40 protein-coding genes are annotated in these 51,668 nt (G+C 60.3%); 17 read left to right on the top strand and 23 right to left on the bottom strand.

Annotated features, from left to right (window positions below):
• Positions 1-114: 114 nt before the first annotated feature.
• A complete protein-coding gene (locus PMI37_RS14895; RefSeq protein WP_008082138.1) occupies positions 115-1,953 on the top strand; it encodes a sigma-54-dependent Fis family transcriptional regulator in 1,839 nt (612 codons plus the stop codon).
• 84 nt (positions 1,954-2,037) lie between these two features.
• Here the strand turns inward: PMI37_RS14895 and PMI37_RS14890 are convergent, their stop codons facing one another.
• The 3 genes from PMI37_RS14890 to PMI37_RS14880 form a co-directional block, all read right to left on the bottom strand.
• Positions 2,038-3,243 carry an MFS transporter gene (locus PMI37_RS14890; RefSeq protein WP_008082134.1) on the bottom strand — a complete coding sequence of 402 codons (1,206 nt, stop codon included), beginning with the start codon at positions 3,241-3,243 and terminating at the stop codon, positions 2,038-2,040.
• A 234-nt stretch (positions 3,244-3,477) separates the two neighbouring features.
• Entirely contained in the window at positions 3,478-4,860 is a 1,383-nt protein-coding gene (gene cysS / locus PMI37_RS14885; protein ID WP_008082133.1) for a cysteine--tRNA ligase, read from the bottom strand.
• A gap of 22 nt (positions 4,861-4,882) precedes the next feature.
• Positions 4,883-6,580 carry a glutamine--tRNA ligase/YqeY domain fusion protein gene (locus PMI37_RS14880; RefSeq protein WP_008082132.1) on the bottom strand — a complete coding sequence of 566 codons (1,698 nt, stop codon included), beginning with the start codon at positions 6,578-6,580 and terminating at the stop codon, positions 4,883-4,885.
• A 248-nt stretch (positions 6,581-6,828) separates the two neighbouring features.
• On the opposite strand from PMI37_RS14880, the gene PMI37_RS14875 reads away from it, so the two are divergent.
• Positions 6,829-7,335 carry a peptidylprolyl isomerase gene (locus PMI37_RS14875; protein ID WP_008082130.1) on the top strand — a complete coding sequence of 169 codons (507 nt, stop codon included), beginning with the start codon at positions 6,829-6,831 and terminating at the stop codon, positions 7,333-7,335.
• Complete coding sequence (lpxH, locus tag PMI37_RS14870) at positions 7,332-8,084, top strand: UDP-2,3-diacylglucosamine diphosphatase (protein WP_008082128.1); 753 nt, start codon at positions 7,332-7,334, stop codon at positions 8,082-8,084. The genes PMI37_RS14875 and lpxH overlap by 4 nt, the downstream gene beginning before the upstream one ends.
• A 120-nt stretch (positions 8,085-8,204) precedes the next feature.
• On the opposite strand, the gene PMI37_RS14865 is transcribed toward lpxH, so the two are convergent.
• From PMI37_RS14865 to PMI37_RS14830, 8 genes are all read right to left on the bottom strand, one after another.
• Positions 8,205-9,734 carry a DHA2 family efflux MFS transporter permease subunit gene (locus tag PMI37_RS14865; protein WP_008082126.1) on the bottom strand — a complete coding sequence of 510 codons (1,530 nt, stop codon included), beginning with the start codon at positions 9,732-9,734 and terminating at the stop codon, positions 8,205-8,207.
• 259 nt (positions 9,735-9,993) lie between these two features.
• A complete protein-coding gene (locus PMI37_RS14860; RefSeq protein WP_008082123.1) occupies positions 9,994-11,196 on the bottom strand; it encodes an HlyD family secretion protein in 1,203 nt (400 codons plus the stop codon).
• 15 nt (positions 11,197-11,211) lie between these two features.
• The gene (locus PMI37_RS14855) at positions 11,212-12,681 is read right to left on the bottom strand and encodes an efflux transporter outer membrane subunit (RefSeq protein WP_008082120.1); all 1,470 of its coding nucleotides are present in this window, start codon (positions 12,679-12,681) and stop codon (positions 11,212-11,214) included.
• Entirely contained in the window at positions 12,671-13,153 is a 483-nt protein-coding gene (locus PMI37_RS14850) for a MarR family winged helix-turn-helix transcriptional regulator (RefSeq protein WP_008082119.1), read from the bottom strand. Before PMI37_RS14850 ends, PMI37_RS14855 begins: the two co-directional genes overlap by 11 nt.
• Positions 13,154-13,407: 254 nt before the next feature.
• Positions 13,408-14,727, bottom strand: coding sequence for a DUF308 domain-containing protein (locus PMI37_RS14845; protein WP_008082118.1), 1,320 nt, complete (start codon positions 14,725-14,727; stop codon positions 13,408-13,410).
• Positions 14,728-14,846: 119 nt separating this feature from the next.
• The gene (locus PMI37_RS14840; protein ID WP_008082117.1) at positions 14,847-18,521 is read right to left on the bottom strand and encodes a translocation/assembly module TamB domain-containing protein; all 3,675 of its coding nucleotides are present in this window, start codon (positions 18,519-18,521) and stop codon (positions 14,847-14,849) included.
• Positions 18,518-20,245: an autotransporter assembly complex protein TamA gene (locus PMI37_RS14835; protein WP_045123153.1), complete on the bottom strand. Its 1,728-nt coding sequence runs from the start codon at positions 20,243-20,245 to the stop codon at positions 18,518-18,520. Before PMI37_RS14835 ends, PMI37_RS14840 begins: the two co-directional genes overlap by 4 nt.
• A gap of 66 nt (positions 20,246-20,311) precedes the next feature.
• Positions 20,312-20,962, bottom strand: coding sequence for a GNAT family N-acetyltransferase (locus tag PMI37_RS14830; protein ID WP_008082105.1), 651 nt, complete (start codon positions 20,960-20,962; stop codon positions 20,312-20,314).
• A gap of 326 nt (positions 20,963-21,288) precedes the next feature.
• Here PMI37_RS14830 and xthA point away from each other — a divergent pair, with 326 nt between their 5' ends.
• Positions 21,289-22,101, top strand: coding sequence for an exodeoxyribonuclease III (gene xthA / locus PMI37_RS14820; protein WP_008082104.1), 813 nt, complete (start codon positions 21,289-21,291; stop codon positions 22,099-22,101).
• Positions 22,102-22,392: 291 nt separating this feature from the next.
• Entirely contained in the window at positions 22,393-23,727 is a 1,335-nt protein-coding gene (locus PMI37_RS14815) for a substrate-binding domain-containing protein (RefSeq protein ID WP_008082103.1), read from the top strand.
• A 145-nt stretch (positions 23,728-23,872) separates the two neighbouring features.
• On the opposite strand, the gene PMI37_RS14810 is transcribed toward PMI37_RS14815, so the two are convergent.
• Complete coding sequence (locus PMI37_RS14810) at positions 23,873-25,102, bottom strand: acyl-CoA dehydrogenase (RefSeq protein WP_008082102.1); 1,230 nt, start codon at positions 25,100-25,102, stop codon at positions 23,873-23,875.
• A gap of 184 nt (positions 25,103-25,286) precedes the next feature.
• On the opposite strand from PMI37_RS14810, the gene PMI37_RS14805 reads away from it, so the two are divergent.
• The 3 genes from PMI37_RS14805 (at position 25,287) to PMI37_RS14795 (ending at position 27,816) form a co-directional block, all read left to right on the top strand.
• A complete protein-coding gene (locus PMI37_RS14805; RefSeq protein ID WP_008082101.1) occupies positions 25,287-26,222 on the top strand; it encodes a LysR family transcriptional regulator in 936 nt (311 codons plus the stop codon).
• A 142-nt stretch (positions 26,223-26,364) separates the two neighbouring features.
• Positions 26,365-26,766: a MerR family transcriptional regulator gene (locus PMI37_RS14800; protein WP_008082100.1), complete on the top strand. Its 402-nt coding sequence runs from the start codon at positions 26,365-26,367 to the stop codon at positions 26,764-26,766.
• 150 nt (positions 26,767-26,916) lie between these two features.
• Positions 26,917-27,816, top strand: coding sequence for a hydroxymethylglutaryl-CoA lyase (locus PMI37_RS14795; RefSeq protein WP_008082099.1), 900 nt, complete (start codon positions 26,917-26,919; stop codon positions 27,814-27,816).
• Between the two features lie 663 nt (positions 27,817-28,479).
• Here PMI37_RS14795 and PMI37_RS14790 read toward each other — a convergent pair.
• The gene (locus PMI37_RS14790; protein WP_008082098.1) at positions 28,480-30,177 is read right to left on the bottom strand and encodes an AMP-binding protein; all 1,698 of its coding nucleotides are present in this window, start codon (positions 30,175-30,177) and stop codon (positions 28,480-28,482) included.
• 375 nt (positions 30,178-30,552) lie between these two features.
• On the opposite strand from PMI37_RS14790, the gene PMI37_RS14785 reads away from it, so the two are divergent.
• From PMI37_RS14785 to PMI37_RS14770, 4 genes are all read left to right on the top strand, one after another.
• The gene (locus PMI37_RS14785; RefSeq protein ID WP_008082097.1) at positions 30,553-31,716 is read left to right on the top strand and encodes an isovaleryl-CoA dehydrogenase; all 1,164 of its coding nucleotides are present in this window, start codon (positions 30,553-30,555) and stop codon (positions 31,714-31,716) included.
• Positions 31,717-31,728: 12 nt separating this feature from the next.
• Positions 31,729-33,336: a carboxyl transferase domain-containing protein gene (locus PMI37_RS14780; RefSeq protein ID WP_008082086.1), complete on the top strand. Its 1,608-nt coding sequence runs from the start codon at positions 31,729-31,731 to the stop codon at positions 33,334-33,336.
• Between the two features lie 118 nt (positions 33,337-33,454).
• The gene (locus PMI37_RS14775; RefSeq protein ID WP_008082085.1) at positions 33,455-34,270 is read left to right on the top strand and encodes a gamma-carboxygeranoyl-CoA hydratase; all 816 of its coding nucleotides are present in this window, start codon (positions 33,455-33,457) and stop codon (positions 34,268-34,270) included.
• Positions 34,270-36,219, top strand: coding sequence for an acetyl/propionyl/methylcrotonyl-CoA carboxylase subunit alpha (locus PMI37_RS14770; protein WP_008082083.1), 1,950 nt, complete (start codon positions 34,270-34,272; stop codon positions 36,217-36,219). The genes PMI37_RS14775 and PMI37_RS14770 overlap by 1 nt, the downstream gene beginning before the upstream one ends.
• 39 nt (positions 36,220-36,258) lie before the next feature.
• On the opposite strand, the gene PMI37_RS14765 is transcribed toward PMI37_RS14770, so the two are convergent.
• The gene (locus tag PMI37_RS14765; protein WP_045123151.1) at positions 36,259-36,918 is read right to left on the bottom strand and encodes a LexA family protein; all 660 of its coding nucleotides are present in this window, start codon (positions 36,916-36,918) and stop codon (positions 36,259-36,261) included.
• Positions 36,919-37,048: 130 nt separating this feature from the next.
• On the opposite strand from PMI37_RS14765, the gene PMI37_RS14760 reads away from it, so the two are divergent.
• Positions 37,049-37,387, top strand: a complete 339-nt coding sequence (locus PMI37_RS14760; RefSeq protein WP_008082079.1) for a DUF6124 family protein — start codon at positions 37,049-37,051, stop codon at positions 37,385-37,387.
• A gap of 163 nt (positions 37,388-37,550) precedes the next feature.
• Here PMI37_RS14760 and PMI37_RS31860 read toward each other — a convergent pair whose 3' ends face one another.
• On the bottom strand, positions 37,551-37,769 hold the full coding sequence (locus PMI37_RS31860; protein WP_157173088.1) for a hypothetical protein: 219 nt from the start codon (positions 37,767-37,769) through the stop codon (positions 37,551-37,553).
• Between the two features lie 97 nt (positions 37,770-37,866).
• On the opposite strand from PMI37_RS31860, the gene PMI37_RS14755 reads away from it, so the two are divergent.
• Both PMI37_RS14755 and PMI37_RS14750 read left to right on the top strand, forming a co-directional pair.
• A complete protein-coding gene (locus PMI37_RS14755) occupies positions 37,867-39,018 on the top strand; it encodes a M14 family metallopeptidase (protein WP_008082077.1) in 1,152 nt (383 codons plus the stop codon).
• Positions 39,019-39,158: 140 nt separating this feature from the next.
• Positions 39,159-40,361, top strand: coding sequence for an MFS transporter (locus tag PMI37_RS14750; protein WP_008082075.1), 1,203 nt, complete (start codon positions 39,159-39,161; stop codon positions 40,359-40,361).
• Between the two features lie 51 nt (positions 40,362-40,412).
• On the opposite strand, the gene PMI37_RS14745 is transcribed toward PMI37_RS14750, so the two are convergent.
• The 5 genes from PMI37_RS14745 to PMI37_RS14725 form a co-directional block, all read right to left on the bottom strand.
• The gene (locus PMI37_RS14745; RefSeq protein ID WP_008082072.1) at positions 40,413-40,958 is read right to left on the bottom strand and encodes a cytochrome b; all 546 of its coding nucleotides are present in this window, start codon (positions 40,956-40,958) and stop codon (positions 40,413-40,415) included.
• Positions 40,955-42,061: a catalase family peroxidase gene (locus PMI37_RS14740; protein ID WP_008082070.1), complete on the bottom strand. Its 1,107-nt coding sequence runs from the start codon at positions 42,059-42,061 to the stop codon at positions 40,955-40,957. Before PMI37_RS14740 ends, PMI37_RS14745 begins: the two co-directional genes overlap by 4 nt.
• 121 nt (positions 42,062-42,182) lie before the next feature.
• Positions 42,183-42,947 carry an enoyl-CoA hydratase-related protein gene (locus PMI37_RS14735; protein WP_045123155.1) on the bottom strand — a complete coding sequence of 255 codons (765 nt, stop codon included), beginning with the start codon at positions 42,945-42,947 and terminating at the stop codon, positions 42,183-42,185.
• A gap of 52 nt (positions 42,948-42,999) precedes the next feature.
• A complete protein-coding gene (locus tag PMI37_RS14730) occupies positions 43,000-44,334 on the bottom strand; it encodes a hypothetical protein (protein WP_008082066.1) in 1,335 nt (444 codons plus the stop codon).
• On the bottom strand, positions 44,331-45,911 hold the full coding sequence (locus PMI37_RS14725) for an amino acid adenylation domain-containing protein (RefSeq protein ID WP_052635293.1): 1,581 nt from the start codon (positions 45,909-45,911) through the stop codon (positions 44,331-44,333). The genes PMI37_RS14730 and PMI37_RS14725 overlap by 4 nt, the downstream gene beginning before the upstream one ends.
• A gap of 281 nt (positions 45,912-46,192) precedes the next feature.
• On the opposite strand from PMI37_RS14725, the gene PMI37_RS14720 reads away from it, so the two are divergent.
• Together PMI37_RS14720 and PMI37_RS14715 are read left to right on the top strand one after the other, a co-directional pair.
• The gene (locus tag PMI37_RS14720; RefSeq protein WP_008082060.1) at positions 46,193-46,699 is read left to right on the top strand and encodes a sigma-70 family RNA polymerase sigma factor; all 507 of its coding nucleotides are present in this window, start codon (positions 46,193-46,195) and stop codon (positions 46,697-46,699) included.
• Positions 46,696-47,439 (top strand): anti-sigma factor family protein, encoded by a 744-nt coding sequence (locus PMI37_RS14715; protein WP_008082058.1) that lies wholly within the window; start codon positions 46,696-46,698, stop codon positions 47,437-47,439. The genes PMI37_RS14720 and PMI37_RS14715 overlap by 4 nt, the downstream gene beginning before the upstream one ends.
• Positions 47,440-47,578: 139 nt before the next feature.
• Here PMI37_RS14715 and PMI37_RS14710 read toward each other — a convergent pair whose 3' ends face one another.
• The 3 genes from PMI37_RS14710 to PMI37_RS14700 form a co-directional block, all read right to left on the bottom strand.
• A complete protein-coding gene (locus PMI37_RS14710) occupies positions 47,579-48,550 on the bottom strand; it encodes a Csu type fimbrial protein (RefSeq protein WP_008082057.1) in 972 nt (323 codons plus the stop codon).
• Positions 48,547-50,904, bottom strand: a complete 2,358-nt coding sequence (locus PMI37_RS14705) for a fimbria/pilus outer membrane usher protein (protein ID WP_008082054.1) — start codon at positions 50,902-50,904, stop codon at positions 48,547-48,549. Before PMI37_RS14705 ends, PMI37_RS14710 begins: the two co-directional genes overlap by 4 nt.
• Positions 50,905-51,137: 233 nt before the next feature.
• Positions 51,138-51,668, bottom strand: a 531-nt coding sequence (locus PMI37_RS14700) for a fimbrial biogenesis chaperone (protein WP_008082052.1), incomplete at its 5' end; no start/stop codon positions are given.

Raw genomic sequence — 51,668 nt, 5'->3', positions numbered from 1 at the left:
GCGATCTTTTGATCTTGATTGTCAAAAAACAGGATCAAAAGATCGCAGCCTGCGGCAGCTCCTACAGGGGATCGCATAACAATAATAAGAATGCTGCATCAGAGGCTGACTGCCATGGCCGCACCTGCCCCGCCGCTGTCCCACGACGCGATCGTCCAGACTTCCTGGCAACGTTGCCGCGCGTTCGGTCTCGACCACCAGAGCACGCCGGCCTTCGATCAGTTGCCCGCCGCCGGCATCACGCATCTGCTCGACAGCCATCATTCACTGGTGCAGACCACGCATCAGGAAGTCCTGCCCTATTACGAAAACATCCTCAGCAACTCCAACTGCCTGATCATGCTCGCCGACAATCAGGGCCAAGTGCTGACCTCGTGGGGCACGCAACGCTTTATCGAACCGAATCTGGCCCGGGGGTTTCAGGCCGGTGCGAGCTGGATGGAGCGCTGCAGCGGCACCAACGCGATCGGCACAGCGCTGGCCTGTGAGCAGGCGGTACACATCGAACACGACGAACATTTTCTGAAAGCCAACCGTTTCATGACCGGTTCCGCCGCGCCGATTTTCGACGCCGAGCGCAAGGTGATTGCCGTGCTCGACGTGTCCAGCGACAGCTACCTGCCGCCCTCGCACACCTTGGGCATGGTCAAGATGATGAGCCAGACCGTGGAGAACCGGCTGATCCTTAACCTGTTTCATGGCCAGCACTTTCAACTGACCTTCAACACCGGACTGAACAACCTCGACAGCCAGTGGGCCGGGTTGTTGATTTTTGATGAGAGCGGACAGGTGCTGTCGGCCAATCGCCGCGCGGACAACCTGCTCGGCGTGCGTTTGTCGCGGGTCAGTGTTGAAAGCCTGTTCAAGGTCTCACTGTTGGAGTTGATCAATCAGCCCGACGGGATGCCGTTTGCCTTGCAGACCTCCGGGCGCAACCGTTTTCAATGTTTGTTGAAGCGGCCGAAACAGGCATCGATTCAACCGCGCGTTTTTGCTGATGAACCCAAAAACGTCGCGCCCACCGCCATCAGCCTCAACACCCTGCACTTCGGCGACAGTCGCGTGGAAAAAGCCGTGCGGCAGGCGGAGCGGTTGCTGGAGAAAGACATTCCGCTGCTGATTCATGGCGAAACCGGGGTCGGCAAAGAAGTCTTCGTCAAAGCTCTGCACCAGGCCAGTTCACGCAGCAAACAAGCCTTCATCGCCGTGAACTGTGCTGCGATCCCCGCCGAACTAGTGGAATCCGAGTTGTTCGGCTACGAGAAAGGCGCGTTCACCGGCGCCAACCAGAAAGGCAGCATCGGCCTGATTCGCAAGGCAGACAAAGGCACGTTGTTCCTCGACGAAATCGGCGACATGCCGTTGCCGACTCAGGCGCGGTTGCTGCGGGTATTGCAGGAGCGTTGTGTGCAGCCGGTGGGCAGTAGTGAGTTGTTCCCGGTGGATTTGCGGATTATCTCGGCGACTAACCGATCCTTACGCGAACAAGTGCAGTTGGGGCGGTTTCGTGAGGATTTGTATTACCGCATTGGTGGCTTGACCCTGGAGCTGCCACCGCTACGCGAGCGCAGTGACAAGGAGGCGTTGTTTAAACGGCTGTGGGAGCAGCATCGTGAGCCGACCCAATGGGCGGGGTTGAGTCGTGAAGTGTTGGATTTGTTCGATCGGCATCCGTGGCCGGGCAATTTACGGCAAGTCAGCAGCGTGATGCAGGTGGCGCTGGCGATGGCCGAGGAACAACCGGTGCGGCCGGAGCATTTGCCGGATGATTTTTTTGTTGATCTGGAGATTGAGCCGGTGGAGTGCTCGGCGCCGTTGGGGGTTGATCTAAATGATGTGGAGGCGTTGAACCGTGAGTTGAAGGCTTCCGGGGGTAATATTTCGCATTTGGCGCGGCGGTTGGGGGTGAGTCGGAATACGCTTTATAAGCGGTTGCGGCAGTTGGGCGGTTAGCAGCGCAGATCAAAAGATCGCAGCCTTCGGCAGCTCCTACAGGGATCGTATGTAGGAGCTGCCGAAGGCTGCGATCTTTTGACTTTAAATGGCTGGCTCAACCTGCACAGCCGAAGCCGCCGCCAATGTGCGCAACCCCGCCAGCACAACGACCACCATCATCAAACCCGCACCAATAGCCACCGCAAATCCCGCTCGTGCGCCAAGGGCATCAATCACCATCCCCGCCAACATGCCGCCGAGTGCAACACCCACGCTGATCCCGGTGGTCATCCACGTCAGCCCCTCAGTAATCCTCGATGGCGGGATGATGATCGTCCCCAGCTTCATGACCACGACCATCGTTGGCGCAAACGAAATCCCGGCGATAAACAACGTCGCTGACAGGACATAAACGTCCGCTGCGAAAATCGGCAACACACCGGTAAACGCCGTGACCAATATCCCGATCAGGAACTGCTTTTCGATCGCCAGCGAAACCCTCATCGCACCGAATGTCAGTCCCGCGACCAGTGAGCCAAACGCATAGGCGGCGAGGATGAAGGTTGCGGAGGCTGGCCAGCCTTGCGCATTGGCGAACGCGACGACGGCGACGTCGATTGCTCCGCCAATGACGCCCATCGCCAACAGCGCGAGGACAATGGTGCGAACGCCGGGGATCAGCAAGGTCGAGCCACTATGGCTGGCGTGGCCCACGACAACCTTGGGTTCAGTCTGGCGTTGCAGGAGAAACGCCGTCACCCCGACGGCCAGTAACCCGACCGCAACCAGTGGCCCGGCTTCGGCGAAAAAGCTCACGCTCAAACCGATCGCCAGTGGCGGGCCGACGATGTAGGCCAGTTCGGTGAGGACGGTGTCCAGCGAGAACGCCGTGTGCAGTTGCGGCTTGCCTCGGAACAGCTGCGTCCAGCGCGCGCGGATCATCGACGGCATGCTCGGCATCGTCCCCGCCAGTGCGGCCAGGACGAACAGCAATGCGGCGGGTGCGCGCAAATATACGGCGGTGATCAGCGCCAGCAGCATGCCGATGCTGAATGCCGTGACGATGGGCAGCACGCGACTCTGGCCGTGTTGGTCGACCAGTCTGGAGATGTGCGGGCCGAGCAGTGCATTGGCCAGGGTGAATGTACCGGCGACTGCGCCGGCCAGCCAATAGACGCCGGTTTGCTGGACCAGCATGGTGATGATGCCGATGCCGATCATTGCCTGTGGCAACCGCGCGATGGAGCTCGCGAGCACTAACCCGGTGGCGCCGGGCGTTGTGAGCAGTTCGCGATAGTGATTTGCCATGATTTCTCCTTTGCACAATCGTCATCGACGCAGCATCCGGCTGCGGCAGACATCAAGACCTACGCGCAGAGCAAAAGCAACCCTGGCTAAAAGCGCAGATCAAAAGATCGCAGCCTTCGGCAGCTCCTACATGGAAATGCAATCACTGTAGGAGCTGCCGAAGGCTGCGATCTTTTGACTTTAAAAAACAAAACCCGCACAAGGCGGGTTTTGTTTTGCAGCCAAACACAGCTATCAGTCAGCCAGACGCCAGGTCGTGCCACCCTTGCCGTCTTCCAGCACCACGCCCATGGCAGTGAGCTGGTCGCGGATACGATCCGACTCAGCCCAGTCCTTACCCGCACGTGCTGCCAGACGCGCCGCAATCAGCGCATCGACTTCAGCCGCATCGACACGCCCTTCGGCGCCCGCCTGCAGGAAGTCATCGGCCTCAAGCTGCAACACACCCAACACGCTCGCCAGCTCTTTGAGACGTGCCGCCAGACCCGCCGCTGCATCGAGATCGCTCTCACGCAGACGGTTGATCTCACGCACCATCTCAAACAACACAGCGCACGCTTCCGGCGTACCGAAGTCGTCGTTCATCACCGTGGTGAAACGCTCGACGAACGCTTCACCGCCCGCCGGCGCCACAGTCGGCAGGCCTTTCAACGCGTGGTAGAAACGCTCGAGTGCGCCTTTGGCGTCCTTGAGGTTGTCTTCCGAGTAGTTGATCGCGCTGCGGTAGTGGCTCGACACCAGCAGGTAACGCACGACTTCCGGGTGGTACTTTTCCAGCACGTCGCGGATGGTGAAGAAGTTGTTCAACGACTTGGACATCTTCTCGCCATTGATGCGAATCATGCCGCAATGCATCCACGCGTTGGCGTAGGTCTTGCCGGTGGCCGCTTCGCTCTGGGCGATTTCGTTTTCGTGGTGCGGGAACTCGAGGTCGCTGCCGCCGCCATGAATGTCGAAGGTCTCGCCGAGGCAGCAGGTGGACATCACCGAGCACTCGATGTGCCAGCCCGGACGCCCTGCGCCCCACGGCGATTCCCAGCTCGGCTCGCCCGGCTTGGTAGCTTTCCACAGGACGAAGTCCAGCGGATCCTGCTTGGCTTCGTCGACTTCGATGCGCGCGCCGATGCGCAGGTCTTCGATTTTCTTGCGCGACAGCTTGCCGTAGCCCATGAACTTGGCGACGCGGTAGTACACGTCGCCATTGCCCGGGGCGTAGGCGTAACCCTTGTCGATCAAGGTCTGGATCATGCTCAGCATGCCCGGAATATGATCGGTGGCACGCGGTTCCATGTCCGGCTTGAGGATGTTGAGGCGCGCCTCGTCCTCGTGCATCGCGGTGATCATGCGCTCGGTCAGTGCGTCGTACGGCTCACCGTTTTCGCGGGCACGATTGATGATCTTGTCTTCAATGTCGGTGATGTTGCGCACGTAGGTCAGGTTGTAACCGCTGAACCGCAACCAGCGGGTCACCAGGTCGAACGCGACCATGCTGCGGCCGTGGCCAATGTGGCAGTAGTCATACACGGTCATCCCGCAGACGTACATGCGCACATTGTTGCCATCGAGCGGCTTGAAGACTTCTTTGCTCTTGGTGAGCGTGTTGTAAATCGTCAGCACTTTATATTTCCTTGACGCGAAATCACTGGCCCCACGAATCACGCAGGGTCACGGTACGGTTGAATACCGGCTGACCTGGTTTCGAGTCCTTCAAATCAGCGACGAAGTAACCTTCGCGCTCGAACTGGAAACGGTCTTCCGGCTGTGCATTGCCAAGCGATGGCTCCGCACGACAACCGGTGAGTACCTGCAGCGAATCAGGGTTGATGTTGTCGAGGAAACTCGCGCTGTCTTCAGCCTTCTCAGGGTTGGCCGAACGGAACAGGCGATCGTACAGACGCACTTCGCACTCGACGCTGGCCGCAGCCGGTACCCAGTGGATCACGCCTTTGACCTTGCGGCCTTCAGGGTTCTTGCCGAGTGTTTCCGGGTCGTACGAGCATCGCAGTTCGACGATGTTGCCGTCGGCGTCCTTGATCGCTTCGTCGGCACGGATCACGTAGCTACCGCGCAGACGCACTTCACCGGCCGGTTCCAGGCGCTTGTAGCCCTTCGGCGGCTCTTCCATGAAATCGTCACGGTCGATGTAGATTTCCCGGGCGAATGGCAGCGCGCGCACGCCCATGTCTTCTTTCGGGTGGCGCGGCAGTTCGAGGTTCTCGACCTGGCCTTCCGGGTAGTTGGTGATCACGACTTTCAGCGGACGCAGCACGCACATGGCGCGCGGCGCGGTGTGATCGAGGTCGTCACGGATGCTGAATTCGAGCATGCCGAAGTCAACCACGCCGTCGGAACGGTTGGTGCCGACCATTTCGCAGAAGTTGCGGATCGATTTCGGCGTGTAGCCACGGCGGCGGAAGCCCGACAGCGTGGACATGCGCGGATCGTCCCAGCCATGCACGTGCTTTTCATCGACCAGTTGCTTGAGCTTGCGCTTGCTGGTGATGGTGTAGTTGAGGTTCAGACGGCTGAACTCGTACTGACGCGGGTGCGCCGGCACTGGCAGGGCGTCGAGGAACCACTCGTACAGCGGGCGATGGCTTTCGAATTCCAGGGTGCAGATCGAGTGGGTGATGCCTTCGATGGCATCCGACTGACCGTGGGTGAAGTCGTAGTTCGGGTAGATGCACCACTTGTCACCGGTCTGGTGGTGATGCGCGTGGCGAATGCGGTACATGATCGGGTCGCGCAGGTTCATGTTCGGCGAGGCCATGTCGATCTTCGCGCGCAGCACGCGGGCGCCGTCCGGGAATTCACCGGCACGCATGCGCGCAAACCAGTCGAGGTTCTCTTCAACCGAACGGTCACGGAACGGGCTGTTTTTGCCCGGCTCGGTCAGGCTGCCACGGTATTCCTTGGCTTGCTCCGGAGTCAGGTCGTCGACGTAGGCCTTGCCAGCCTTGATCAGCTCAACGGCCCAATCGTGCAACTGGTCGAAATACTGCGAGGCGTAGCGCACTTCGCCGGACCATTCAAAGCCCAGCCATTTGACGTCGGCTTCGATCGCGTCGATGTATTCCTGATCTTCCTTGGCCGGGTTGGTGTCGTCGAAACGCAGATGCGTGACGCCGCCGAACTCCTGGGCCAGGCCGAAGTTCACGCAGATCGACTTGGCGTGGCCGATGTGCAGGTAGCCGTTGGGCTCCGGCGGGAAACGGGTGACGATCTGCGTGTGCTTGCCCGAGTCCAGGTCTGCCTGGATGATCGGCCGCAGGAAATTGACCGGCACGGCAGGGCCGGACTTGGCATTCGAGGTAGGGTCGACAGTGGGCTTGCTCATAGGATCCTTGACTTACAGGTGCGCGGCCGCAGAGGGGCCAGACAAAACAAAGCCGCTATCATAGCCGATGCTGTCAAGGGGCTGACAGAGCAGGCCCTATAAAGGTGTGCTTTTTATCGCCGGGAATTGAAAAACAGCCTCGAAATTCGCGCCTGTCACGCTAAACTGCGCACCTTGGCCCACGCTGGCTGAACCGGTTTGGGGGCTCGATGTCCCAAAACCACGAATTCCTCTAAAGAGTAGCGATCATGACTCAAGTTAAATTGACCACCAATCATGGCGACATCGTCATCGAACTGAACGCTGAAAAGGCGCCGATCACCGTCGCCAACTTCATCGAGTACGTCAACGCCGGTCACTACGAAAACACCGTTTTCCACCGCGTCATCGGTAACTTCATGATCCAGGGCGGCGGTTTCGAGCCAGGCATGAAGGAAAAGAAAGACAAGCGTCCAAGCATCCAGAACGAAGCTGACAACGGTCTTTCCAACGAGAAGTACACCGTTGCCATGGCCCGCACCATGGAGCCGCATTCGGCTTCCGCGCAGTTCTTCATCAACGTGGCTGACAACACTTTCCTCAACCACAGCGGCAAGAACGTGCAGGGCTGGGGTTACGCGGTATTCGGTAAAGTGACTGCCGGCACCGACGTTGTCGACAAGATCAAAGGCGTGTCGACCACCATGAAGTCCGGCCACCAGGACGTACCAGCAGACGACGTGATCATCGAGAAAGCCGAGATCATCGAAGCGTGATATTGCTGATTTCAGACTTGCATCTGGAAGAGGAGCGCCCGGACATTACCCGGGCGTTTCTGGATTTGCTCGCCGGACGCGCCCGCTCGGCGAGTGCGTTGTACATTCTCGGCGACTTCTTTGAAGCGTGGATTGGCGACGATGCCATGACACCCTTCCAGCGTTCCATCTGCCAGGCCCTGCGCGATTTAAGCGACAGCGGCACGGCGATTTTTCTGATGCACGGCAATCGCGACTTCATGCTCGGCAAGGCCTTCTGCAAGCAGGCCGGCTGTACGTTGTTGAAGGACCCGAGTGTCGTGCAGTTTTACGGCGAGCCAGTGCTGCTGATGCACGGCGACAGCCTCTGCACCCGCGACGTTGGCTATATGAAACTGCGGCGCTATCTGCGTAATCCGATCACCCTGTTTGTCCTGCGCAACCTGCCCCTGAGCAGCCGCCATAAACTGGCGCGCAAACTGCGCAGTGAGAGCAAGGCGCAGACGCGGATGAAGGCCAATGACATTGTCGATGTCACGCCCGAGGAGATTCCGCGGATCATGCAGGAATACGGGGTGAAAACCCTGATCCACGGGCACACCCATCGCCCGGCGATCCACAAGTTGCAGATCGGTGATGAAGCGGCGAAGCGGATTGTGCTCGGGGATTGGGATCGACAGGGTTGGGCGTTGCAAGTGGATGAGAGCGGCTACGCCCTGGCGCCGTTCGATTTCGCCCCGCCACCCGCCCTGCCCGCCCCGATCCTCTAACGATCACTGCTATCCCTGTGGGAGCGGGCTTGCCCGCGATGAGGCCATCACATTCAACATCTCTGTTGACTGAAAATCCGCCATCGCGGGCAAGCCCGCTCCCACAGGTTATGTGTTGCCTCAATGTCCGGACGCGGCCGGCCCTGCCTTGGCGGCAAACGGCGGTTTGGCCAGCCACACAATCAGAATCAAGCCCATAAAGCCCCAGCCCAGCAGCGTGAAGTAATCCACGGTAGAGAGCATGTACGCCTGGCTGGTGAGGATCTGATCCATCTGCGCATAAGCCGATTGGCTCGCGCCGCCTAAATGATTCAACGTCTCCCGCGTCGCGGGCTCATAGGTACTGATGCTTTCGCTCATGTACGCATGATGCTGGTCCGCCCGGCGAATCCAGATCCACGTGGTCAGCGACGCCGCAAAGCTACCGCCCAAGGTCCGCAGGAAAGTCGCCAGACCGGCGCCATCGGCGATCTGGTTCGGCGGCAAGTCGGACATCAAGATACTCAGGGTCGGCATGAAGAACAGCGCCACGCCGATGCCCATGAACAGCTGCACCAGGGCGATGTGCTGGAAGTCCACTTCGTTAGTGAATTCCGCACGCATGAAGCAACTGAGGCCAATTGCCAGAAACGCGATCCCGGCGAGCAAACGCAGGTCGAACTTGTGCGCGTACTTGCCGACAAACGGCGACAGCAGCACCGGCAAAATGCCGATCGGCGCCACAGCCAGACCCGCCCAGGTCGCGGTGTAGCCCATTTGCGTCTGCAACCACTGCGGCAGGATCAGGTTGATGCCGAAGAACCCGGCGTAACCCAACACCAGCACCAGCGTACCGATGCGGAAGTTGCGGTAGGCGAACAGCCGCAGGTTGACCACCGGGTGCTGGTCGGTCATTTCCCAGATCACGAACACCGCCAACGCGATCACCGAAATCGCCGCGCCGATGATGATGAAGTTCGACTCGAACCAATCCAGATCATTGCCCTTGTCGAGGATCACCTGCAAGGCGCCAACACCAATGATCAGCGTGATCAGACCGACGTAGTCCATCGGCTGACGACTGGTTTCCACCGGGCGCTTGGCCAATTGCGAACGCACCACCATCACCGCAAAAATCCCGATCGGCACGTTGATGAAGAAAATCCACGGCCAGCTGTAGCTGTCGGTAATCCAGCCACCGAGAATCGGCCCGGCAATCGGTGCGACCACCGTGACCATCGCCAGTAGCGCGAGGGCCATGCCTCGCTTCGCGGGCGGATAGACCGCGATCAACAGGGTTTGCGTCATCGGGTACAACGGCCCGGCGACCAGACCTTGCAGGACGCGGAAGCCGATCAGTTCTGGCATCGACGTCGAGATACCGCAGAGAAACGAGGCCAGCACGAACAGAATCGTGGCCCACAAAAACAGTTTCACCTCGCCGAACCGGCGGCTGAGCCAACCGGTCAACGGCAGCGCAATTGCGTTGCTCACGGCGAACGAGGTGATCACCCAGGTGCCCTGCTCCGAACTCACCCCCAGGTTGCCGGAAATCGTCGGCAACGCCACGTTGGCGATGGTGGTGTCGAGCACTTGCATGAAGGTCGCCAGCGACAGGCCGATGGTGCTGAGCAACAGGCTGGGCGGCGTGAAAGAAGCGTTATTGCTCATCGCGAATCCTTTGGAACCGGGTTGGCGCTGCGTCTGTTACAGACGCGGCTGCCCATGCGGAAAACAATCTATGGGATAAGGAAAACTACTGTGGCGAGGGGATTTATCCCCGTTGGACTGCGCAGCAGTCCCGTCTTTTCCTGATCCAAAGAGGGGCCGCTGCGCGACCCAACGGGGATAAATCCCCTCGCCACAAGGAATTCCTTTTCCCAGATCAATCCCTGTACCTCAGACAAATCCCCTGACCACAGGTGTGATCTCAGCGTTGCGCGGTTTTGCTGACCGCGGCGCTGTTGTCGTGGATCAGCTGCGCAATCATCGCGTCGGCTTCGGCCAGTTGGCGGTCGTAGACGTTGGTGCTGAACGAGGCTTTTTGCGGTGGTTGCTGCGCCAGCACTGGGCCGCTCTGATCGTGCAGGTTCACTTCAACGTTGGTCGACAGACCGACGCGCAGCGGGTGCTTGGCCAGTTCTTCGGCATTGATGTGGATACGCACCGGCACACGCTGAACAATCTTGATCCAGTTACCCGTGGCGTTTTGCGCCGGCAGCAAGGCAAACGCGCTGCCGGTGCCAGCGCCGAGGCTGTCGACGGTGCCGCTGTATTTCACGTCGCTGCCGTAAATGTCGGATTCGATATCGACCGGCTGACCGATGCGCATGTCACGCAGTTGGGTTTCCTTGAAGTTGGCGTCGATCCACAGCTGATCCAGCGGAATCACCGCCATCAACGCGGTGCCCGGTTGCACACGCTGACCGAGTTGCACGGTGCGTTTGGCGACATAACCGGTCACCGGCGCAATCAAGGTGCTACGGGCATTGGTCAGGTACGCCTGACGCAGATCGGCAGCGGCCGACATCACGTCCGGGTGCGATGAAACTACGGTGTCATCAACCAGCGCGCTGGTGGTTTTCAATTGCTGTTTGGCGTTGGCCAGGGCGTTTTGCGCCGAGGTCAGGTCGTCGCGGGCGTGGGACAGTTCTTCCTGGGAAATTGCACCGCCCTGCGCCAGGTTTTTCCGGCGGTTGTAATTGTCCTGAGCTTTCTGCACTTCAGCCTGTTGCGCGTTGACCTGGGCTTTCATGCCATCAACGTTGCTGTACAGACCGCGTACCTGACGCACGGTGCGCGCCAGTTTCGCCTGGGCACTTTGCAGGCCGACTTCGGCATCGTTCGGGTCGAAGTTGATCAGCACCTGACCTTCGTGAACCAGATCACCGTCGTCAGCACCGATGCTGACCACCGTGCCGGTCACCAGCGGGGTGATTTCGACGACGTTACCGTTGACGTAGGCGTCGTCGGTGCTTTCATTGAAGCGTCCGATGAACTCGTGATACGCCCAGACGCCGGCGCAGGCGAGTGCAACCACAACGGCCAGCACCAACAGCATGACTTTGCGTTTGCGCGGGTTGCCGGTGTCCGGGGTGTTGCCTTGAGCTTGGGTGTTTTCGGCAGTGGCCATGACAATTACCTTGAATTAGTTGTGCGGCGTGGCTGGGGTGGCGTTGGCTGCGGTCAGGGTGTCACCCTGGAAGCCGCCGCCCAGCGCTTGCATCAGTTGAATCGACAGGTCGATCTGCTCGGCATTGAGGGTGGCCAGTTGACGCTGGGCCTGCAGCAATTGCTGCTCGATGCTGAGCACGTCCAGGTAGTTGCCGATGCCGGAACCGTAACGCTGGACGACGGTGTTGTAAGAATCCTGGGCAATGTCGGTGGCGTGCTGCTGCGCACCGATCTGCCGGCCGATGTCACGCAACTGGTTGATCGTGTCGCTGACATCGCCCAGTGCCTTCACCAGGCTTTTGTTGTACTGCGCCACCGCCAGATCGTAATCGGCGTCGCGCGCATCGAGGTTGGCGCGCAGGCGTCCGCCGTCGAAGATCGGCACCGAGATGGTCGGGGCAATGTTGAAGAAGCGACTGGCCGAACCGAACATCGCGTCACCCAACAAGGATTCGGCACCGGCCGAGGCCGACAAATTCAAGTTGGGATAGAACTGGGTTTTCGCCGAGTCGATGTCGTTGCTCGCCGCTTCTACGCGCCAGCGCGCGGCGACCAGATCCGGGCGACGACCGAGCAGCTCGGCCGGCAATACCGACGGCACGGCAACAGCGCTGGCTTGCAGGATCTTCGGTCGGGCAATTTCGTTGCCGCGATCCGGGCCTTTGCCGAGCAACACGGCCAAGGCAATTTTTGCACTGTTCAGGCGTTTTTCCGCGTCGATCAGACTGGCTTCGGAACTGGCTTCCAGGCTCTGGGTTTGCTGGAACTGATACTGGCTGTCGATCCCGGAGCTCAGACGACGCTGGCTCAGGTCGAGCATTTGTTTGGTGCGCTTGAGGTCGTCGCTGGCCAGGTCATAAACGATGTGCGCCTGACCGAGATCGCTGTAGGCACGAGCGACGTCGGCGGCGAGCGTCAACTGCGCGGCCTGGCGATCGACTTCAGCGGCGCGGGCCTGACCGAGTGCAGCTTCCCAGGCATCACGCTGGCCGCCCCACAGGTCGAAGTTGTAATTGAAACCGGCGCTGACGTTACGCACGGTGGCGTAGGCATCGCCCTGCCCCAGCGGATCCTGATCCTTGGCCAGACGCGAACGGCTGATGCCGGCGCTGGCGTCGAGGGTCGGATAGCGTGCGGCATCAGCGGCATACGCGGCGGCGCTGGCCTGATGGGCGCGGGCGGCGGCGATCTGCATGTCAGGGCTGTCGTGCAGGGCTTCGCGGATCAGGCCGTCGAGTTGCGGATCGCCCAGGCTCGTCCACCAATCGCTTTTTGGCCACGCGGCGGGCGACAGGGTCACGCCGTTGAGGGATTGGCCGGTTTTCAGGCTCGCCGCGTCAAGGTTTTCGCCTTGAGTGTCGAGGCCACTGTAGTTGGCGCAACCGGCGAGGATCATCGCCGACAGCACCAGGGTCAGGCTGCTGCGCAAGGTTTTACCGCTCATTGTGTTCACCTAAGCGCTGGAGGGTGATCGGGTCACCGGCGGCCAGCAGGATTTTCTTGAGGATGTATTCCAGGGTCTTCAACTCGTCCGGAGTGACGGCGCCGGCCAGTTCATTCATCGCGTCGGCGCCGATGTGCGGCAGGCGATCAGCCAGTTGCTGGCCTTGCTCGGTCAGGGTCAGTTGCACCTGACGGCGATCGCCTTCGCTGCGTTGGCGAGCCAGGAAACCTTTCTGCTCCAGACGATCAAGCATGCGTGTCATCGAACCGCTGTCCAGCGACAGATGCCGGCACAACTCGGCCGGGGTATCGACGCCGTACTGGGCCATGATGATCAACACCTTGAACTGCGCGGCGGTGATGCCGTGGGGTTCCATGTGGGTGTCGATGATCCGGTCCTTGAGCAGCGCAGCACGGCCAAGCAACAGGCCGAGATGGCAGTGTTTGAATTCGTCCGGGGTGAAATGCTTCATGTGCTTACCTAATAACTGCCTAGGCAGTGAATGTATGTCGAGATGTTACTGCCTAGGCAGCGAATGTCAACGAAATAGTTAGGAAGCTTTGTAAATAGTTGACCAATGGGCTGGGAGATTGCGGTGAACACCCTGACGCCATCGCTGGCAAGCCAGCTCCCACAGTGTCCGTGTCGCACACAAAATTCATGCACGCCGCAGAAACCTGTGGGAGCTGGCTTGCCAGCGATTGGGGCGACTCGGTGGAACGTCGGTCAGGAATCGTCAGAGGGATGCACAGGCGGCGGTTGCACTGGATGCACCTCACGCCCACGCAAGGCAGTCGCCACGTACCCAAAGGCGCGTTTGCTCACCGCATAAATGCTGTGCCAACCCGGCGGTGCCGGCTCGATGGCCGCATGCAGCGCTCGCGCATAGTCGAGCACCAGTCCGGGCGTCCAGGCCATTGCCTCGGCGCGTTTGCGCACTTGCGCGGCGACCCAGAACTCGGGGCTGAAGACGACCCGGGCGAAATCCAGCATGCTCGAATGGCCGCGGTTCATCGCCCCTTCAAGGGCCGCTTCGAGGCTATGGGCAACAGCGCTGGAACAATTGCGACTGGTCAGGTTGTACGTGCTGTTCTGCCGATAGTCCGCCCAGAACGCACTGAGTCGCCGGGCATCGTAGCGGGCAAAACTGACCTGCACCGAAGAGGGACACCAGTCCGCCACCTCCCCCGCATAATCAGGCAGAAACCGGCCGGCAACATCGTTGTTCGGCGTCGCCCGCAGCAAGCGCACGAAATCCCCCGCCGAACGATCAATGTCATCCTGCGGGTAATGACTGACGTAGATGTCCGGGCCACATTCCAGTGCCGCATGGCCGGCGGAGATAACGCCGTTGATGTCGACCGCCGCAATGTAGCGATTGAGCAGTCGGTTGCGCACCAAAGTGTCATCGACGGTGCCGCTGGGGGTCCAGACATGCACCACCAGCGCCTCGCTGCTGGCTGGCGCACTGACCGACAAAGGGCTTGTCAGCGGCGGCTGGTGTTTGAAGCGCACCGCTTGCCGCAACAAGGCGCAGCCCGAGAGAAACAGGCTCATGCCAATGCAGAACGGCACCGTGCCCTTATACAGCGTCGGGTACGGTTCGAGGATAAACACGCCAAAGCCGATTTCGAACAAACCCGCCAGCAGCGACACTTGCCACCCAACAAAGCGCACCACCACCGCAGCCGCCAGCCGAAAGCCGCCATCGAGCAAAAACGCCCCGCCAAACAGCACCGCCAGAATCAGCCCGGCAGCATGTTGCCGGTCGACGATCAGCAGCCCCAACAAGAGAAAAGCCAGACCTCGCGCTTTGCGCAGGGCCGCAGCGGTGCCGGCTTGCGGTGCCGGCACCAGCAGCAGGATCAGCGCTTCGAGCAGCAACAGATAGCCGAAGACATGCAGCGGGAAGTACAGAACACCATCCAGCGCATCGATGAAGATGCCCACACCGGCCGCACCCCAGACAATGCCGGTCAGCGCCAGCGCAGACCAACGCTTGCGGACGAATTCATGACCGAGCAAGACCATACTCAAGCGGACCATGTGCGCCCCCTGTTCTCTTCAGGCAGCCGCAAACCGCGCAGCTTTCGAACTGCGGTGAGTCTAATACATTCTGCAAAAGCCGGATCGCAGCGTCGCGACCCGGCTATTGATGACGCGGTTTAGAAATCGCGTTTGTAGAAGATATCCAGCGAACTCGCGACGCCACTGGCGGCTTCCACATAGACCTTCTTGCTCAGCTTGTAGCGCAACGCGATGGTGCTGGCCGGCTCAAACACGCCCACGCCATAACGCAAACTGAGCTTCTCGGTAATATTGCCGCTGGCCACCACGCTGGTGGCATCGCCGCTGCCCGCCGTGTCGAGCTGGAAATCCTGAATCCCCAGATCCTTGGCCAGACTGCTGGTGACCCCGGAACTGCCCATCAAACCCAACCCCAACGCCGCTTGCGCGAGCATGTTGTTGTCTTCGCCGTTGGTGCTCAGCGGACGGCCGAGGACCAGATAGGACAGCGCCTGCTCCTGGCTCATCGCCGGCTCCGAGAAGATCTGCGTGGTCGGTTGCTCGGCGCTGCCGCTCAGACGAATACCGGCGATCACGTCGTCGGTCTGGCGGATCGCTTCGATGTCCAGGTACGGTTGATCGATGGGTCCTGCGAACAGCAAACGCGCGCGGCGCACGGACAGGCGCTGCCCGTAGGCGCTGTAGCGGCCGTCGTTCAGCCACAGCTCGCCACGGGTGTCCATGTTGTCGCCGATGTGCACGTGGCCTTGCACGTTGGCAGTCAGACCAAATCCGGCGAAGGCGAGTTTGTCGTCCCCGACCGCCACGTCGATGTCCATTTTCATGGCCATCGGCGGTTTGCCCTGTTCAGTCTGCGCACCGACGATGATCGTGTCGTCGGAGACTTTCACCGTCGAAGGCGGCAGCTCCCGCACGGTGATTTCGCCTTTGGGCACCAGCACTTTGCCGGCAATTTTCAGCTCATCGTCGGCCATGGAGATTTTCAGGTCCGGCGCCACTTCCAGCTTGGCGTACGGCTCGACGGTGACCGGCAGTTGCGTGCCTTTCAACGCCAGATCGACCACCAGTGCCTGGCCCCAGGCGACGTTACCGTTGAGGCTGCCCTGCCCGCTCTTGCCGCTTTTCCAGCCGCCGTCCAGACGCACCGATTCACCGGCAATCAGGGCAGTGAGTTGCAGATTCTGCAACTCCATCGGCAACTCGGCGCCGGACACTTCACCGTCGCTCAGTTGCACAGTGCCGTTGACCAACGGCGCCAGCAGGCCACCGGAAATCGTGCCGCTGCCGTTGAGACGCCCGGTGAGTTTCTCGACCATCGGCACAAACGGCCGCGCCACCGACAGATCCAGGCCGGTGAGACGGAACGAGCCGCTCAGCGGTTTGTTTTTCGGCAGCGGATTGAGTTGCGCCTGCACCATCAATTCGCCGAGTTTGCCGCCGACGAAATTGAGTTCGGTGTCGACGCGTTTCGGCGTCAGCTTGCTGGTGAGTTTCAGCGTCTGGTACGGGAAGTCCAGCCACTGATCCTTGTCCTTGATGCGCAAGGTGCCGCCGCTGGCGTCGATGCTGACCACGCCGTTCGGGCCGCTGGCCGGCAGGTCCAGTTGCAGGTCGGCGTTGAGCTTGCCCTGCCAGGCGAAGTCTTTCGGCAGCCATTGCGCGAGGCTTTCGATCGGGAATTGCTTGAGGTGGTAGCGCAGTTTCGGCTCCGGCATCAGCCGTTGGTCTTCACCGCACAGGCTGGCACTGCCGGACATCCAGCAATGCGCGCCGAAGTTGATTTTGCCATCGGCGAGACGTTCAAGTTTGGCCGGATTTTGCAGTTTCCAGTCCTGGCCACCGGCCTGAATATCGCCGTTGGCCAAGCGACCCTGCCAGTTGCCCTTGTCCAGATTACCGTCGAGGCCGAGGGCCAGTTTCAGCTTCGGCCCGAGCAAGTCGAGGCTGAGTTTCTGGCTCTTGATGTCGCCTTGGGCGCTGGCGGTCAGCGTGCCCAGCGAGGTGTCACCGGCCTGAATGCCGGAACCCTTGAGGTCAATTTTCGCCCTTTGCGCACTGTCGAGCGTGGCGTCGAGGTTGAGGCTTTGCAGGCGATTGTCCTGGAACGCCAGTTGCGAACCTTGCAGGCCGAGTTTGCCCTGCGGTGCTTTCAGCGTGCCGGCGACATCGACGCGGCCGTTGATCTGCCCGCGCAGCTCTGGCCAGAGCTGGGCCAGACGCGCCAGTTTGATGTCGATCTGCCCGGTGAGCTTCTGTTGCAGACTGCCCTTGCCGCTGATGCTGTTGTCGCCGAGGCGGATTTGCAGGGCATTCAGGTTCCATTGCTCGCCGGCACCGTCAGCCTTGGCCTGGAGGATCGCCGGTTGCCCGCGCAGTTTGCCTTTCAAGTCGAGGTCAGCAGTCAGGCTCAGGCGTTCGTTCTTCATTTCGCCCTGGCTTTTCAGCGGCCCGGCCAACGTGCCCGGCAGTTCAGCCACCCAGTACGCCGGGTTGAGCGCCGAGAGATCCAGCGCCGTGTCCCAGGCGATGCCGTCGGCGAACTGTACGTTGACGTGACCTTCGGCCTTGCCCTGCCCGGCTTGCATTTTCAGTTGCGGCAAGGCGATCTGTTTCAGGCTGCCGCTGAACGGACTGCTCAACGTAAACGCGCCCGCCGGGCCGTCGAGTGCAGCCGCGAAGTTGCCGAGGTATTGACCGTCGGTGTAGGAGACTTCGCCATTAAAGGTACGCAGGGCGACTTGAGGCTCGTCGATTTCGTTGTAGAGCCGATGCCACGGGAAGTCCTGCCAATTGATATTGGCTTGGGCGCTGAGGCCCTTGCTCCAATCGACGCTGCCGCTGAGTTTGAGGCTTTGTTTGTCGTTGGCCGTGAGGTCGAGGCCGGCGATCTGCGCGCCGCTGGCGTCGACTTTGCCTTTGAGCAGCAGCGCCACCGGGCCTTTATCGGCCGGCAGCGTGGCGTTGCCGTTTAACTGGTAACCGTTTTTCAGGTCGCCTTCACCGGTCAGCAGCAATTGATTGAGTTGCAGGGTGTCGGGCAGGTCGGCGCTCGGTTTGAACGCATCGCTGGTGATGCGCACTTTGGCCGGGAGGTTTTCCGCCAGCGGTTGCAATTCGCCGCTCAACTGGCCGTCGAGGTAGCCATGACTGTCGGCATGCAGGTTGAGGGTTTTCAGCAGATCGCCATCGATCTTCAGCGCCAGTGTCCACGGGCCAGTGCCCGGCGACGGCAATGTCAGGTCACCGGCGATGTTCAGCGGCCAGTTACCGGACGGCTGCAGCGTTCCGGACAGGTTCAGGCTGAGGTCGTCGCGCTGCAATTTGATGCTTTCAATCTGCATGCCCTGCGCGGTCCAGTGCGCTGCCAGTTGCAAACCCTTGAGCTGTTCGCTGCCGTTGAACAGCAGACTGCCGACCTTGACGTCGCCCAGTTCGATGGCCAGCGGCAGTTGCAGGTCCGGCAATTTGATCGGACCGCTTTCGGTGGTTTCTTCGCTCGGCGGAAATTGCAGGATGACCTGATCCGCCTGAAGCTGTTCGATGCACAAGGTCATGCGCGTCAGGCACAGCGGCGACCAGGCGAAGATCGCCTGGTTCAGCTCCACCCGGCTGCTGTCCTGCTGCCACAACAGATGATCGGCACTCCATTGCCCGCCAAGACGACCGTGGAAATTGTCTACCGTCAGGCCGGGTATGAGGCCCAATACCCAACGGCTGCCAGCCTGCGTGCCGAGCACGGCAGTGAGGCTCAATACAATCAACAAGACCAACGCCAATAGCGCCAGTGCCGTTATTTTCAAACCACGCTTCACAGCTCAGGCCCCATGGAAAAGTGCAGCCGGATGCCGCCATCGTCGTCGAGTGCATGGGCCAGGTCGAGGCGGATCGGCCCCACCGGCGAGACCCAGCGCACACCAATACCGACCCCGGTCTTGAGGTTCGGCAGTTCGAGTTTGTTGAAGGAATTACCCTGATCGACGAAGGTCGCCACGCGCCATTTCTCGGCGATCGAGTATTGATATTCGACGCTACCGGCGACCATGTAACGGCCCCCGATGCGATCGCCCTCGGAGTTTTTCGGCGACAGGCTCTGGTAGTCGTAACCGCGCACGCTCTGATCGCCACCGGCGAAGAAACGCAGCGACGGTGGCACCGAGTTGTAGCCGTTGGTGGCGCTGCCGCCGACCTGCACACGTCCGAGGAAGCGGTGCTTGTCGAACACCGTGGTCAAGCCTTTGACCAGCGCGGTGCCATATAAAAGGTTGTTGTCGGAACCCAGACCTTCCTTGGCCACTTTGCTTTCGAAGCTCAGGCGATAACCGTTGCGCGGGTCGATGCGGTTGTCGCTTTTAAGGTACGAGTAACTGATGCCGGGCATCAGCAAGGTGCTCAGGCCGGAATCGTCACCGAGTTCGTATTCTTCACGCTGCCATTTCAACGAGATCACCCGCTGCCAGCCGCTCGGCAACTTGCTGTGCCATTCCGGGCCGAAGGTCAGCAGTTTGCTCAAGGTGTCGGAGCCGTCGATGTCTTCGAACTGATAGCCGCCGGCCCAACGCAGTTTGTCGGTCAGTGGCGGGTCGAGCGGAATGTCGTAGAACAGCCCGACGTTTTGTCGCGGCGCCGAGAGTTCGGCTTCCCAGCCATAACTGTCGCCTTGCGGGTTGACCCAGTGGCGCGTCCAGTTGGCCTTGATGCGCGGGCCGACGTCGGTCGAATAACCGAGGCCCAGGCCCATGGTGCGAGGTTTGCGCGTGTCGAGCTTGACGTCGACCGGGATCACATCGTTTTTCGCGGCGGTCGGTGCGGCATCGACGCGCACGCCTTCAAAATAGCCGCTCGATTGCAGGTCGCGGTTGAGCTCGGCGATCAGCTCGGAATCGTACGGTTCACCTTCCTTGAACGGCACCATGCGTTGCAGCAGGTCTTCGTCGAACGGCGTGTCGCCCTCGAATTTGACTTTGCCCAGCGCATAACGCGGGCCGCTGTCGTAGATCAGTTCGACGTCGGCGACACCCGCGCGCGGGTCGACCAGGAGTTTCTGGCTGGTGAAATGGCCACTGAAGAAACCGAAGCGCGAGGCCTGATTCTGAATAAGTCTTTTGGCGTCTTCGTAACGCCCATGGTTGAGCACCGCGCCGGATTTCAGCACGTCGCTTTTCGGTACACGAAAGGATTTGAGGGAGGCCGCCGGGCCGTCGACGCGGACAGTGACGTTGCGCAGGCGAATCGGCTCGCCCGGATCGATGTTCAGCACCAGGCGCGGTTTTTCGCCGCCCTTGACGTCACTCTCGATCTGCGGCTGGTAGTAGCCCAACGCCTGCGCGGCTTTGCGCGCCTGCTCTTCGGCGCCGCGACTGAAGCGCTGCAGAGCTTCTTCGTCACGATCGCCGAGGCTGCCGATATAGCCTTCTATATTGGCCTTGAGTTCGTCGTTGGACGGTTTGATCCGCACGTCCAATTCACTTTGCGCCAGCGCCGCGCAGCTGGATAACAGCATGAGCACGCCACTGGTAAATCTTCCTGGAAACTTCATAGGCGCGGATGCTATCACGGGCTTGGGAGCGTGATAGAACAGGAAATTTCCCGAGAAGTTCGATTGTTATGCTGTTGCAGTTTGTAACACCTGCGGGTTGGCGTGGAAAAATACGTGTTCTCGCACCGGGCCGACGGCAACCTCGCCGATCTCCTCGTAACCCTGCCTTTTATAAAATTCCAGATAACGTGGATTGCCGGTGTCGAGCACCACGCCTTGCGAGGTTTCATCGACCGCGCACCAGTTGTGTACGGCAGTCAGCAGTTGTTCGCCAAAGTGTTTGCCTTGGTACTGCGGATGAATGCCCAACAGCGGCAGCATGTGCACTGACTCGGTCGGCACACACGCGGAAACGGCATCGTGGTATTCCAGATAGCGCCGAGTGCAACGGAAACCGGTGCTGAGCACCATGCGCAAACGCCACGCCCAACTTTCGGTGATGCCCAGGCGGCGTTGCGGTGGCGCGATCAGGGCGATGCCGATCAGGCGGTCGTTGACCAGCAGGCCGATCGCCGGCAGGTCCTGGAGGAAATGCTGCTTGACCAGTTCGCGCACGGTGGCGCGAACGCGCTGTTCGTAGCCGGGACGCTCGGCTTCGAACAGGTAGCCGAAGGTCGGTTCGTGGCGGTAGGCCTGATAGAGCAGCGAGCGGGCTTCGCGGGAATAACCGCGGTCGAGCATATGAATGTCGGCGATGGCGGTCTGGGTTTCAGGCATGACGGTGATTCTCCCCGGGGCGCGTGCAAATGGCGGCGCTCTTGTTGGTACGAACCTGTTGGCGGTGGGACAGTTCCCCACAGGTATAGACCAAGCTTGGATCTTCATCGACCGGGCGGACCTCATCGCTGGCAAGCCAGCTCCCACAGGATTCGCGTCGGACACAACATCCCCAATCACCACAAAAAACTGTGGGAGCTGGCTTGCCAGCGATGAGGCCGGTACAGACACCACCAATCCCACAGCCAAAAATGATTTCTCCCACCCCACACTGGCCCATTTCCCGCCTGTCAGCTAGCATCGCCCTTTTGCCAGGACTGCCGACCATGAAGATCGTTTCCTTCAACATCAACGGACTGCGCGCCCGTCCGCATCAGCTGGCAGCGCTGATCGAAAAACACCAGCCGGACGTTATCGGCCTGCAGGAAACCAAGGTCCACGACGACCAGTTCCCGCTCGAAGAAGTCCGCGCCCTCGGCTACCACGTGTATTTCCACGGCCAGAAAGGTCATTACGGCGTGGCCATGCTCTCGCGCCAGGAACCGATCGCCATTCACAAAGGTTTCGCCACCGATGAAGAAGACGCCCAGCGCCGCTTTATCTGGGGCACCTTCGCCGACGCCAACGGCGTGCCGGTAACGATCATGAACGGCTATTTCCCTCAGGGTGAAAGCCGCGACCACCCAACCAAATTCCCCGCCAAGCAGCGTTTTTACAGCGATCTGCAAGCGCTGCTGGAAAGCCAGTTCCACAACGAACAGCCCGTGGTGGTGATGGGCGATGTAAACATTTCCCCGGAAGACTGCGACATCGGCATCGGCCCGGACAACATGAAGCGCTGGCTGAAAACCGGCAAATGCAGCTTCCTGCCGGAAGAACGCGAGTGGATGGCACGTTTGAAAAACTGGGGCCTGACGGACAGTTATCGCCACCTGAACCCGGACGTGACCGACATGTTCAGCTGGTTCGACTACCGCAGCCGTGGGTTTGAGGACGAGCCTAAGCGTGGCCTGCGCATTGATGTGATTCTGGCGTCGCACGGTTTGTTGCCGCGGGTGAAGGCTGCGGGCGTGGACTATGAATTGCGTGGGATGGAGAAGCCGTCCGACCATGCGCCGATCTGGCTTGAACTGGCCTGATCCTCGAAACACCTGAGCCCCATATGGCTATGGGGTTCTTTACTCAGATGACCTGAATTGGGTGGTCAGTAGAAGTACCTGTGGCGAGGGGATTTATCCCCGATGGGGTGCGAAGCGCCCCCAAATTCTTCCTGTTAAACCGCATTCACAGGTTTTGGGTCGGCTTCGCCAACCATCGGGGATAAATCCCCTCGCCACAAAAGCCTTTTCACATTTAGATCGCTGTCATCTTAAAGTAACTTTTCTGACTTAATCTCCCCGGCAATCCCCTTGGCTTGACTCGGTGCCGGCATGACCCTGCGTGTTCTGTTCGTTTTTCTGCTGAGCGCATGGCTGACGGTGTCTGCCGCCGGTTTGCCGGTGCCGGACGACGGCCCGGCCTTGCGCATTCAAGGTTCCAACACCATCGGCGCCGAGCTCGGCCCGGCGCTGGTCGAAGGCTTGCTGCAGGAACAAGGCCTGCTGAAAATCCACCGCGAAACCCCGGACACCGCCAACGAGCAGCGCATTGTCGGCCAGACCGCGCAAGGTAAACGTGTGGTCATCGAAGTCGCCGCCCACGGCTCCAGCACCGGTTTCACCGCGTTGAAAAATGCCAGCGCCGATCTCGCAGCCTCTTCCCGTGAAATCAAGGACAACGAGTTGCTGAGCCTGCAATCGCTGGGCGATCTGAAAAGCCCCGCCGCCGAGCAAGTCATCGCCATTGATGGCCTGGCGATCATCCTCCATCCCGACAATTCGCTGCAGCAACTGGACACCGAGCAACTGGCGCGGATCTTCAGTGGTGAGATAAAAACCTGGGAAGACCTCGGTGGACGTGGCGGTGCGATTCATTTATATGCGCGTGATGATCAGTCCGGTACGTACGACACGTTTAAAGAGTTGGTGCTTAGTCGTCGTGGGAAAAGTCTCAGTAGCGCGGCGAAAAGGTTTGAGTCCAGCGAGCAATTGTCCGACGCAGTGAGCAGCGATCCGCTGGGCATCGGTTTTATCGGTTTGCCCTACGTGCGTCAGGCCAAAGCTGTGGCGATTGCCGACGGCGCGTCGCAATCGATGCTGCCGCTTAACAGTCTGATCGCCACTGAAGACTATCCACTGTCACGGCGGTTGTTCTTCTATCTGCCGCCTGCCGCTGACAACCCGTGGGCGAAAGCGCTGGTGACGTTTGCACAAAGCCGCCAGGGCCAGGAGATTGTCGCGCGCAGTGGCTTCATCAGTCAGACCGTGCACGCCATGTCCGTCGCGCCGAATGCGCTGATGCCCGAGGGTTATCAATCCCTCAGCCGTCACGCCCAGCGTCTGACAGTCAACTTCCGTTTTGAAGAGGGCAGCGCGAGTCTGGACAACAAGGCGCGTCAGGATCTGGCGCGGGTGTTCGACTATATAAAGCGCCACGACAAGACCGAGCGCGCGGTGACGCTGGTGGGTTTCGGCGATCTCAAGGACGACCCGGCGCGGGCGGATCTGCTGTCGAAGCTGCGGGCGATGGCCGTGCGGCGGGAGTTGGTGAAGAACGGCGTGGTGCTGCGTGAGGTTCGCGGTTTTGGCGCGTTGATGCCGGTGGCGGCGAACAATGCGGATGAGGGGCGGATCAAGAATCGGCGGGTTGAAGTTTGGGTGTATTGAGCCTGATGTTGATGGGTTGCACCTGCTGACGCCATCGCTGGCAAGCCAGCTCCCACAGATTTCTCTGGTGTTCACAAAATTTGTGTTCACTGGAGATCCCTGTGGGAGCTGGCTTGCCAGCGATGAACGCTAACGCGGTGTTGGATCAGCGTTCGCTGCGCAGCATTTCCTTCGGCACATATTTGCCGATCTCGAACTTGCCGATCGCCGCGCGGTGTACTTCGTCCGGGCCATCAGCCAGGCGCAATGTCCGTTGCATCGCATACATATAAGCCAGCGGGAAATCATTCGACACCCCTGCCCCGCCATGCATCTGGATCGCCCGGTCGATCACGCGCAGCGCGACGTTCGGCGCAACCACCTTGATCTGCGCGATCTCGCTCTTCGCCACTTTATTACCCACGGTGTCCATCATGTACGCCGCTTTCAGCGTCAGCAGGCGCGCCATGTCGATCTCCATCCGCGAGTCGGCGATCTTGTCGACGTTGCCGCCAAGACGCGCCAGCGGTTTGCCGAATGCGGTACGGCTCACCGCACGTTTGCACATCAATTCCAATGCGCGCTCGGCCATACCGATTGAACGCATGCAGTGGTGAATTCGACCCGGGCCGAGACGACCTTGTGCGATTTCAAAGCCGCGTCCTTCACCGAGCAGGACGTTTTCGTACGGCACACGCACGTTGTCGAACAGCACTTCGGCGTGGCCGTGCGGGGCGTCGTCGTAACCGAACACCGGCAGCGGTCGGACGATTTTCACCCCCGGGGTGTCGACCGGCACAAGGATCATCGAGTGCTGGGCGTGACGTGGCGCATCGGGATCGCTGAGGCCCATGAAGATGAGGATCTTGCAGCGCGGATCGCAGGCGCCGGAGGTCCACCATTTTTTACCGTTGATCACCCACTCGTCGCCGTCACGCACGGCGCGGGCGGCCATGTTGGTGGCGTCTGAGGACGCTACATCCGGTTCAGTCATGGCGAACGCCGAACGGATCTCGCCGCGCAGCAGCGGTTCGAGCCAGCGCTGTTTCTGCTCTTCGTTGGCGTAGCGCACCAGCACTTCCATGTTGCCGGTGTCTGGCGCCGAGCAGTTGAACGGCTCAGGCCCGAGCAGCGAGCGGCCCATGATTTCCGCCAACGGCGCGTACTCAAGGTTGCTCAGGCCGGCACCGAGTTCCGATTCCGGCAGAAACAGATTCCACAGGCCTTCGGCTTTGGCGCGGGCTTTGAGCTCTTCCATGATCGCCGTCGGCTGCCAGCGATCGCCTTCGGCAACCTGGCGCTCGAACACGGCTTCGGCCGGGTAAACGTAAGTGTCCATGAACGCGGTTACGCGCTCACGCAGTTCTTGCACCTTGGGCGAATAAGCGAAATCCATGAGCAGCTCCCGATGGTTAAGGCAGTTCTTGAGCAAAGGTTGTTTAGGTCATGCAATCGATGCTAGAACAGCGCTGATAATTTACCTAGCCTATTCTCGGCGTGTATAAACATTCATCACCGATATATGATCCACTGATCGTCAGCCCCTAAACACCGCCCTTAAAAACAAGAGAAGCCGCGTTATGAATCTGAGTAAGGTCGACCTCAACCTTTTCATCGTCTTCGACGCGATCTATACCGAAGCCAACCTGACCCGCGCCGGGCAGATTGTCGGCATCACCCAGCCGGCGGTGTCCAACGCCCTGGCGCGGTTGCGCGAAACCTTCAACGATCCGCTGTTCGTGCGTACCGCGCAGGGCATGGTGCCGACGCCGATGGCGCAGAACATCATCGGCCCGGTGCGCAACGCGCTGTCGTTGCTGCGCGTGTCGGTTCAGGAAAGCCGCATTTTCAACCCGACGCAGGCGGTCAAGACTTACCGCATCAGCATGACCGACCTCACCGAGGCAGTGATTCTGCCGCCGCTGTTCCAGCGCCTGCGTCGCCTCGCGCCGACGGTAATCATCGAAAGCTTCTTGTCCAAACGCCGTGAGACCACCAAGGAACTCGCGGCCGGGCGTCTGGATTTTGCCGTGGATGCGCCGCTCAACACCGACCCGCAAGTGCGCCACGTCAAGCTGATGGAAGACCGTTACGTGTGTGCGATGCGCAAGGGGCATCCGATGGCGGGCAAGGAAAAGCTCTCGCTGGATGATTATCTGTCGCTGACGCATATCCACATTTCCAGCCGGCGCAGTGGTCTGGGGTATGTCGATCTGGCGCTGGGCAAAATGGGCATTCAGCGCAAGATTGCCCTGCGTTCGCAGCACTATTTGATGGCGTCGCAGGTGATGCAGCAGACCGATATGGTCATGACCGTGCCGGAGCGCTTTGCCCGGCGGCATGAGCTGCAGGCGTTTAACCTGCCGGTGAACGATGTGCCGCCGGTGGAGACGCATCTGTATTGGCATGAGAGCACCGATCAGGACCCGGCGAATCGCTGGATGCGCGAGCAGATGATCGAGTTGTGCCAGCAGGTGACGGCGCAGGAGAAGAAGCTGGATAAGCAGGTGGTTTGAGGAAAGATCAAAAGATCGCAGCCTGCGGCAGCTCCTACATGGACCGGTGTAGGAGCTGCCGCAGGCTGCGATCTTTTTCTTGCTTGACGTAAACGTCAACCTGCCATTAGCTTAGCGCCAAGACCTTTTGCCGAGCGCGCCCATGAGCAGCCAGACCTACAGCATTTCCGACCTCGCCCGCGAGCTGGACATCACCACCCGGGCGATCCGCTTTTATGAAGAGCAAGGCCTGCTCAGTCCTGAGCGCCGTGGCCAGGAACGCATCTATTCGCCGCGCGACAAGGTCAGTCTGAAGCTGATCCTGCGTGGCAAGCGCATTGGCTTCTCGCTGGCCGAATGCCGTGAACTGATCGAACTCTACGACCCGTCCAGCGGTAACACCAAGCAACTCAACAGCATGCTGGCGAAAATCGCCGAGCGCCGCGAACAGCTTGAGCAGCAGTTGCTGGATATCGAACAGATGAAACTTGAACTCGATACCGCCGAAGAGCGCTGCGTGCAGGCGCTGGAGCAAACCCTCAAAAGCCAGCAAGTAGCGCAGTAATTCGACACGACTCCTCCCCTCTGGGAGCGGGCTTGCCCGCGATGAGGCCGGAACATCCAGCATTGATGTTGACTGACCCGACGCCATCGCGGGCAAGCCCGCTCCCACTGGGTTCTCCATGAATTCAAGATAATCAGCAGGTCAACCGCCATGTCCCTCCCCTCCCAAGTACGCCTGATCGAAGTCGGCCCGCGCGATGGCCTGCAGAATGAAGCCCAACCGATCAGCGTCGCCGACAAGGTGCAACTGGTCGATGCCCTCAGCGCCGCTGGTCTTGGCTATATAGAAGTCGGCAGTTTCGTCTCGCCCAAGTGGGTGCCGCAGATGGCCGGTTCCGCTGAAGTGTTCGCGCAGATCCAGCGCAAACCCGGCGTGACCTACGGCGCACTGGCGCCGAACCTGCGCGGCTTCGAAGATGCGATCGCCGCCGGGGTCAAGGAAGTGGCGGTGTTCGCCGCCGCGTCCGAAGCCTTCTCGCAGCGCAACATCAACTGCTCGATCAGCGAGAGCCTGGCGCGCTTTGCGCCGATCATGGAAGCGGCGCAACAACACGGCGTTACCGTGCGTGGTTACGTGTCCTGTGTGCTCGGTTGCCCGTACGAAGGCACGGTCGCGCCAGAGCAAGTGGCGATGGTCGCGCGTGAGTTGTATGCGATGGGCTGCTACGAAGTTTCGTTGGGCGACACCATCGGCACCGGCACCGCTGGCGCGACTCGACGCTTGTTTGAAGTGGTTTCGGCGCAGGTACCACGGGACAAACTCGCCGGGCATTTCCATGACACCTATGGCCAGGCCATGGCCAATATCTACGCCAGCCTGCTCGAAGGCATTTCCGGGTTCGACAGCTCTATCGCGGGCCTTGGCGGCTGCCCATACGCCAAAGGTGCGAGCGGTAACGTTGCGACTGAAGATGTGGTGTACCTGCTCAACGGCCTCGGCATCGACACAGGAATCGACCTGGACGCCTTGATTGCCGCGGGTCAGCAGATCAGCGCGGTGCTCGGCCGCCCGAGCGGTTCGCGCGTGGCCAAGGCTCGTAGCGCACAGTGAGGGCAGAAGGTGTTACCGCTGTGTCTGGAATGTGGGGCTCAAGCGAGTAACACGGAAACAAATTGTCTGGTTTCGTCTGAACGAAAAATCTCATGAATTATTAAGCTATTGATTTATAAGGATTTTTAAAAGTTGGCACGGCTTCTGCTATCTCTATGGCATAACAAGAATAAAAAGCAGCAAACCAATAAAAATAAGACGTACCGACTCTGACATAACAAAAACAACACGGCAGAGACGCAGCTAACAGATTTTTTTGGAGAAGGTGTGCTTTTCAGGGTGCTCTCAGGAGTGACCCGCAACCGGGCAGAGAACAATAAAACTACCTTCAGGTAGCTCCCGAATCGGTTGGATCGTTAACGAGAAAGCAGATCAGCGCTCAAAAAAATACGTTTGCTCTTGACCCCGGATGGGGGTCGCCAAAAACAGCGGTAAAGGGCCACGGTTGCCAAAAACAACAACAGACCGACCCTCAATAATAAAAAAGAGCACGCGACGACAAAATTAAAGGGGAGCTTCGGCTCCCCTTTGTGCTTTCTGCGATTCCCGAAACCATACAAAACCCTGTGGGAGCTGGCTTGCCAGCGATTGCGGTGGATCATCAACATAGATGCTGCCTGACCTGACGCCATCGCTGGCAAGCCAGCTCCCACAGGGTTGTGGTTACCGCTCGATTGTTTTGATTTCCTCGATGCTGATTTCGCGCATCCTGAATTTCTGGATCTTGCCCGTCACCGTCATCGGAAACTCTTCGACGAACTTGAAGTGCCGTGGCGTCTTGAAGTGCGCGATGCGTTCCTTGCACCAGGTTTGCAACTCCAGCTCGGAGGCGTTGTGACCGGGGTGGAATTTGATCCAGGCAACAATCTCCTCGCCGTAACGCGAACACGGAATACCGATCACCTGCACGTCCGCCACCGCCGGATGGGTGAAGAAAAACTCCTCCAGCTCACGCGGATAAACATTCTCGCCGCCACGAATGATCATGTCCTTATTACGCCCGGCGATGTTGACGTAACCCTCCTCGTTCATACTCGCCAGATCGCCGGTGTGCATCCATCCGGCCTCATCGATGGCTTCAGCGGTGGCTTGCGGATTGCTCCAGTAGCCGAGCATCACGCTGTAACCCCGAGTGCACAGTTCGCCGATAGTGCCGCGCGGCACGAGGTTGCCGGCCTCGTCGATGATCTTGCTTTCCAGTTGCGGCTGCGTGCGGCCGACCGTGGTCACGCGTAATTCCAGTTCATCGTTCGGACCGGTTTGCAGCGACACCGGGCTGGTTTCGGTCATGCCGTAGGCGATCTGCACTTCGCTCATGTGCATTTCGCTGATGACCCGGCGCATCACTTCAATCGGGCAGGTGGCGCCGGCCATGATCCCGGTGCGCAGGCTCGACAGATCGAACTCGGCGCGTTGCGGCTGATCGAGCATGGCGATGAACATGGTCGGCACGCCATACAGCCCGGTGGCTTTTTCCTCGGCGACGGTTTGCAGGGTCAGCAACGGATCGAAGGCGTCGTTGGGGTAAATCATCGTGCTGCCATGGGTGATGCAGCCGAGGTTGCCCATGACCATGCCGAAGCAGTGGTACAGCGGCACCGGGATCACCAAGCGATCGGTCGGGGTCAGGCCGATGCTTTCGCCGACCATGTAACCGTTATTGAGGATGTTGTAGTGGCTGAGGGTCGCGCCCTTGGGGAAACCGGTGGTGCCGGAAGTGTATTGAATGTTTACGGGTTGATCGAAGTGCAGGTTGTCGCTGCGTTCGCTGAGTTGTTCTGCGGTAACGCTGGCGGCCATGTCGGTCAATTGTGACCATGGCAGGAAACCTGATGGCGGCTGTGCGTCGAGACTGATCACCCCACGCAAGTCCGGCAGGCGCTCGCTGCGCAGTTGGCCAATGGATTGTTCGGCCAGTTCCGGCACCAGCCCTTGCAACATGCCGTGGTAGTTGGAGGATTTGAACGCCCCGGCGCAGACCAGCCATTGGCAGCCGGATTGTTTGAGCACGTATTCCAGTTCGGAACTGCGGTAGGCCGGGTTGACGTTGACCAGAATCACGCCGATTTTCGCCGTGGCGAACTGGGTGATGCACCACTGCGCGCAGTTCGGTGCCCAGATGCCGAGGCGGTCGCCGGCCTGTAAACCCAGGGCGAGCAGCGCTCGGGCGTGCAGATCCACCGCGTCGGCCAGTTGTCGCCAGGAATAGCGCAGTTGCTGATGGCGCACGACCAGCGCTTCGCCGTCGGAATATTGCGCGACGGTCCGATCGAACTTCTGCCCGATGGTCATCGCCAACAAGGCTTTGTCTTGTGAACCACGGGTGTAGCTGCGCTGCGGGTTTGCACTGGGTTGATCCATGACGACCCCTATTGTCTTTATTAGTGGGTTTACCGGATTGCACTTTTTGTGGGGAGTTTTGTGGTTGGCCATTGTGGCGAGGGGATTTATCCCCGTTGGGTGGCGAAGCCGCCCCCCCTGCATATCTCCAGACAAATCAGATTTACAGATTTCACGACTGCTTCGCAGCCGAACGGGGATAAATCCCCTCACCACAAAAGCCCGCTCCCACAAAAAAGCGATCCGTTTTCAATCTTGAACTGCCCCTACTCTCGCTCAAGTTGACGTTAACGTAAAGGGTGATTGACAGCCATTCGTCACAGGCTTACGTTAACGTAAAGGTGAGAGCCGAGTGACCGCCCTCCCCACCCTACAAAAAAGCCAAAAAGGTGACCCATGAGCTATCCATCCCTGAACTTCGCCCTCGGTGAAACCATCGACATGCTGCGCGATCAGGTTCAGTCCTTTGTCGCCAAGGAGATCGCCCCGCGTGCGGCGCAGATCGACAGCGACAACCTGTTCCCTGCCGACATGTGGCGCAAATTCGGTGACATGGGCCTGCTCGGCATCACTGTGCCGGAAGAGTACGGCGGCGCCGGCCTGGGTTACCTGGCGCACGTCGTGGCGATGGAAGAAATCAGCCGTGGCTCGGCTTCGGTGGCGCTGTCCTATGGCGCGCATTCCAACCTCTGCGTCAACCAGATCAACCGCAACGGTAACCACGAACAAAAAACCAAATACCTGCCCAAGCTGATCAGCGGCGAGCACGTCGGCGCATTGGCGATGAGCGAACCGAACGCCGGTTCCGACGTGGTCTCGATGAAACTGCGCGCCGATAAACGCGGCGACCGTTACGTCCTCAACGGCAGCAAAACCTGGATCACCAACGGCCCTGACGCCAACACTTACGTGATCTATGCCAAGACCGATCTGGAAAAAGGCCCCCACGGCATTACTGCGTTTATCGTTGAACGTGACTGGAAAGGCTTCAGCCGCAGCAACAAGTTCGACAAGCTCGGCATGCGCGGCTCCAACACCTGCGAGCTGTTTTTCGACGACGTCGAAGTGCCGGAAGAAAACATCCTCGGCGTGCTCAACGGCGGCGTCAAAGTACTGATGAGCGGCCTCGATTACGAACGCGTGGTGCTGTCCGGCGGCCCGACCGGGATCATGCAGTCGTGCATGGACCTGATCGTGCCGTACATCCACGACCGCAAACAGTTCGGCCAAAGCATCGGTGAGTTCCAGCTGATCCAGGGCAAAGTCGCCGACATGTACACCCAACTCAATGCTAGCCGCGCTTATCTCTATGCAGTTGCGCAGGCTTGCGAGCGTGGCGAAACCACCCGTAAAGACGCCGCCGGGGTGATCCTCTACACCGCAGAGCGCGCCACGCAAATGGCCCTCGACGCGATCCAGATTCTCGGCGGTAACGGTTACATCAACGAATTCCCGGCGGGCCGTCTGCTGCGTGACGCCAAGCTGTACGAAATCGGCGCCGGCACCAGTGAGATCCGTCGCATGCTGATCGGTCGCGAACTGTTCAACGAAACCCGCTAAACGGAGCTGACCATGGCAACCTTGCACACTCAGCTCAACCCACGTTCAGCAGAGTTCGCCGCCAACAGCGCGGCGATGCTCAAACAGGTCGACGCCCTGCACACCCTGCTCGCCCAAGTGGCGCAGGGTGGCGGCGCGAAAGCCCAGGAGCGCCACACCTCGCGCGGCAAATTGCTGCCGCGTGAACGCATCAACCGCTTGCTCGATCCGGGCTCGCCGTTTCTGGAAATCAGCCAATTGGCCGCCCACGCCGTCTATGGCGAAGACGTGCCAGCGGCCGGGGTGATTGCCGGGATCGGTCGTGTCGAAGGCGTCGAATGCATGATCGTCGCTAACGACGCGACGGTTAAGGGTGGTTCGTACTATCCGCTGACCGTGAAGAAACACCTGCGCGCACAAACCATCGCTCAGCAGAATCGCTTGCCGTGCATCTATCTGGTGGACTCCGGGGGCGCCAACCTGCCGCGTCAGGACGAAGTGTTCCCGGATCGCGAGCACTTCGGGCGGATCTTCTTCAACCAGGCCAACATGAGCGCGATGGGTATTCCGCAAATCGCCGTGGTCATGGGCTCCTGCACCGCTGGTGGCGCTTATGTGCCGGCGATGGCGGATGAAGCGATCATGGTGCGCAATCAGGCCACCATTTTTCTCGCCGGGCCGCCGCTGGTGAAAGCTGCGACCGGTGAGGTTGTCAGTGCCGAGGATCTGGGCGGCGCCGATGTGCACTGCAAGATTTCCGGGGTCGCCGACCATTACGCCGAGAGCGACGAACATGCCCTCGCCCTCGCCCGCCGTAGCGTCGCCAACCTTAATTGGCGCAAACTCGGCGAAGTGCAGCAACGCGCGTCGATTGCGCCGCTGTACGCCAGCGATGAGTTGTACGGTGTGGTTTCGGCTGATGCCAAGCAACCCTTCGATGTGCGCGAAGTGATTGCGCGGCTGGTCGACGGGTCGGTGTTCGATGAGTTCAAAGCGCTGTTCGGCACCACGCTGGTTTGCGGTTTTGCGCATCTGCACGGCTATCCAATCGCGATTCTGGCGAACAACGGCATCCTCTTCGCCGAAGCCGCGCAAAAAGGCGCGCACTTCATCGAACTGTCCTGCCAACGCAACATTCCACTGCTGTTTTTGCAGAACATCACCGGCTTCATGGTCGGCCAGAAATACGAGGCCGGCGGCATCGCCAAGCACGGTGCAAAACTGGTGACCGCTGTGGCGTGCGCCAAGGTGCCGAAGTTCACCGTGATCATCGGCGGCAGTTTCGGCGCCGGTAACTACGGCATGTGTGGCCGCGCTTACGATCCGCGTTTCCTGTGGATGTGGCCGAATGCGAGGATCGGCGTGATGGGCGCCGAACAGGCGGCCGGCGTGCTGGTGCAGGTCAAGCGTGAACAGGCCGAACGCAGTGGCCAAAGCTTCAGTGCCGAGCAGGAAGCCGAGATCAAGCAACCGATCCTCGACCAGTATGAAGAGCAGGGTCACCCCTACTATTCCAGCGCACGGCTGTGGGACGACGGCGTCATCGACCCGGCGCAGACCCGTGATGTGCTGGCCCTGGCCCTGTCCGCGTCGCTGAACGCGCCAATCGAACCGAGCCGCTTCGGCGTGTTCCGGATGTGATTCGATCCTGTAGGAGCAAGGCTTGCCCGCGAAGGCGATGTGTCAGTCACATCAATGGTGGAATGACTACTTTCGCGGGCAAGCCTTGCTCCCACAAGAACCGTGGAGACGGAAGAATATGAGCGACTTCAACACCCTCGAACTGCAAAGCGACCCACGGGGTTTCGCCACCCTGTGGCTCAACCGCGCGGAGAAAAACAACGCGTTCAACGCCGAGATGATCCGCGAACTGATCCTCGCCCTCGACAAGGTTGCCAGCGACGCCAGCCTGCGCTTTCTGCTGGTGCGCGGCCGTGGCAAACACTTCAGCGCCGGCGCCGATCTGGCGTGGATGCAACAATCGGCCGAGCTCGATTACCACACCAACCTCGACGACGCCCGCGAACTGGCCGAGCTGATGTACAACCTCGCCAAGCTGAAAATCCCGACGCTGGCGGTGGTGCAAGGCGCGGCGTTCGGTGGCGCGCTGGGGCTGATCAGTTGCTGTGACATGGCCATCGGCGCCGACGACGCGCAGTTCTGCCTGTCGGAAGTGCGCATCGGTCTGGCGCCAGCGGTGATCAGCCCGTTCGTGGTGCAAGCCATCGGCGAACGCGCGGCACGGCGTTATGCGTTGACCGCTGAACGTTTCGGCGGTCAGCGTGCGCGGGAAATCGGCTTGTTGTCCGACAGCTATCCGGCTGCAGAACTGGAGCAACAGGTCGAACAGTGGATCAGCAACCTGCTGCTCAACAGCCCCGCCGCCATGCGCGCCAGCAAAGACTTGCTGCGTGAAGTCGGCAACGGCGCGCTGACCCCGGCGCTGCGCCGCTACACCGAAAACGCCATCGCCCGCATTCGCGTCAGCCCGGAAGGTCAGGAAGGTCTGCGGGCCTTTCTGCAGAAACGTCCGCCGAGCTGGCAAGCCGAAACCACCACCAAGGAGCCGCGTTGATGAGCGCACCTGTTCTCACCACCCTGCTGGTGGCCAACCGTGGCGAAATTGCTTGCCGCGTGATGCGCACCGCCAAGGCCCTGGGCCTGACCACTGTCGCCGTGCACAGCGCCACTGACCGCGAGGCGCGGCACAGCCGTGAAGCGGATATCCGCGTCGATCTCGGCGGCAGCAAAGCGGCTGACAGTTACCTGCAAATCGACAAACTGATTGCGGCGGCCAAGGCCAGCGGCGCGCAGGCGATTCATCCGGGGTATGGCTTTCTTTCCGAAAACGCCGGGTTCGCCCGTGCAATCGAAGCGGCCGGGCTGATTTTCCTCGGCCCGCCCGCCTCGGCCATCGACGCCATGGGCAGCAAATCGGCGGCCAAGGCGCTGATGGAAACCGCCGGCGTGCCATTGGTGCCGGGTTATCACGGCGAAGCGCAAGATCTCGATACCTTCCGTGCTGCTTGCGAACGCATCGGTTATCCAGTGTTGCTTAAGGCTACGGCCGGCGGCGGTGGCAAAGGCATGAAGGTTGTTGAAGAGGTCGGCCAGCTCGCCGAAGCACTCGCCTCCGCACAGCGTGAAGCGCAGTCGTCGTTTGGCGATTCGCGGATGCTGGTCGAGAAGTATTTGCTCAAGCCGCGTCACGTCGAAATTCAAGTATTCGCCGATCAGCACGGCAATTGCCTGTACCTCAATGAACGGGACTGCTCCATTCAGCGTCGGCATCAGAAAGTCGTCGAAGAGGCTCCGGCACCGGGTCTGACGCCTGAGTTGCGTCGGGCGATGGGTGAAGCGGCCGTGCGTTCGGCGCAGGCGATCGGTTATGTCGGCGCAGGCACGGTGGAGTTTCTGCTGGATGCGCGTGGCGAATTCTTCTTTATGGAGATGAACACGCGCCTTCAAGTTGAACACCCGGTGACCGAAGCGATTACCGGCCTCGATCTGGTCGCCTGGCAAATCCGTGTGGCGCGGGGTGAAGCGCTGCCGATCACTCAGGCGCAAGTGCCGCTCAATGGCCATGCGATTGAAGTGCGCTTGTATGCCGAAGATCCTTCGAATGATTTTCTGCCGGCGACCGGACGTCTCGCGTTATACCGCGAGTCCGCTGAAGGGCCGGGGCGCCGAGTGGACAGCGGTGTTGAAGAAGGTGATGAAATTTCGCCGTTCTACGACCCGATGCTCGGCAAGCTGATTGCCTGGGGCGAAGATCGTGAGCAGGCCCGCCTGCGTTTGCTGAGCATGCTCGATGAGTTTGCGATTGGCGGGTTGAAGACCAATATCAACTTTCTGCGGCGGATCGTTGCGCATCCGGCGTTTGCGGCAGCAGAGCTGGATACCGGGTTTATTCCGCGCTATCAGGAGCAACTGCTGCCGGCTGCCGGCGAGTTGAGCGATGGGTTCTGGGAGGCAGCAGCGCAGGCGTTTGCGCAGAGTTTGCCGGCGGTCGCGCGGGCCGATGATCCTTGTTCTCCGTGGTCACTCAACAGCGGTTTGCGCGCCGGTCTGCCCCGGGAAATCACCCTGCACTTGAGTTGCGAGGGCCAGGATCGAGCGTTGACCCTGGGTTTGGCGGGTAACGCTCATCTGTCGGGTGAAGCGCTGGTGGTGGAACACGAGGGAGTGCGTCGCCCCTTACGGGCCATTCGTCAGGGCGACTCGCTGTATCTGCAATGGGAAGGCGAATTGCGCCGTGTTGAAGCCTACGACCCGATCAGCGCCATTGAAGCCAGCCACAGCCATCAGGGCGGTCTGACCGCGCCCATGAACGGCAGCATTGTTCGCGTGCTGGTCGAGGTCGGGCAAACGGTCGAAGCCGGCGCACAACTGGTGGTGCTCGAAGCAATGAAGATGGAGCACAGCATCCGTGCGCCGCAGGCCGGGGTGATCAAAGCGCTGTATTGCCAGGAAGGTGAAATGGTCGGCGAAGGCAGCGCTTTGGTTGAACTGGAAGAAGCTTGAAAAGGAGATCGATCCTACGTCTGCGCAGGATCGATCCGACTAGTAACGCGCCGTTGCCTGAACCACCACGCCGATGATTCGACACTCATCGGTCAACAGGGCCTTCGGCCACGTCGGATTGAGCGGTACCAGGTAGCGCTGGCCGCCCTCTTCGTCGAGTTTGCGAAAGATCGCATCATCAGAATCCGACCACTGGGCAATCACCAGTTTGCCCGGCAGCGCCTCCGCCGCCGGATCGACCAGGATCAGCATGCCTTCGGCGATACTCGGGCCGCGCGGAGCGGTCATCGAATCGCCTGCCACCGTCAGCCAGAAGGCCGCGCCACGGGCGTGGTAATCCGTCAGTTCGAAACGCTGTTTGTCCTGCGCCTTGCTGTAGGGCTGCGGCTCAGTCTCGCGCACTTCGAAAGGCGCGCGCCAGTCGTTCACCGGGTAACGGAAGTACGGGTTGTACTTCTGTGCCAGCGGCATGTCGTCATCCGCGGTTTGCTGCGGCTCGCGAATGACCATCGCGACTTCGAGAAAATCCATGCCCAGTGCTTGCAGCACACGGTTCATCTCCGTGACGCCCGGTTCACGACGTTTGTTCAGCCAATGGCCGATGCCGCCCTGGGACATGCCAACACGCTCTCCGAGCTCTGTTTGAGTGATTTTGAGTTCACTCATCTTGGCCTTGACCAACTCAATCCATTTATCCATAAGCCGCACCATACGTGGACGCCTTCGGCCCGCAAAACACATATTGTAGTATTTAAATTCTGGTCACAACTACGCACCGTACTATGCTGACGACACGGATTTTCAATCGAACAAGGAGTGACCCTTCATCATGAATATCAGCAGCAAAGACTTGCCCGATCTACAGATGGACACCACCTTCACTTCGCCTCAAGGCAATGCCGCGGCGCAGCGGGCGTTGGACTACTACTTGAAACCAACTGTGTCTGAACCCGAGGTCGACGAACGCTTTTTCAACGTCAAACGTCATCTCAGTGGTGAAGAGGCGTTGGTGCATGCTTCGGATCTGCTGCGATGCGCAGCCGCGACCGCCTTCAAGGCGGCAGAAAACCTGCAAGGCGCAAGCCGCGATCTGGCGTTTTCGGTGGTGCACATGGTCGATATGGCGCGGGCGATGGTCGACCATTCGCTCGATGGCGATGAGGTCTGAGGACGGCAGTTCGGACGGACGGGAAAGAATTTTCCAATCGCGCAGATAAAAACATTTGACTTGCAAATGATAATGATTATTATTGCAACCAGCTGGTCGCGAGATCAGTCGATGGACCAGAGACCTTAGGTCGGTCTTCTGGACTATCTCCTCATCAGGCTAATCACGGTTTTTGACCCGGCTTTTTGCCGGGTCTTTTTTTGCCCGTTTTTCGGGCTTGTGTCTTCAGGCTAATGAAGTCTTTAGGTGCTGCAAATTCGATGGCGCGGATAATATCAAAAGAATATCGCTTGGCAAGCCGAGCCCGGCCACATTGGGGCAAAGTAATGACAATTAGCACTTGAGAATCAATCGCATAGCCTCTAAGCTGCGTCCGCGTCATGGAGGACGCCCCCCGCCACACCCCGCAATTTCCCTCGGTTTCAGCGCAGTCTTGCGTGTAAAGTAACGGCCATAAAAATCATATTCAGGAAGCGATTATGACCGTGGCCAAATCTTCGTTCGACATCAGCGCCAACTTCGACAGCGGCAATATCCAAGTCATCGACATCAGTAATCCGCTCAGTCCGGTTCTGGCCATCCGTCCGGACACCCGCAGCGCCCATTTTCAGTGGTTCCACTTCAAGGCCAGCGGCCTGCACGTCGGCCAGGAACACTGGTTTCGCCTGAATAACGCCAGCCAATCTTCGTACAACAAAGCCTGGACCGGTTATCAAGCCGTGGCCTCTTACGATCACGTCAACTGGTTTCGCGTGCCGACCATTTTCGAAGGCGATTGCCTGCGCTTCAGCCTCGAAGCCACCCAGACCCACGCCTGGTTCGCCTATTTCGAACCCTACAGCCGTGGTCGTCATGACTGGCTGATCGAGCAGGCGCTGACCAAGGCCGGCACCGAACTGCTGGCCACCGGCAAAAGCGTCGAAGGCCGCGATATTCAGTTGCTGCGCAAAGGCAGCGGCGCTGCAGGCCAGCGCAAGGTCTGGATCATTGCCCAGCAACATCCGGGCGAGCACATGGCCGAGTGGTTCATGGAAGGCGTGATCGAACGCCTGGAACGCCAGGATGATCCGGTGCTGAACAAATTGCTGGCCAGCGCCGATCTGTACCTGGTGCCGAACATGAACCCGGACGGTGCCTTCCACGGTCACTTGCGCACCAACGCCATGGGCCAGGACTTGAACCGCGCCTGGCAGAACGCCAGTCAGGACATCAGCCCGGAAGTACTGTTCGTGCAGCAGCAAATGCAACAGTACGGCGTTGACCTGTTCATCGATGTTCACGGCGATGAAGAAATCCCTCACGTATTCACCGCCGGTTGCGAAGGCAATCCTGGCTTCACACCGCGCATCGAGAAGCTCGAAGAGCACTTCCGCAACCATCTGAAACACACCACCAAAGATTTCCAGAACAAGTACGGCTACACCCGCGATGAGCCGGGTCAGGCGAACATGACCCTGGCCTGCAACAGCGTCGGCCAGAAATACGACTGCCTGTCGCTGACCCTGGAAATGCCGTTCAAGGATCACGACGATCACCCTGACAAGGAAACCGGCTGGTCCGGTAAACGCTCGAAACAACTGGGCAAAGACGTGCTGACCACTGTCGCCGACATGGTCGCCACCTTGCGTTAACGCCTCCCGCGCAAGACCAAAAGATCGCAGCCTGACTGCGATCTTTTGCTTTCTATCGTCCTCAGCTTTACCCATAAAGGTTGCAATATAAAACCAAATGGCGATATGGTTTTATTTTGAAACCTAAAAGGACTCGGGACATGAAACCTCTCAACAGCGGCGCCGTTTTGTTGTTTTCAGTCGCCTGTGGCCTCGCGGTCGGCAATGTGTATTACGCGCAGCCGCTGCTCGATGCCATGGCCGAAGCGTTTGCCCTGTCGCCGGCAACCATTGGCATCGTTATCACGTTGACGCAGATCGGTTACGGCGTAGGTCTGGTATTGCTGGTGCCACTCGGCGACCTGCTCAACCGACGCCGCTTGATCGTTACTCAGACGCTGCTGTCGGCGGTCGCGTTGCTGATGATCGCGCTCGCGCCCAACAGCCTGTGGTTGCTGCTCGGCATGACCCTGACCGGTTTGCTCGCCGTGGTCACGCAAGTGTTGGTGGCTTACGCCGCGACGCTGGCGATCCCGCAACAGCGCGGGCGCGTGGTCGGCGTGGTCACCAGCGGCATCGTCGTCGGAATCCTGTTGGCACGCACGGTCGCTGGAGGAATGGCCGATCTGGCTGGATGGCGAGCTATCTATTTCCTTTCAGCCGGCCTCACTCTGTTGATGGCGCTGTTGCTCCTTCGCGTATTACCCAAGCACGAAACCCCACAACCGGCGAGCTCCTACTTCGCATTGATCGCCTCGGTATTCAGCCTGTTCAAGGAAGAAGCGGTGCTGCGTCAACGCGCACTTCTCGCCCTGCTCACCTTCGCCAGCGCGATGGTGCTGTGGACGCCGATGGTGCTGCCGCTCGCAGCTCCGCCTCTGTCACTTTCCCACAGTGAAATCGGATTGTTCGGACTCGCCGGTGCCGCCGGAGCATTGGCAGCGGCACGCGCCGGGCATCTGGCTGATCGCGGCCTCGGGCAATGGGTCAGTGGCCTTTCATTGTTATTGATGCTGGCTTCGTGGCTGCCCATCGCCCTCACGCAATCCTCGCTGTGGGCGCTGCTGCTTGGCGTGATCACCCTCGACCTGGGCTTGCAAGCCATCCACGTCACCAGCCAAAGCATGATCTACAGCGTGCGCCCGGAAGCGCAAAGCCGCCTCACCGCCGGTTACATGTTGTTTTACTCGATCGGCAGCGCGCTGGGTTCGATCGGCTCAACCGCGATGTATGCGTGGGCCGGGTGGCTGGGCGTGTGTCTGCTCGGCGCCGGCATCAATGCCATTGCCCTCTTTTATTGGTGGCTAACATTGTCACACCGTGGCGAGGGGGCTGGCTCCCGCTCGGTGGCGCAGCAGTCGTAAGATCCTGAGGGCTGCTTCGCACTCCAGCGCAAGCAAGCTCCCTCGCCACCGTTAATTGCGATTGCGGCCGCGCAACATGCTGTCGAGCACTTCGTCGCGGCGCACCCAACCATGAAACAGCGCCGCCGCCAAGTGCAGCAGCACGGTGAGAAACAGCAGATACGCCAGATAACCATGGGCCTTGCGCAGCAACGCAAACAGCTGCGCATCGGCCGGCACAATCGACGGCAACTGCAACGTGGCGCTGAGCATGACCGGTTCACCCGAAGCGCTGATCATCGCCCAACCGAGCAACGGCAGCACCAGCATCAACGCGTACAGCAACAGGTGCGAAGCCTTGGCCGCCAGTACCTGCCAATCCGGCAGATCCGCCGGCAATGGTGGCTGGCGGGTGCACAAACGCACCAGGAGACGCACGATCACCAGCGCCAGAATCGCGATCCCCAACGGTTTGTGCAGATGAATCAGCCACTCATGCCGCGCGGAAACGGAGGTCACCATCCCTGCGCCAATAAACAGCATGGCGATGATCATCACGGCCATCAGCCAATGCAGCAGCCGCGCCAGCAAAGCGAAATGCGTCGGTTGAGTGCTCATGGGCGAGCCTCCTGTTTGGCGGCGGGCAACTGGCTGACTTCGCTGGTGCGACGCAGGTAAGAATCGGCGTAACCGGCGGAACGTGCCGCGAGCAACGGATCGTCGGTGCCTTGAATCCCGGCCGGCAACACCAGCGGGTCGTAGTTGATGTCGCGGCATTCACCGCTCAGTTGCGGCTGGGTTTTCTCCAGCACCAAGGTGCCAGCGTTGACGACTTTGCGCCCGGCAGGCCAGGTTTTACTGGCGTCATTGACGGGGTCATCGGGGTTGGCCAAGGTGATGTTCAACTGAAAGCGCAGCGGTGCGGCGGCCAGGCGCTGCACCAGATCCTTCTCCAGAAAATCACCGCCCTCAGGTGCAGTGGCACCCGCTGCGTCTTGCGCCAACGGCGCCATGCTCCAGCGCACCGCCTGCTTTTTGCCGCTGGCGTCCACCAGATAAAAGGCATTGATGCTGTTATAGGTTTCCGTGGCGTAACTGGCGGACGGTTTGGCGGTCTTCACCCACGTCAGAAACGGCACCGCTTCCGGGTGCGAAGCAAAGAATGCCGGCACCTTGCTCGGGTCAGGCTTGCCCGTAGCCGGGTCCGGCGACTGCGCCTGCTGCAACTGATAAAACGCCTCAGGTGTCCCGACCGGGAACACCGGCATGCTGTTCATCCCGGTGCGCCATTGCTGCCCGTTGGCCTGAGTAAAACGCAGCGCCAGACTGCGAATCGGCACGCTGCTGTCCGGCGCATAAGGATTGCCCGCCGGCAGCGCGAAACGCCCGACCACCGCTGTGCGCGGTTCATTGAACACCTGCGCGGTGGAGAACACCCGCGCCTCGCCACTGCTCTCGAAATGGCCAATCACGCAGACACCTTTGGCGTGATTGCGACGAAACCCAGGATGCACGCCGTTGTTTTTCTCCAGCACATCGACCAGCGCTTTTGGCGTCAGACGTTGTGGGTCGAAGTTGCCATGCACGTAGGCAAACGCCCCGGCCACAGCAGCGATGACCACGGCGATGCCGCTCAGACGCAACATCAGGCTGGCGGCGCTCAATGGCGGGCGCTGTGGCCCGCCCGGCGGTGAAGTGGGCGGTGAGCTGCGATCAACCATGAAAAGACTCCAGGGCCATCGGCCGTAGGGAAAGGTGCTATGAGACGCACGCCTCGTAGGATTATTCCCTTTGAACTGTAGTTTCTTTCACCTCGATGCGTACGACGCCCCGCTGAAGAGATTAAATCTGCTGAAACCGTGGCGGACGTTTCTGCAAAAAAGCCTGCATGCCTTCCTTTTGGTCCGGTGTCGCGAACAAGCCATGAAACACCCGTCGCTCGAACAGAATGCCTTCGCGCATACCGGATTCCTCCGCGCGATTCACCGCTTCGCGGGCCGCCAATGTTGCCGTTCGCGCAAATCCTGCGATCTGCTGTGCGACGGCCAATGCTTGCTCAAGCAATTCATCGTTGGCGGTCACCCGCGAGACCAGTCCGGCCTGTTCGGCTTCGCGGGCACCGATCGAACGCCCGGTCAAAATCATGTCCATGGCTTTGGCTCGGCCTACCAGCCGGGTCAGACGTTGGGTTCCGCCCATCCCCGGCATAACGCCCAAGGTGATTTCCGGCAAGGCAAACTGCGCCGACTCGGCAGCGATGATCACGTCACACATCATTGCCAACTCACAGCCACCGCCAAAAGCATACCCCGCCACTGCAGCGACTTTTGGCGTGCGGAAGGCGGTGAAAGCATCCCACCCGGCGAAATAGTCCTCCTCGATCATCTCCTGGTACGACTTTGCGTACATTTCCTTGATATCGGCGCCAGCCGCGAAGTACTCCTTCGTACCGGTAATAAGGAAACAACCGACTCCCGGATCGTTATCGAGCCCGCGCAGCGTTTCCAGCAACTGCGTCATCAACTGCGTACTCAGCGCATTGCGCGCCTGGGGGCGATCAAGCCGGATCAGCACCACGCGTCCCAGTCGTTCAATCAACAGGTTCATGTTCATCTCATTCCTTGAATAATGTATGTGTAGGGAAAATTTCAGCGTGGCGTCAGGAATCCCAAATGGCGCCGTAGGCCGGAATCCCCCGCGCCTCCATTTCCTCGACCACTCGCTGCGTCAGCGTCTGATTGGATATGCAGATCACCGCTTCGGCGCCGAATGACTGCACGGCGGCATAGGCCAGCTTCACCAGATCGGGTTTTCCCGACACATCGGTGTCCCAGATCAGGGCGTCGGGCTGGGCTTCGAGGATTTCATCCACCAGCGAATCGCCATAAGTGGCTCGCGGACTGCGGGTCGACCAGATCAGGCGAATAGGCACCTGTCTGGCCAACAGGTGTGGCAACACCGGGCCGATGCCGCTACCGGTGGCGACATACACCACCGATTTGAACAGCGTTTCAATGTGCGCCACGCCCGCCGTGGTGATGCCTTTTACCCAGACATGCGTGGGCGCCTGCTCGATGAACGCGCCCGTCCAGTCGCCCGCCCGGGAAATGATCAGTCGGAAACCATCCTCTCCGGGTGTAGGAATATTGGCGAAAGAGTGCCACTCCCACAGCGGGTGGCGACTGATCGCCGTGGCTGAACCGGCAAACGGTGTGTGGTGATCGAAGCGTGCGATCACCGCATGTGCAGACGGCTTGAGCAGACTGACCGGGACTTTGCGTAAACGCAGCCAAGGCAAGGCAATGCTCAGCGTCAGCAACAGCAGCATCCAGAACGAGACCGAGCGCAGCAGGACGTCCATCAACGCCAGCGTGGGATTCTGCTCTTGAGCAGACACCAGCGTCATCGCCCAGAACAGCGCCAGCGCCGCCCACCCACCGAAACGATGCGTGCGTTCGAACGCGTTGTGAAAGCGTCCGCGTATGCCCGGCAACGCCATGATTGCAATCAGCAACAACAACCCGAACAGCCCGCCGCTGAGGCCGATCAGCGTCAACGAAACCCCGCCAGGCCCTGCAAACCGCTGCCAGATCATCGAACCCGACAACGCCGCGAACCAGGCAATGGCGGCTGTCGCCCCACCACTGTGCAATCCGCCAAAGTGATAGACCTTGGCCAGCGAGCGACGAATGGCCAGCGGCCAGGTCGTTGGTGCTCGCGTTGCCAGCCAGAACAGCGCATTGATCAGGTACTGCTGACGAATCAATATCGCCATGGACAGGTTCGCCACCACCAGGCCCGAGAGCGCAGGCAAATCCACGCCTGCGCCCGACCACCACTGGCCGCCGCTCAGGCCAAACACCAGCGCGGCGACATTGCAGGCGAATACCAGCGCGACCAGACGGTTGTAGTGCGAGAACACCGGCAGCGTTCCGAGGCGCCGCCAACGTGCCGGTTTGGCGGGTAATTCGACGTTTGCATCCACTGCGTTCATGCCGGCACCTGCTGTTCGGTGCAGGTATTTTCCGCTTGATGTGCGAGTGCTCTCGCCAGTAACAGACGCTTGTCGACCTTGCCCCGGGAGGTCAGCGGAATGTCATCGACCGCGAGAATCAAAGAAGGCACGCAGTAATAAGCGAGTCGTTCTTCGCAATACAAACGCGCCACATCGACGTTCGTGGAAGCCGGATAAACGAACGCCACCAGTTGACGACTGTCGAGCTTCAGCGTGACCGCGCGCTCGCAATTCGGTGCAGCCTCCAGCGCCGCTGACACCGAGTCGAGTTCCACCCGAAAACCTCTGACCTTGACCTGATCATCGACACGCCCCAAGTGCTCCAACTCGCCGTTTTCGGTCCAACGTCCCAGATCACGGGTGCGAAACATCATCCGCCCGTCACCCAGAAAGGGATCAGGCTGATACCGCTCGGCGGTCAGCTCAGGATTGCCCAGATATCCCGCCGTGACGCAATCGCCCCCCGCCCACATTTCGCCTTGCTCACCGGGGGCGCAGAGTTGCCCCGACTCATCGAGTACATAAACGGTATTGTTCGGCGTCGGTTTACCGATCGTCAGCGGTCCCGATCCCTGATAGTGCTGCAGGGTGTTGACGATGGTCGTTTCGGTCGGTCCGCACGCGTTGTTAAAACTGCAAAATGCGGCCCAGCGGTCTGCCAATGGTTGTGGGCACGGTTCGCCTGCCAAGGCGACGACCTTCACCTGGCGGCAACGTGCGGGGTCAAGCGTGGCGAGAATCGACGGCGTCGCAATCAGCACGTCGCACTGCTCGGCGGTCTGCGCGATGTCTTTGCCACGGATCAACAGCGTGGCGCCGTGGGCCAGGCAACCCAATACTTCCCAGGCCGCCATATCAAAGGCGATGTTGAGGATCTGGCCGACCTTCCAGCCAGGGCGCATACCGAGATTGCCCGGCGTCGTCAGCAAGATGTTGCACACGTTGCGCTGGGTCACGCGTACCCCATTGGGCAGGCCGGTAGTGCCTGAGGTAAACAGCACAAAACACAGTGAGTCCGGCGATGCCGTTTCGCCACAGATATTCAACTCATCGCTGGCAACACTTTCTTCGCGGATGAATTCATCCAGGTGGATGCATTGCTCGGCCGCCGTCAGCGGAATCGCCGGCGCCAGCGCCGACAACGTCAGAACAACGCGTACCCGGGCAACGGTCATGATGTGGCGCAACTGGGAGGCAGGAGTGATGCCCACATGCTGAGGGATGTAGGCCGCGCCGACTTTCAACACTGCCAACATGCCCACCAGCATCGGAATCGAGCGCTCGACAAACAGCGCCACGTGATCGCCTGCGACCACGCCGCGCTGGATCAAATTGACCGCGAGCCGATTGGCCTGACGGTTCAACTCGCCGTAAGTAATCGATTGCCCCTGACATTGCGCCGCGATGGCCTCAGGCCGGGCACTGGCTTGCGCTTCGATGGCGCGGTGAATCAATGCCGCGCTCGGCTCGACCAGAGGGCCGCAACCGAAGCGCTGCCATGGATCGGATTCAACAATGACCTTCGGCTCGAAGCTCGATACCGAGCGGTTTTTCATCACTAACGCTTGCATTGGATTTCCCTTATTTCCCGACAATGTGTCCAGTCACTTCTGGCCGGTTGAGCTGGGCTGCACCGGTCGCCAAACGCGTCTGTCAAAAGGGTTGAGCAGGGAAATCTGAATCCATTACACGGACTACAAAACGCAGCGACATCTCCTACAAAAGCAGGGATGAACATTTTCATAACGCCGGAGGGAATAATTTACGGCGGGAGACGTCTTTCTGTTCAACACTGCTTATCCGGCCCGTGAGATGTCCAGCCCATGACCACCTCTCCATGAACGACCTTGACGAGCCACTGCGGGAATTGATCCCCCGATTGCGCCGCTTCGCCGTGTCATTGACGCGCAACAGCAGCAGCGCCGACGATCTGGTGCAGGCGAGCCTGGAGCGGGCGCTGTCGAGTTGGGGCGCCAAACGCGCCGATGGCGACTTGCGGGCCTGGCTGTTCGCGATCCTGTATCGGCAGTTTCTCGATGCCCATCGCCGCTCGCGACGGTATGCGCGCATGCTCGAATTTTTCACCGGGCGTGACGATGCCGAACCGTCGGTGGAACGCACGGTGATTGCCCAATCGACCCTGCAAGCCTTCGACCGCTTGCCCACCGAACAGCGTGCCCTGCTGCTGATGGTGTCGGTGGAAGGCCTGACCTATAAAGAGGTCGCCGAGATCCTCGGCGCCCCGATCGGCACCGTGATGTCGCGCCTGTCCCGCGCCCGCCAGGCCTTGCGCCAACTCAGCGACGGCGAAATCACCAGCCCTTCTCTGCGGAGACTCAAATGATCAGCCTGCCCCCCAGCGAGCGTGATTTGCACGCTTATGTCGACCACCAACTCAGCGAGGCCGACCGGCGTGTGCTGGACACCTGGCTGGCCACTCACCCGGATGAAGCCGCGCAAGTGCGCGCCTGGCAACAGGACGCCCAGCAACTGCGCGCTGCCCTTGGCGGTGCCCTGCAGCAACCGGCGAATCCGGCGCTTGATCCGACGATGATTCGGCAGCGGCGCCAGCGTCAGTCACATCGTCATCTGGCCAGTGCAGCGGTGTTGCTGATCGCCGTCAGCGTCGGTGGTTTCAGTGGCTGGCAGGCGCGCGAAATGACCCTCGTGCGTTCCTCGATGTTGCCGATGACCGATGCCTTGCAGGCTTATCGATTGATCGCCCAGCAAGGCATGTTGCCGGCGGATTACAAGGTTGAGAATGACGGCGACATGCAGCGCTGGCTCGACCGTTATTTCTCCCGGGCCAGCCGTTTGCCGGACCTGACAGCGGCCGGGTTTCAAGCGGTCAGCGGCCGTCTGCTGAGCACCGATGAGGGGCCGGCGGCAATGGTGATGTATGAGGATGGCAGCGGCCACAAGGTCAGTTTTTACGTACGCCCGCCCGGGCCGAAAAACACCTTTTTGCCACGCGGCAAACGCAGCGACGGGGATTTGCAGGCCGAGTACTGGTCGGGTGAAGGCTACAACTACGCAATGATCAGCCCTACCGATTCCCCGGCAGCGCGATCACTGCAATTCTGAGTACTCCGCAAAACCCTGTGGGAGCGGGCTCGCCCGCGATGAGGCCGGCACATTCAACATTTATTTTGCATGATCCACCGCTATCGCGGGCAAGCCCGCTCCCACAGGGATTGTGGTTATCAGGCAATATCGCGAAGGTTCAAAAACCGACATCGAGCACCACATTGTCCAAATAGGTGCCCGCCGGTGGCGTGGTCTGGTCGGTGTAGATTTTCGCGTTGTAGTTGAAGATCTGGCTGCCGGTGCCCTGGCCGTTGCCGGGATTGACCTCGGCGTCGGTACTCGCCCGCCGCGCCGCGCCGACGCTGCCCCAGCGCGTGGTGCCGGCGCTTTTGAAAATGTCGTAGGCCAGATAATTGCTCCCGGAGATCATTCGCCGGCGTCCGCCGACGCTGGCCGCATTTTGCCCGTCGCTCAAGCCCACGGTGTAGGCGCTGCCCTTGGTGCACGCCAGATTGATGGTTTGCCCGGTCACCGGGGTGAAGGCGCTGATCACCGGCGCGCTGCCGAAGGCGATGTTCGGCGCGGTAATCGTGCAATCGTTGGAAACGGTCAGGTTGACCGTCAGCGTCGTGGTGCCGTTATTGATATCGCGCCCGACGCAGATGGCACCGATGCCGATCCCCGAACAGTAATTCCAGTTCCAGAAGATGCTCAGGGTCTCGGTGTATACGCCGGCGGCAACATTACTGCCAATGGTTGTCCTCAGGTACAGCGGCACGGTTTTCGGCGTGGTGCCGTTGAGCAGGCCCAAGGCATCGATGATGCCGTTGCGGGCGAAGTCATAAGCGGTGCCACGGGTCAGCGGGTAGCTGGTGCTGTTGTTGGCGTAGAGCGTGTAATTGATGACGTCGCCCGTCGGCCCGACCAGGCCACTTTGAGTCGAGGAGACGGTGCCCCAGAAGTGGTCGCTACTGGTCAGCAACGACAGCAGTGAACCGGTGCAGCTCAACCCGCCATTGAGCGTCGAACTGGGCTGCGAAGTCGTGCGCACGGCGATCGAACTGATCGTGCCGAAGGCCGCCGGCGTGGTACTCACCACCGAACACAGGGCCTGAGCGGCCCCCGGCAGCATCAGCGCCAGCCACAGGCAAAACCGCGCACTGATCATCGGCACACCAACGGGCCAATCAACGGCACCTGGTTCTGGTTCATGTCGACGTTGAATTGCACCTGGCAGGTCTTGCCGTCGGCCAGGGTCACCTGCAATGAGTTCTGCGCCTGAAGGTTTTCCAGATAGACCAGGCCGTCCCAACCGACCACGGTCCGCGTGCCGCTCTGCTCATGCACGACCCCGGCGCCCAGCGGCAACTCGCGTTGCTGGGCGTCGACAAGGACGATGCTCGCCGCGACGATCCGGCTCAGTGGAAACTCCAGCAAATAGCCACTGCCTCGGCGCACGGCAATGCGTTGCTCAACGTTGGGACTGCGCACATTCGGCGGCAGGTTCAGCGGATCGATTTCGTATTTGCCGCGGTAATAGGCACTGCTCCACGGCACCAGCAAGTGACCGTTCTTGTCGGTCTGGCCGACCTGCTGGTTTTCGTAGCGCACCGGAATGTCGGCAAAACCATCAGTGCTGACCACCACAAACGCATCATCGATGCGATTGGCGGCGAACACCTGGCGGTCCATCCACACCAGCGAACCACTGGCATCCGCCCACCGGGTTTCAGCGTCGGAGGTGCCGTAGACACCGGCCTGCAATTGCACCGATTGCAAACGCCAGGTGACGTCGGCCTGACGGTAGTCGGCGCCATCACCCTTGGCATAACCCAGATTGAAGCCTACCCCGCCCTCGCTCGGCACCGCGCGACTGTAATTGACCCGCTGCTGGCTTTGGCCGGTCTTGCTGCGTTCGCTGCTGATGGCCAGGCTGCCGCGCAGATCGAACGGAATCACCAGTTGCGCCTGCACCGCCCAGTTGCTGTCGCCGATCTCGCGATTGGCCGACAGATAAAAGCTGCTGTTGCGCCACAGCGGTTTGCTCCAGCTCAGGTTGAGCAGGCGTGTGCGCGAATCATCGGCTGCGCGGACATCGAAATAACCGGCGCCGAGGCTGCCCCAGCGGTCGAGATTGAGGCTCAGTGTCGCCTGTTCGCTGCGCCGGCTGAGGCTGATATAGGGGCTGTCGACCACCGTCAGGTCGGCGTATTGGTCGTGGCGTTGCAGGCGCTGATAGGAAAAGCTGAAACGCTGGTTGCTGTACTGATAACCCAGGCTTAATTGCTGACCGCCCTCGCCGTCGAAACGGCTTTGACTCATGGCGCTGTTGAGTACGCCGAAATTGCCCAGGCGCAGGTTGCCACCGAGGCCGCCGAGGGTCAGCGAATCGGAGGCTTCGGCATGGCTTTCGAGGGTGAAACTGTCGCTGACGCCATAGCGCAGGCTGCCGGACGTGACGCCCGGCCCATAACTGAAATCCTTCAGGGCATAGTCGCGCCGCAAGCTGCCGGCGGCCACCGAAAAATCGCTCAAGCCCTTTTGCAGCAGACTGCTGGTGACATAGAACGGCACGGTGGTCGAGACCTGCCGACCGAGCGCATCGGTGGTCACCACGACGGCTTCGCCCGCGCCATTGATGAACGGAATGTTGGTCAGAGTGTAGGGGCCCGGCTGCAACTCGGCGCTGCTGGACTTGTAGCCATTGATGAACAGATCCACCGAGGACGGCACCGCCGCTTCACCGGCGAATTGCGGCAACGGGTACGTGACCAGGTCCGGCCGCACCGCGAAGTCCCGCGAGAACTGCACACCGCCCAAGCGCACCGAACTGCTCCACGGCAAGGCGCCACTGATCACGTCGCCCGCTTCATAGGTGAGCATTCGCTCGTCATCGGAGTAACGCCAGGTGGTGTCGTAACGCAGGTAGCCGTTGTTCAGCGTGCTGAGCGAATCACCCGATAACGTGCGCCGGTATTGCCCGGTATTGGACAGCGTGCCCCAACTGTCAAACACCCGCACTTCGTTCCACGCGGCGAGGTAGGTGCCAGCGTCGTCGGTGTCGTTGAGGTACAGGTCATAGTTGAACAGCGCGCCGAAACTGCTCAGGGCCGGGGTTCGTGGATAGGCCTGGCGATTGCCGATGAACTGCTCCGGCAACCAGTCCGGCGGCACGTCCAGCAGCAGGCGCTGACCGACGCTGTCGTAATCGCTGTGCAGCCCCGGCAGGCTGTCGAGGTCGACTTCGGCGCCGACATTTTCAGGCAGGGCCATACCGGTTTCACGTAACGCCGTGGTCGGCAGAAACAGGCGTCCGCCGCGCTGCTGCACCGCCACCACGCGCCCGGTGTTCATCTGATTGACCACCAGTTCGAGAAACAACTGAGCATCACTGACGGCCTCCATGCCGCTGGGTGGCGGCGGCAGTTCGCCGGCCTCCAGTGGTGAAATGAGCACCAGGCAACACGCGCCGGTCATGAGCCACAACGGACGCTGAAGACGGCGAGCCAATCCTCGGCTCATACACGTATTACGTCCGTCAATGGACTGAATCCTCCTGATACTGCGGTGGCCGAGCCCGTGTCTATCGGGCCCGACGCAATCTCTGTGGCCAGCGCTTGCTCCCGCCGGGCTGCGCAGTGGCCCCATCCGGTCTATCCAGAGACAGCGCGCAGGCTCGATTTACGACTGCTTGGCGCCTGAGCGGGAGCAAGCTCCCTCGCCACAAAACCTCTCCATGAAGCCGAGACCGTTGCTTACTTTGCCGGGGTGATATTTTGTACCTGCGGCGCACCGTTGACCCGCACCTGCAACGCCGCATCCGCCGCTGGTGCCGGCGCCGGCCAGCGCATTACCGCGCCCGGCAGCACATAACCCAGCAGCCCTTCCGCCAGCGGTTTGCTCTGCCCGCCCTGTTTGATCGCGACATCGGTCAATCGCGCATGCACCGCACCTTGATTGCGCACTTCCACATAAGGCTTGCCGTCCACCGCCACGGTGCGCCAGCTCAATTGCGGCAGGCCAATGCCTTTGGGGTCGCGCGGGCGGGTGCTGTCCTCTTTGCTCCACAGCCCCGCGCCGTAGGCGAACAGCGGCACCGAATAACGCATCTGGAAGCGGATCGCAGCAGCTGTCTTGCCGCCGTCTGCCGAGGGCGGTTGCGCCGAGGGGATTTCGTCGATGATGATCCGGTAGGCCAGTTCCTGCCCCGGCGGCACTTCTTTGGTACGGGTCAGGCGCACCAGTTGTTTCTGCCCCGGCTCGATCTTCGCCACCGGCGGGCTGCC

This window comes from Pseudomonas sp. GM80, from assembly GCF_000282515.1.
Lineage (GTDB): Bacteria > Pseudomonadota > Gammaproteobacteria > Pseudomonadales > Pseudomonadaceae > Aquipseudomonas.
This window is presented reverse-complemented; position numbering and strand designations above follow the sequence as displayed.

Excerpts from the sequence above, each read along its gene's own strand:
- PMI37_RS14705 (WP_008082054.1), bottom strand. The coding sequence starts at position 50,904 with ATGAGCCGAGGATTGGCTCGCCGTCTTCAGCGTCCGTTGTGGCTCATG.
- PMI37_RS31860 (WP_157173088.1), bottom strand. The coding sequence starts at position 37,769 with ATGACGCGGACGCAGCTTAGAGGCTATGCGATTGATTCTCAAGTGCTA.
- PMI37_RS14790 (WP_008082098.1), bottom strand. The coding sequence starts at position 30,177 with ATGGATCAACCCAGTGCAAACCCGCAGCGCAGCTACACCCGTGGTTCA.
- xthA (WP_008082104.1), top strand. The coding sequence starts at position 21,289 with ATGAAGATCGTTTCCTTCAACATCAACGGACTGCGCGCCCGTCCGCAT.
- PMI37_RS14755 (WP_008082077.1), top strand. The coding sequence starts at position 37,867 with ATGACCGTGGCCAAATCTTCGTTCGACATCAGCGCCAACTTCGACAGC.
- PMI37_RS14850 (WP_008082119.1), bottom strand. The coding sequence starts at position 13,153 with ATGAAGCATTTCACCCCGGACGAATTCAAACACTGCCATCTCGGCCTG.
- PMI37_RS14780 (WP_008082086.1), top strand. The coding sequence starts at position 31,729 with ATGGCAACCTTGCACACTCAGCTCAACCCACGTTCAGCAGAGTTCGCC.
- PMI37_RS14860 (WP_008082123.1), bottom strand. The coding sequence starts at position 11,196 with ATGGCCACTGCCGAAAACACCCAAGCTCAAGGCAACACCCCGGACACC.
- PMI37_RS14785 (WP_008082097.1), top strand. The coding sequence starts at position 30,553 with ATGAGCTATCCATCCCTGAACTTCGCCCTCGGTGAAACCATCGACATG.
- PMI37_RS14740 (WP_008082070.1), bottom strand. The coding sequence starts at position 42,061 with ATGGTTGATCGCAGCTCACCGCCCACTTCACCGCCGGGCGGGCCACAG.
- PMI37_RS14895 (WP_008082138.1), top strand. The coding sequence starts at position 115 with ATGGCCGCACCTGCCCCGCCGCTGTCCCACGACGCGATCGTCCAGACT.
- PMI37_RS14770 (WP_008082083.1), top strand. The coding sequence starts at position 34,270 with ATGAGCGCACCTGTTCTCACCACCCTGCTGGTGGCCAACCGTGGCGAA.
- PMI37_RS14775 (WP_008082085.1), top strand. The coding sequence starts at position 33,455 with ATGAGCGACTTCAACACCCTCGAACTGCAAAGCGACCCACGGGGTTTC.
- PMI37_RS14710 (WP_008082057.1), bottom strand. The coding sequence starts at position 48,550 with ATGATCAGTGCGCGGTTTTGCCTGTGGCTGGCGCTGATGCTGCCGGGG.
- PMI37_RS14835 (WP_045123153.1), bottom strand. The coding sequence starts at position 20,245 with ATGAAGTTTCCAGGAAGATTTACCAGTGGCGTGCTCATGCTGTTATCC.
- PMI37_RS14725 (WP_052635293.1), bottom strand. The coding sequence starts at position 45,911 with ATGAAAAACCGCTCGGTATCGAGCTTCGAGCCGAAGGTCATTGTTGAA.
- PMI37_RS14795 (WP_008082099.1), top strand. The coding sequence starts at position 26,917 with ATGTCCCTCCCCTCCCAAGTACGCCTGATCGAAGTCGGCCCGCGCGAT.
- PMI37_RS14880 (WP_008082132.1), bottom strand. The coding sequence starts at position 6,580 with ATGAGCAAGCCCACTGTCGACCCTACCTCGAATGCCAAGTCCGGCCCT.
- PMI37_RS14810 (WP_008082102.1), bottom strand. The coding sequence starts at position 25,102 with ATGGATTTCGCTTATTCGCCCAAGGTGCAAGAACTGCGTGAGCGCGTA.
- PMI37_RS14760 (WP_008082079.1), top strand. The coding sequence starts at position 37,049 with ATGAATATCAGCAGCAAAGACTTGCCCGATCTACAGATGGACACCACC.
- PMI37_RS14815 (WP_008082103.1), top strand. The coding sequence starts at position 22,393 with ATGACCCTGCGTGTTCTGTTCGTTTTTCTGCTGAGCGCATGGCTGACG.
- PMI37_RS14855 (WP_008082120.1), bottom strand. The coding sequence starts at position 12,681 with ATGAGCGGTAAAACCTTGCGCAGCAGCCTGACCCTGGTGCTGTCGGCG.
- PMI37_RS14830 (WP_008082105.1), bottom strand. The coding sequence starts at position 20,962 with ATGCCTGAAACCCAGACCGCCATCGCCGACATTCATATGCTCGACCGC.
- PMI37_RS14800 (WP_008082100.1), top strand. The coding sequence starts at position 26,365 with ATGAGCAGCCAGACCTACAGCATTTCCGACCTCGCCCGCGAGCTGGAC.
- PMI37_RS14735 (WP_045123155.1), bottom strand. The coding sequence starts at position 42,947 with ATGAACCTGTTGATTGAACGACTGGGACGCGTGGTGCTGATCCGGCTT.
- PMI37_RS14750 (WP_008082075.1), top strand. The coding sequence starts at position 39,159 with ATGAAACCTCTCAACAGCGGCGCCGTTTTGTTGTTTTCAGTCGCCTGT.
- PMI37_RS14845 (WP_008082118.1), bottom strand. The coding sequence starts at position 14,727 with ATGGTCCGCTTGAGTATGGTCTTGCTCGGTCATGAATTCGTCCGCAAG.
- PMI37_RS14745 (WP_008082072.1), bottom strand. The coding sequence starts at position 40,958 with ATGAGCACTCAACCGACGCATTTCGCTTTGCTGGCGCGGCTGCTGCAT.
- PMI37_RS14865 (WP_008082126.1), bottom strand. The coding sequence starts at position 9,734 with ATGAGCAATAACGCTTCTTTCACGCCGCCCAGCCTGTTGCTCAGCACC.
- PMI37_RS14765 (WP_045123151.1), bottom strand. The coding sequence starts at position 36,918 with ATGGATAAATGGATTGAGTTGGTCAAGGCCAAGATGAGTGAACTCAAA.
- PMI37_RS14715 (WP_008082058.1), top strand. The coding sequence starts at position 46,696 with ATGATCAGCCTGCCCCCCAGCGAGCGTGATTTGCACGCTTATGTCGAC.
- PMI37_RS14730 (WP_008082066.1), bottom strand. The coding sequence starts at position 44,334 with ATGAACGCAGTGGATGCAAACGTCGAATTACCCGCCAAACCGGCACGT.
- PMI37_RS14875 (WP_008082130.1), top strand. The coding sequence starts at position 6,829 with ATGACTCAAGTTAAATTGACCACCAATCATGGCGACATCGTCATCGAA.
- PMI37_RS14805 (WP_008082101.1), top strand. The coding sequence starts at position 25,287 with ATGAATCTGAGTAAGGTCGACCTCAACCTTTTCATCGTCTTCGACGCG.
- PMI37_RS14720 (WP_008082060.1), top strand. The coding sequence starts at position 46,193 with ATGAACGACCTTGACGAGCCACTGCGGGAATTGATCCCCCGATTGCGC.
- PMI37_RS14890 (WP_008082134.1), bottom strand. The coding sequence starts at position 3,243 with ATGGCAAATCACTATCGCGAACTGCTCACAACGCCCGGCGCCACCGGG.